Below are 56,350 nucleotides of genomic sequence, written 5' to 3' on the forward strand. Positions count from 1 at the left end.
TCAGCCGTGAAACAGACCAGCGCCGATGGTAGTGTGGCTTCTGCCCATGTGAGAGTAGGTCATCGTCAGGCTCTTAATACTAAAAACCCCCTCCGGCTTTGCCGGTGGGGGTTTTTTATTTGGGATACGACAAAGTAGGTCATCCGAGCGCAACCCGCTCGCCAAGGCTAACTCCCTGTTACCTGATATACTTATTGTCAGAAGCCAATAACGACTCACGGAGTGTCCCATGCCCACCAGCGACCACCTTATTATCTTCGACACCACACTCCGCGATGGCGAACAGAGTCCTGGCGCCACGATGACAAAGGGCGAAAAGCTTCGCATTGCCAAGGTGCTCGAAAAACTCCGGGTTGATGTCATCGAAGCGGGTTTCGCGATTGCAAGTCAGGGTGACTTTGAGGCTATAAAAAATATAGCCGAGACGATCAAGGACTCCACCATATGCAGTCTGGCAAGGGCCCTGGACAAGGACATTGACCGGGCCGCCGAAGCCGTCCGGCCTGCCGCAAGATCCCGCATTCACACTTTCATTGCGACCTCCCCCATCCACATGAAGCACAAACTCCAGATGCAGCCGGATGAGGTGGTGGAACAGGCGGTTCGCTCGATCAAGCGGGCACGCAGCCATGTTGAAGATGTGGAGTTCTCCTGCGAAGACGCGGGGCGGTCCGAACTGGATTTTCTGTGCCGGGTGATCGAGGCAGCAATCGATGCCGGCGCCAGCACCATCAATATTCCGGATACGGTCGGGTATGCCATCCCTGAGCAGTTCGGAGAGACTATCAAGCAGTTGCTGAATCGTATTCCGAATGCCGATAAAGCCATCTTCTCCGTGCATTGCCATAACGACCTTGGCCTGGCCGTAGCCAACTCTCTGGCGGCTGTCAGTCATGGCGCAGGGCAGGTGGAATGTACAATCAACGGCCTGGGCGAGCGCGCAGGTAATGCATCGCTGGAAGAGATTGTCATGGCGGTCCGCACCCGTCAGGACCTTTACACCATTGATACCCGGATCGATACCCAGCATATCGTGCCCGCGTCCCGCCTGGTCTCAACCATCACCGGTTTCCCGGTGCAGCCCAACAAGGCCATTGTCGGTGCGAACGCGTTTGCCCACGAATCCGGAATCCACCAGGATGGCGTCCTGAAGCACCGTGAAACCTATGAGATCATGCGGGCCCAGGATGTTGGCTGGCACACCAACAGTCTGGTGCTCGGCAAACACTCTGGCCGGAATGCCTTCCGCTCGCGCCTGCTGGAGCTTGGCATCCAGTTTGACACAGATACCGAGCTGAACGAGGCCTTTACCCGGTTCAAGGCCATGGCGGATCTCAAGCATGAAATTTTTGACGAGGACCTGCAGGCCATTGCCAGTGATACCCGGCAGAAAGAGGATGATGGTCCTTTTGGTCTGGTGTGTATGCAGGTCTGTTCGGAAACCGGTGTTGTGCCCCGGGCGCGGCTGACCCTGACAATGGACGGTACCGAACATAAGGTGGAGAGCGAGGGCAGTGGTCCGGTGGACGCCACGTTCAAGGCCATTGAATCACTGGTGGATTCCGGCTGTAATCTTCAGCTTTACTCAGTGAATAATATTACCAGCGGTACCGATGCTCAGGGCGAGGTCACCGTACGTCTTGAGCGTGGCGGTCGCATCGTCAATGGCGTTGGGGCAGACACGGATATTATCATTGCGTCAGCCAGGGCCTATATAGAGGCACTGAACCTCATCAGCCGGGGCGCCGAGAAACGACATCCCCAAGGCGCGGATGTATAACAGCCATCCCGAATTTTGCAGGTTGAGATGACAGGCAACGAAGCTCACAGACAATACTACCTGGCCGCGGCCGGCGTTCGCATGTGGTACGCCCGGCGGCCGCTGCCAGGTGCAGCCCCAAGCCCCGAGTTCGACTTCTCCCGTGAAGAGGTTCAGAGCGAGGTAGTGCGCCCTGAGCAACCCGAGCCTGAGTTACAGCCTCGGGTTGCTCCGCCGCTTAGAAGCCAGCCCGCACGGCCAAAATCTGTCGACCTGCAGTCCCTGATGGCAACGCCGGAAGTGGATCAAAGCCTCCCTGAGCCGACTGTTCCCAGAGAGCCAGTAATTGCTGAGCCGGAAACCCCGCATGCGCCGTTGGCGGCACACCTGGGCATCTGGGATACCGAGAAATATATTCTGATAAGCCAATGGTCAGATCAGGCAAGTGAGCGGCTGCAGGATTCATTGGCGGCCAATCTGCTGAAAGCGCTGGGCCAGCAGAAGGTCGGAAGCCGGCGTATGCTGCACTGGCCAGTATTCCGTAATCCCTATATCCCTGGAAACTCTGTTGAAGATTTTCGCGATCTGTTAGCGCGCACGATCCGACCCGGTGATGATCGGTCCATCATCCTGCTGGGCGTTATGGGAAGTAGCCAGACCGAGCAACGACAGCATTGCCTCGGTTCGCTGCTTCGCCATCTGAGCGTAGATTTCCCGAACTCCCTGGCCGAACTATCCGCGTCACCGGGTCAGAAAAGGGATTTATGGGCTGCGCTCAAATCCCGCTATTCGGTGTAGAGCCGGATGTCAGTTTCTTACCGGGCGGTGGAATCCCTGGATAGGGAGGTTCGCCTGCTACGAGATCAAGATCTGCCGGATGTGCTTGAAATCGAGCGCACTGGCTATTCCTTTCCCTGGACTGAGTCGGTGTTTCGTGACTGTTTTCGGCCCGACTATAGGTTCTGGGGTGTGTTTGTAGTCGGCGAGCTGGCTGGTTATGCGGTGGTCGCCTATATGGCCGATGACGCCCATCTGCTGAATATCTGCATCAGCGGTCGGAACCGGCGCTCCGGGCTTGCGCGCCATCTGCTCCGCCACCTTGTCCGCGAGGCCGCAACTGACGGCATGGTCCAGGTCTTGCTAGAGGTCAGGGTAAGTAATCAGGCCGCCGCTGAGCTGTATCTCACCGAGGGCTTTGCGGATATTGGTAGACGGCCCGGCTATTATCCGTCGTCGTCTGGCCGTGAAGATGCGCGGGTGTTGTCCCTGAAGGTTTCCGGTACCGGCGATTGATCGCAGGGGCTGTTCGCGTCCATGCGCCAAACTCCTTATAATGGCGTCCGTTTTTAAGTCTCTCCCAGTCGGATTTGCACACTTATGACAAGCCTAACCAGCGAAGTTGACCACCGTCGAACCTTTGCGATCATTTCCCACCCGGATGCGGGTAAAACCACGATTACTGAGAAGGTGCTTCTGTTCGGACAGGCCATCCAGAAGGCCGGCACGGTGAAAGGCAAAAAATCCGGGCAGCACGCCAAATCTGACTGGATGGAGATGGAGAAAGAGCGTGGTATATCGGTGACCACCTCAGTGATGCAGTTTCCCTACGGAGGCCGACTGGTTAATCTGCTGGATACGCCGGGCCATGAAGACTTCTCCGAGGACACCTATCGGACTCTGACTGCGGTGGATTCCTGCCTGATGGTGATCGATAGCGCCAAAGGCGTAGAGGAGAGAACCATCAAGCTGATGGAGGTAACCCGCCTTAGGGATACCCCAATCATCACCTTTATGAACAAGCTGGATCGGGATACCCGTGACCCGGTCGAGTTGATGGATGAGGTTGAGGATGTGCTCAGGATTGCCTGTGCGCCTATCACCTGGCCCATTGGAAATGGCAAGAATTTCAAGGGAGTTTACCACCTGCTGCGGGACGAGGTTATTCTCTACCAGACCGGTCAGGGCCATATGATCCAGGAAAAACGGGTGATTAAAGGCCTGGATAATCCGGAGCTCGAAGAAGTCATCGGAAGCTGGGCGGGTGAGCTGCGCGACGAGATTGAGCTGGTCAAGGGTGCGTCCCATGAGTTCGACCATGAAGCCTTCCTCGCGGGGGACCTGACTCCGGTATTCTTCGGCACAGCACTGGGTAATTTTGGCGTGGATCATATGCTGGACGGACTGGTGGAGTGGGCGCCAACTCCCCAGCCCCGGGAAACCGATACCCGCCTGGTGAATCCCGCCGAGGACGGATTTTCCGGTTTTGTTTTCAAGATTCAGGCGAACATGGATCCCCAACATCGGGATCGAGTGGCATTCCTGCGCATTGTGTCCGGTAAATACGCACAGGGTATGAAGGCCCGCCACGTCAGGATTGGCAAAGAAGTCAGGTTCTCCGATGCTCTCACTTTCATGGCGGGTGATCGCGAGCATGCAGGTGAAGCTTTTGCCGGTGATATTATCGGCCTGCATAATCACGGCACAATTCAGTTGGGCGATACGTTTACCGCTGGCGAGGAAATGAAATTCACTGGCATACCGAATTTTGCGCCTGAGCTATTCCGCCGCATTCGCCTGAAAGACCCGCTGAAAGCCAAACAGCTGCAGAAAGGTTTGATCCAGCTGGCCGAGGAGGGTGCGGTTCAGGTGTTCCGCCCACTCGCGAACAACGATCTGATTGTAGGCGCAGTCGGTGTGCTGCAGTTCGATGTGGTGGTCAGTCGCCTGAAAAGCGAGTACAAGGTTGATGCCATGTATGAGCCGATCAACGTCGCCACCGCGCGCTGGGTCACCAGCAAGGATGAGCGCAAGCTTGACGAATTTCAGCGCAAGGCCAATGATAATCTGGCCCTGGACGGTAGTGACCGGTTAGCCTATATCGCACCGACGATGGTTAACCTGCAGCTGGCACAGGAACGATATCCTGATATCCAGTTCCATAAAACACGAGAGCACTGATTGCCCGGAGGCCGACATGCGGCTGATCGACGCGCATTGCCATTTTGATTTCCCCTGTTTTGATGGGCAAAGGGGTCAAGTTCTGGAACAGGCCCGTTCAGCGGGCATGTCCCACCTGGTCATTCCCGGTGTTCGCAGGGCGGACTGGGGGCGCGTCAGTCGGGTCGCATCGGAATACGAAGGGCTTTATTACTGCCTGGGTATCCATCCCTGGTTCATTGGTGAACACACATCGGATGATCTGCGAGCCCTGGAACTCGCCTTTCAGACCCGCCCTGATCGCTGCGTTGCGCTGGGTGAATGCGGTCTCGACCGCCTCAGCGGTGATCTGGCCGACCAGTACCCCTGGTTTGAAGCGCAGGTAGACATCGCAGCCGACGCTCATCTTCCTCTTGTGGTCCATTCTGTCAGAACCCACGACCAGGTAGCCGAGGTGCTCAGGCGCAAGCAGTTTGCCGGGAGGGTCCTGGTGCATGGTTTTTCCGGCAGCTACCAGCAGGCATCCAGGTTGGTCGACCTCGGTTGTTTTATTGGCGTGGGTGGTGTTGTCACCCAGGATCGGGCAAACAAGACCCGCGATACCCTGGCTCGATTGCCTGTGGATTCTTTGATTCTGGAAACGGATGCACCAGATATGGCACCTCAGGGCGTCGAGCCGGGTAAAAATTCCCCGGCGTATCTGGGGCGCATCCTGTCCGCACTGGCAGATGTCCGCAAAGCTGATCAGGAAAGCCTTGGGCGGGCGCTGTTGTGCAACGTGCAACGGTTTTACGGCTGGGATGAAATGCTGCCCTCGGAACGTTAATACCGCTTTGCCGAAACCTGTTCCTGCTCTGGATAGGTGAATCTCGAAACAGCGCGGCGCGGGGTTGGTTTTCTGATTTTGTTCGGATATACTTCGCGCCCTGGCTTTTCAAGGCGATGTTGTCATCTCAGCCCCGAATGACACACTGTCGCACACATACAGGTAAGAGACCTCCTGCGGATGCAATGCATTGCCGTTGGTGGTTTTTAACGTTTCTTATATAGCGTTCAAGGCGGAATCAATGAAGACTCTGAGTGCGAAACCAGAAACAGTAACACGTGACTGGTACGTTGTAGACGCAGCCGGCAAGACGCTGGGTCGTCTGTCAACCGAAATCGCCCGTCGTCTGCGGGGCAAGCATAAGCCTGAGTACACCCCTCATGTCGATACTGGCGATTACATTGTGGTTATCAATGCCAGCAAAGTACGGGTTACCGGCAAAAAAGCATCTTCCAAGATGTATTACAGTCACACCGGCTTCCCGGGTGGAATCAAATCCATCAACTTCGAGAAGCTGATCGACAAGGCTCCTGAGCAAGTTATCCAGAAGTCTGTCAAAGGCATGCTTCCGAATGGTCCGCTTGGTCGTGCCATGTTCAAGAAGCTGAAAATTTTTGCCGGCGCTGAGCATACTCATGCAGCCCAGCAGCCCAAAGAACTCGACATTTAACGGAAGGCGGATATGTCTGTAGCACAGAATTACGGTACTGGTCGCCGCAAAACCTCCACGGCTCGGGTTTTTATCAAGCCGGGAAGCGGTAACATCTCTATCAATGGTCGCTCCATCGATCAGTTCTTTGGTCGCGACACCCTGCGTATGATCGTTCGTCAGCCGCTGGTGGTTGCCGACTCTGCTGATCGCTTTGACATCAACATCACCGTCAAAGGCGGTGGTAGCAGTGGTCAGGCAGGCGCGATCCGTCACGGTCTGACCCGTGCACTCATGGATTACGACGAAACACTGCGTCCGGCACTGCGTGAGGCGGGTTATGTGACTCGTGATGCGCGTAAGGTTGAGCGTAAGAAAGTCGGCCTTCGCAAGGCGCGTAAGCGTCCTCAGTTCTCCAAGCGTTAAAATCGCTGGAAACTGCAGAGACTCGAAAAAAGCCCGGCATTGCGCCGGGTTTTTTATTGGGTGAACACTGGGCCGGGTGGCATTCTTTCAATGGTTTGCTGTGCCGTTCTGATCCTTTCTGACTTGTAAGGGCAAGGTAATTTCATTACCATTTGAGCGCTTATAATTTTGGGTTGTGAAGTCCTTTTCGATGTGCAGTTTTTCAACCAATGAAGCTGTATGTCGCCTGATGGGAGAAAACCATAATGAATAATGGCGACGTTAGCCAGGGCAGGCGCCGGTTCTTGATCGGTGCTACGTCTGTGGTGGGTGGTGTCGGCGTCGTCGGTGCGGCCGTTCCTTTCGTTGCGTCCTGGAATCCCAGTGCGAAAGCGGAAGCAGCCGGTGCGCCGGTCACCGTCAACGTAAGTAAGCTTGAGGCTGGTCAGCAGATGACTGTTGAGTGGCGCGGGAAGCCTGTGTGGATCATTCGTCGAACAGATGAAATGAACGATAACATTCTGGAATTGAATGACGTTGTGAAAGATCCACTGTCCAAGGAATCCAAACAACCTGCCTATATTGATGGCGAATTGCGCGCCCTAAAAGACGATTATGCGGTCGTAGTCGGCATTTGTACCCACTTGGGCTGTTCCCCTCAATTCCGTCCGGAAGTGGCACCTGCAGATCTGGGTGAGGAGTGGTTAGGCGGCTTTTACTGTGCCTGCCACGGGTCGCGTTACGACCTTGCCGGTCGTGTTTATCCGGGCCAGCCTGCACCAACTAACCTGGAGGTGCCTCCGTACCGCTTTGACGACGAAAACACCGTGACCGTCGGTCTTGATCCTGAGGGGGCTGCGTAATGAACAAATTACTTAACTGGGTTGATGAGCGGCTACCGGTCGTTGATGCCTGGAACAAGCACATCGGGAAATACTACGCGCCCAAAAACTTCAACATGTGGTATTTCTTCGGCTCGCTGGCGATGCTGGTACTGGTCAACCAGTTGATCACCGGTATCTGGCTGACCATGAGCTATAACCCCACCGCAGAGGGCGCGTTTGCCTCCGTTGAATACATTATGCGGGATGTGGAATGGGGTTGGCTGCTACGCTACCTGCACTCGTCAGGTGCTTCAGCTTTCTTTGTGGTGGTCTACCTCCACATGTTCCGCGGTCTGATGTACGGCTCCTACAAGAAACCAAGGGAGCTGATCTGGATCTTCGGCATGCTGATCTATTTGATCCTGATGGCGGAAGCCTTTATGGGATACCTGCTTCCCTGGGGACAGATGTCCTATTGGGGCGCCCAGGTTATCGTTAACCTTTTCGGTGCCATCCCGGTTATTGGTGACGATCTTTCGCTGTGGATCCGTGGTGATTATCTGATTTCCGGTATCACGCTGAACCGTTTCTTTGCGCTGCACGTGGTTGCGCTTCCGATCGTCCTGCTTGGCCTGGTTGTGCTGCACATTCTGGCCCTGCACGAAGTGGGTTCCAACAACCCTGACGGTATCGACATCAAGAAAAACAAGGATGAAAACGGCAACCCCAAAGACGGTATTCCGTTCCATCCTTACTACACAGTCCACGATCTGATGGGTGTGGGCGTGTTTTTCTTCGTCTTCTTTATCGTGGTGTTCTTCTTCCCGGAAGGAGGTGGTCTGTTTATTGAGGCGCCCAACTTTGAGCCTGCGAACGCTCTGAAGACGCCTGACCACATCGCGCCTGTCTGGTACTTTACGCCCTTCTACGCCATGTTGCGGGCGGTGACGGTGGACCTGTTCGGCCTGGATGCGAAATTCTGGGGTGTGGTTGTCATGGGCGGCGCGATTGCCATCCTGTTTGTGTTGCCATGGCTGGACAAGAGCCCCGTGCGCTCCATGCGTTACAAGGGGATCTACAGCAGGATTGCTCTGACGCTGTTTGTCATCAGCTTCATTGTTCTGGGTTATCTTGGCATTGTTCCGGCGACTGAAACCCGTACCACCGTGGCGCAGATTCTGACCACATTGTATTTTCTCTATTTTATTCTCATGCCGTTCTACACACGCATGGAGAAAACAAAGCCAGTGCCAGAGAGGGTGACAGGATAATGAAAAAGCTGATTGTTGGTCTTTTCATCTCGATCCTGCCGGCTCTGACGCTGGCAGCGGGGGCGTCGGTACCGCTGGATACCATGGAGCCTGATCATGCGAACAAGGCTTCCCTGCAGCGAGGTGCGGCGCTTTTCACAAACTACTGCATGGGCTGCCATTCCATGGAATACGCGCGTTACAAGCGCGTATCCGAGGATCTTGGTATTCCGGCGGAACTTTACGAAGAGAACCTGATCTTCACCGGCGCCAAGATTGGCGAGCTGATGAAGAACTCCATGAACAAGGATATGGCTGCAGACTGGTTTGGCGCACCGCCACCCGATCTGACGCTGTCATCCAGGCTGCGTGGTGAAGACTGGATCTACTCCTATCTTCGTGGCTTCTACAAAGACGACTCGCGCCCGCTTGGTGTGAATAACGTAGTCTTTGAAAACGTTGGCATGCCTCACGTTCTGGCGGACCTTCAGGGTCTTTGTGCTGAAGAGCCGAAAATCGGCGTTGACCCCAGTGTGGATCCACTGAGCGGCGATGTTCGCAACGGCGAAGTCTGCGGAGAATGGGAAACAGAGGGCTCCATGTCGCCGAAGGAGTTCAACAGCGCCATGTACGACCTGACCAACTTCATGTCCTACATGGGCGACCCGGTAAAGCTGGAGCGTGAAAGACTGGGTATGTTTGCCCTGATTTTTGTCGCGATCTTCTTTATCTTTGCCTACCTGCTCAATCGAGAGTACTGGAAGGACGTGCACTAAGTTTTCAGGTATACTGCAGAACCCTGAGTTCCAGCGGGCATTCATCAGCCCGCTGGATTTTTGCGTTTTTCAGGATCAATTCGGTTAGCTAATTCGTGAGGTAGTTCTATGGGCGTTGTGACCAAGCGGTCATCAATGACGTTTTTCTCGGACCCGGCCAGTCATTACAGCCACAGAGTCCGTATTGTGCTCGCCGAAAAGGGCGTTACTGTCGATGTTGTCAATGTAGACCCTGATAACCCGCCTGGGGAGCTTGCCGATCTGAACCCTTACAACGCTCTGCCGACGCTGGTCGATCGCGACCTGGTTCTGTATGAGCCCAATATCATGATGGAATATCTGGATGAACGATTCCCTCATCCGCCGCTGCTGCCGGTTTACCCGGTTGCCCGTGCAAACAGCCGGCTGATGATTCACCGCATCCAGAAAGACTGGTGTGGACTGGTTGACCAGATTCTTTCCCAGCCCAACGCCAAGGCTTCTGAGGCAGCAAGAAAAGAACTCCGGGAAAGCCTGTTGGCCACGGCCCCGCTTTTCGGCGAGATGCCATTTTTCCTGTCTGAAGAATTCACCATTGTCGATTGCTGTATTGCACCGATCCTGTGGCGCCTGCCTTCATTGGGTATCGAGCTGAATGACAAGCAGGGCAAGCCATTGCTCAAGTATATGGACAACATGTTTGCCCGTGAAGGCTTTAAAGCCAGCCTTTCTGACCTGGAAGAAGACATTCGCAACTGAAACAGAGCCTGAAAGGGGTTCAGGAGAGGGGTAGTGCCTGATAGCAAGATCACCATGACATCCAGTCGTCCTTACCTCGTTCGGGCCTTTAACGAGTGGATTCTTGATAACGACTGCACCCCCTATATTGTGGTGGACGCGGGGATTCAGGGCGTTCAGGTGCCAACGGAGCATGTGGCCAATGGTCAGATCGTTCTCAATGTCAGCCCTGGAGCGGTCCGGGGACTGGTGATCGGAAACGGTTCCCTGGAGTTCAGTGCCCGGTTTGGTGGTGTGCCGATGCAGGTGTTCATTCCCTTGCAGGCGGTTATGGCGATCTACGCGAAAGAAAACGGCGAGGGTATGGTGTTTGGCAGTGAGCCCGGTTCGCCGGACCCGGACGGTTCTGGCACCAAGGACCGGGACGCGGGCAAAAACGATGGCAATGGCGGTGGTGACCGTCCAACCGGAAGGCCTTCGCTAAAGGTTGTGAAATAGCCAAGCATCGGGCGCTTAGTTGAATAGAGAGTAAGCCAGCCACCCACTGCGGTCGCTGGCTTTTTTATTAACTGCCGAAAATTTTCTCGTCAATCAGTGAGCAGAGCGCGTTGATAACCAGCAGCAGAATCGGTGTGGCGTTGGACGGCGACAGGTTATCGAGAGCTATCTCATGGTCCTCCGGGTGAAGAAGGGAGGTGATGTCCGTTTTCTCTTTTGCGCTCAGGACCACAACCGTCATTTCCCGGTCATGGGCTACCTGAATAGCCTGGATCAGATTGGCCTTGTGGCCGTCATCGACAATAACGAGCAGCAGGTCCGATGGTTTGCCAATGGCACGGACCAGCCGTGAAAAGGTGTCGTTAAAACGATTATCCCGACAGATGGCCGAATAGGTGGTGGCATCTGCGCCAAGGTTAATGGCGGGTAGCGCGGGTCTGTCATGATCAAAGCGGTTCAGCAGGGCCGTGCAGAAGTACTGGGCGAGAATATTGGCGTTGCCATTCGCGCAGGCCAGAATCTTGCCATCGGTAAGCAGGGTATTGACCAGCGCATCCGATGCTTTGTCGATGGCGGGCGCAGTCGCACTTGCCGCCTGGCCCACATGCTCCATGTGGCTGGCAAAGCATTGGTAGATGTGTTGTTCAGAGGTGCTCATAGTCAGGCCTGGATTGCGTTTTTGATCCATTGTATCCGATATTTCTGGTGCTCACCCGGCGCGATTGCCACCACGTCAATTCGACAGGGTGCGTCCCACAACTTATGGCGATGCAGGTAGAACTGAACGGCTTTAATAAGCCTTTTCTGCTTGGTGGGAGTGATCGATTCAGCAGCACCAGCAAGGCTGCCAGCGCCGCGATAGCGAACTTCGAAGAAAACCAGGGTGTCATCCGGATCGCGGCCAATCAGGTCGATTTCACCGCCGCGGTTGTAGACGTTTCGTTCCAGCACCTGAATGCCTTTGGTGAACAGATATCGGGCGGCGACGCCTTCTGCGTGGTCGCCCGTGGCTTTCCGGCTTGGTCTGTCGCTGTCCATAGCTCAGCCTGGCTTATCGCATTTCCCGCTCAAGCAGGGTTTCCGGGCTTATCGGCTCCTCGGCCTGCTCGTCAATTTCTGGTTGGGAGGCCAGTAGTTCGGGGACGCCATTTTTGAATCGCGCCCACATCTGCTCCCGGTGGACGCTGCCGTTTCTGTCCATGGTAAGAATGCCGGTCTGGCCATCGATCATGGCGTCGTCCATATAGCGCAGCAGTGACAATCGGTTGCTCAGGGTCCAGGCGTCAGCGCCCATCGCAAACAGGCGGCCGAGCTGGCCACCGACTTCAGGCATGGCGGCCCGGGCGATACGGCGGAATTCGTTGTCTTCGCGAAGAACCCAGGGAGTGTCAGTAAAGGTGACGTCATTCAGATCCCGGTCCCGGGAAGGATCAGGATTGCCTTCATAGATCATCGAGGGCGAGAACACCGGAAGGTCGCCGCCGAAATAGAAGGCAAATAGCGGTTTGAACTGCCGTGCGATGGTGGGTTCCGCCACCATGACAATACCATCAGCATCCTGGCGTCTTCTGGGCTCAAATTCCACGTCAATGCCGGCGGTCCGCTCAACATCAATGGCTCGTTCCCTGGAAACTGTCACGCCCAGAAGATCTGCGGTCACGGCCCTGAGGTTGTCTTCCCTGAAATACCGTTCGGTGCTTAGCGCAATACCGCCCTGGCTATTCAGACGGTTCATCAAAGCCTGTTCGACCCGGTCGCCCCAGCCGCCCATGGGAATGAGTACCAGCACCTGTTTAATGCCCTGGTCGATCATTCGATCGGCAAGCTGTCGTGCTTCATCCTCGGCAGAGAGCCCGTATTGATAGAGGCCCGCAGGCGATCTGACACCGTTTGGCAGATAGTTCAGGCCCAGAACCGATACCGGTAGCGTTTCCATTTCGCTCAGGCTTGCCAGAGCCTCTTTTTCCAGCGGGCCGACAATAAGGTCATAGCCTTCTTCAACCAGCTCGCGGTAGATTTCGTCAAACGGGCGGCCAGAGGTATCTACAACGCGAATGCTCACTTCGGAGCGATCATTGGATTCGTCTTCAAAGTAGGCCGCGAAAAAACCGTCCCGGATTGCAGCGCCTGCGCTGGCCAGGGGCCCGCCCAACGGCAGCGCCATGGCGATTTTTTCAGGGCGGCTGTCGGCCAGACTCGCGATCAACCGCAGGTCGTCCGGCAGAGTGTCGGCCGCAGGATGCCCCGGCCAGTTACTTTGCCAGCGGCGGATCAAGCGGCCCTGCTCCTCAATGGACAGTTCACTGTCCCGGAGCACGCTGGCCAGTTCCAGCCAGCCCTGGGATTCATAGCCAATGGACTGCCCGGTCTCCGTGGTCAGGGTGGTATCCGACGTTGCTTTCAGGTTTTCCCAGATCCGGTTGTGCAGAATTTGCACGTCGGCATCTGTATCGGATTCGGCCAGAAGGATCAGGGTCATGGCGGCCCTATAGGGCAGGCCGCCCAGCCGGTAAAGGTCGGCCTGCAGGTTGCCGGCCCGGCTCAGGTCCTGCCGGTCGTAATTCAGAAAGTATTCCGGATCAAGTGCGGAGGCTATCTGGCGCGCCCAGTCGCCATCTTCCAGTGTGATTGCTGTTTCCATCGCCAGAAGCCGCTGGCGCCTGAGATTGCTGTCGTTGATCCCGTTGAATTGCTCGCTTTGCAGGATGGTCCGGGCGTCACGGGGTTGATTGCGGGCAAGGAAACGGTCGGCCTCCCGAATCAGGTAATCGTGGGCCAGGTTGCGGTCTGACTCGCTGGCGGCTGCGCCTATGGCGTCCTGGGCTGTGGTGGCATCAAAGGAGTTCAGATTGACGCTGGCACAGCCGGAAAGCAGCAGGATAAACGCTAACAGGGCGGCTGAATACTGAGAGTGAACACTGGTTCTGGTCATGGGTGGCTCGCAAAAACTCCGGTAAATACGCTTGTTGTGCCGCAAGATCGGCTGCATCATGCCCAAAGACACGGGCCAAGTTTACCAGTTCCCGGGCCATTTCACATGACGGCGATGTCATTAGTCCACCAACCATAGGGGCGTCTGTGAGCTCTGAATTCCAGCAATCCGAATCCGAAGTCACCAGTGCGGCCGCCGGTGGAACCCTTTACATTGTCGCGACCCCGATTGGCAATCTGGATGACGTTTCAGCCCGGGCGGTCGCCGTGCTTTCCGGGGTGTCGCTGATTGCTGCAGAGGATACCCGGCACAGTGGTCGCTTGCTGCAGGCACTGGGTGTTGAAACCCGAATGACGGCGCTGCACGACCACAACGAGCGGGACCGTGCCGACGGATTGCTGCAGAAGCTTGAGCAGGGCCACGATGTTGCGCTGATTTCCGATGCGGGCACCCCACTGATTTCTGATCCTGGCTTCGTGCTGGTCCGGGAGGCCCGCCGGCGAGGGCTCAAAGTCTCGCCCGTGCCTGGTCCGTCTGCCATTATCGCTGCACTCTGTGCAGCGGGGCTGCCTACCGACAGGTTTGCGTTCGAGGGTTTTCTGCCGGCCAAAAAAGGGGCCAGGCTAGCGCTACTTGATCACCTGTCAACGCAGGCCGCAACACTGGTTTTCTACGAATCTCCCCACCGCATCCTTGATACCGTTGAAGATATTGTCCAGGCCATGGGGTCGACCAGGGAGCTGGTGATCGCCCGGGAGTTAACCAAAACCTTCGAAACATTTTATGCCGGTCCCGCGTCCGAGGTTCTGCAGGCGTTGCATGACGACCCCCATGGTAGCCGGGGTGAATTTGTGGTGATGATTCACGGCGCTGAGAAAGAGGCCGCTGACGCCGGTATGGAGGAAGTCGACCGCCTGCTTAAACTGCTGCTCACGGAGCTGCCGGTTAAAAAGGCCGCGAAACTGGTGTCGGAAATGACCGGCAAGGCCAAGAACGATCTGTACCAGCGCGCGCTGACTTTAAAAGAAGCCTGACGTTGCCGGCCCGGTTGACGGTTTTGCTTGCCTGTGTCTGCGCCCTGGCGTATCGTCACGCCCGAGCTCGCCAGACAGTCGCCGCCGGTTTTACCGGGGGAGGAAAGTCCGGGCTCCACAGGGCAAGGTGCCAGGTAACGCCTGGGCGGCGTGAGCCGACGGAAAGTGCAACAGAAAGCAGACCGCCTAAGTAGCCGCGACTCGTTTGCGTCTACCGGTAAGGGTGAAACGGTGCGGTAAGAGCGCACCGCGTGACTGGCAACAGTTCACGGCGATGGTAAACCCCACCTGGAGCAAGACCAAATAGGAATCCTATGGCGCGGCCCGCGCTGGATTCGGGTAGGTTGCTTGAGGCCTGTGGTGACGCAGGCCCTAGATGAATGACTGTCCTAGACAGAACCCGGCTTATCGGCGAGCTCAATTTTTCCTTCCTGATGTGCATTTTGTAATTATCACCAGCATTCCTTTATAGCCAAATAATCTTATTCCTCACTTGTCATCTTCAGACTTATCTGCAGGTCTTTGATTTTTCGCTTTTTCTCCTGACAAGCTCACAATTCCTGTCGAATCCTTCATCGTAACTTACTGTCATTAAAGAAACTTTTCGCTGCTCCTGCGCTGATCTTGCTGCTTGCATTGTCGATTGCGTGTTCCTATAGTGTGCATTAGTGGGAAAAAGTGGTTTCTAGTGGTTTTTTGTGGTTTCTGAACCCCGGAATGAGAGCGAATGAGCAATTTTCTCGGCAGTCATGCCATCAATATGGATGCGAAGGGTCGCCTGGCGATCCCAGCCAAGGTGCGCGAAGAGCTTTCGCATACCTGTGGTGGACGCATTGTATTGACTGCAAATGCCGATGAAGAGCGCTGCCTGCTGGTCTATCCGGAGCCTCAGTGGGAGGCGCTCCGGCCACAGATTGAAGCCCTTCCCAACATGAACAAGGCGGCCAGGCGGCTGCAAAGGCTGATGCTGGGCCACGCAACGCCCCTTGAGCTGGACTCTGCCGGGCGCATTCTTGTCCCGCCCACACTGCGCAGCTACGCCCGACTGGAGAAGAAGCTCATGCTGATCGGTCAGGGCAAGAAAATGGAGCTGTGGAGCGAAGAGCGCTGGTTCTCGTGGCTGGACGACGCTGACAACGAAGATGAAATGCCTCCTGAAATGGAGGCACTGTCGCTATGACCGCCGAGCGCACAGAGGGAACGGCGGAGTCCTTCCGCCACCGCTCTGTTCTGCTCGATTCGGCTGTAGAGCTGCTGGTTACCGATACCGCCGGCCGTTATGTGGATGGCACTTTCGGTCGCGGCGGGCACAGCCGACTGATTCTGGAACATCTCGGGCCAGCTGGCGCATTGCTAGGTATCGACAAGGATCCCCAGGCGATCGACTCGGCCAGAGGTCTTTCGCGGGAAGACGGGCGTTTTGGCGTTTTCCACGGATCTTTTGCCGAGATGGATCAGGCAATCGATCAGCAGGGCTGGGACGGCGTGAATGGAATTCTGCTGGATCTGGGGGTTTCGTCACCCCAGCTGGATGATGCAGGGCGCGGTTTCAGCTTCATGCGAAACGGCCCGCTGGACATGCGAATGAATCCCGAACAGCCGCCCAGCGCTGCGCAGTGGCTGGCGGAAGCGGATGAGCAGGACATTGCAAACGTTATTTTCAGATACGGCGAAGAGCGTTTCTCTCGCCGAATCGCAAAGCGGATCGTGGAGCGGCGCAAGGAAGAACCGCTGAAGACGACCCATGAGCTTGCTGAGCTGGTTGCCGAGGCCGTGCCCAAGAAAGAAAAGCACAAGCATCCCGCAACCCGGACTTTCCAGGCGGTAAGGATTTTTATCAACCGCGAACTGGAAGACCTTGAAGCGGGTCTTGAAGCCGCAGTCAGCCGTCTTCTGCCGGGCGGCCGCCTGGTTGTCATCAGTTTCCATTCGCTGGAAGACAGGCTGGTCAAACGGTTCATGCGGGATCTGGCCCGCGGCCCGCGTATGCCAAAGGGCGTTCCGGTCACTGCAGAACAGGAAGCATCGGGATTTCGGCTGGTCAGCAAAGCGCTGAAAGCGGATGACCGCGAGATAAATGACAACGTTCGCGCTCGAAGTGCTGTTATGCGGGTGCTCGAGCGCGTTTCTGTATCAAATGGACGTCAGGGGAGCGCATAGCAATGGGCGCCGTAGCAATCGAACAGAAAACAAGAACCGCCAGGCTGAACAAGCAGCGTGTCAGGGATGGGCTTTCCACGGCGGTGCGTCTTTCCCGCCAGGTGTTCGTGGCTCTTCAACAGCGTCAGGCCGTTATCTCCATGGCGCTGGTGGCGCTGTTGCTGGCTTCATCGCTGGGCGTGGTGGTCAGCGCCCACCAGAATCGCGAGCTGTTCAATACGCTCTCTGAGCTGCAGGCAGAGCGGGATGATTTCCAGCGGGAATGGAGTCAGTTGCTGCTTGAGCAGAGTGCGTTGAGTGCGCACGGCCGGGTCGAGCAGCTGGCATCCCAGCGTTTCAATATGTCTGTTCCGGGGAAAGAGGATGTCGTGCTGGTGCCGGTAATGGCGCCGCTCGTGGTTTCCCGATAGTTAAAACAACCAGCCGGAAGGTGAGTTCAGTGTCCGAGCAACGGAAGACAGGATTGGGGCAAAGACTGCTCGCGGGGCTAGAGGCCTGGCGATACGGCACCGTTCTGAGTGTTTTCCTGCTGGTTATTGCGGCACTGGCCTGGCGCCTTGTGGATTTGCACGTGGTGGACCAGGAATTTCTTCGTCAGCAGGGGGATGTAAGAACCATCCGGGTGGAACAGATAGATGCCCATCGTGGTGTGGTTACCGACCGTTATGGCGAATCCCTGGCGGTGAGTACTCCGGTTCAGACTGTCTGGGCTAACCCTTCGGAAGTGTCCGCCGACGATCCAAGGCTGACCGCTGTTGCCCGGGCTCTGGGGCTCCGTGAGGGTGAGTTCCGGGCGCGGTTGCGGAAATATGCGAGCCGGGAATTCATCTACCTGCGCCGCAAGATCCAGCCGGAGCTGGCCAGGCAGGTTATGGATATTGGTACCCCGGGTATATACAGCCGCCAGGAATACCGTCGGTATTACCCGGCAGGCGAGGTTGCCTCCCATGTGGTCGGCTTTACCAATATTGATGAGTTCGGCCAGGAAGGCGTCGAGCTTGCCTATAACAGCTGGTTAAGCGGCGAGCGCGGCAAGAAACGGGTGCTCAAGGACAATCGTGGCCGTGTCATCAAGGACCTGACGCTGATTCGTGACGCCAAGCCCGGCAAGAGCCTGGCGTTGAGTATTGATCTTCGCCTGCAATATCTGGCCTACCGGGAACTCAAGGCGGTTGTCAGCGCTCACAATGCCAGAGGCGGAACTCTGGTCATGCTGGATGTGGATTCTGGTGAGGTGCTGGCCATGGTGAACCAGGGGTCCTACAACCCCAATGACCGCACCCAGTTGAGCCCCGATCGCCTTCGCAACAAAGCCATCACTGACCTGTTCGAGCCAGGTTCTACCATGAAGCCAATATCCATGGCTGCGGCACTGGAGTCCGGCCGATACACAGCCAGCTCCACAATTGATACAGCGCCCGGTTTTCGGCGCTTTGGTCGTTTTACCATTCGCGACCACCGCAATTATGGGGTGATCGACCTGACGGACGTAATCGCCAAGTCGAGCAATGTGGGCATCAGCAAGATTGCCACGGACCTGGGCGGCGATGTCATTCGCGACATGTATGCCCGGCTGGGCCTGGGCCAGCCCACGGGTATCGGGTTTCCTGGCGAGGCTGTCGGCGTGCTGCCCGCACCGCCGAAATGGCGTCCGGTCGAAGAGGCCACCCTGTCATACGGTTACGGAATGAGCGTCAATGCTCTGCAACTGGCCCAGGCCTACATGGTTCTGGCCAATGGCGGTATCCGGTACCCCCTCAGCCTGCTCAAGGTCGAGCAGAAACCCGTTGGCCAGCGGGTGCTTTCAGAAGAGGTAGCCTTCGACGTGCGCCAGATGCTGCGGGAAGTGGTTGAGAACGGCACCGGCAAACGGGCACAGCCAGGATTCTATTCCGCCGGTGGCAAAACCGGCACCGTCCACCTGGTTGGCAAGGACGGCTATGAAGACAGTCAGTACAAGGCCATTTTTGCAGGTATGGCCCCGATTGATGATCCAAGAATCGTTACTGTGGTTGCCGTAGATGCGCCCCAGTCCGGAGAATACTACGGTGGCGAAGTGGCTGCCCCGGTGTTTGCAAGGGTAATGGGTGGCGCGTTACGGCTGCTGAATGTCAAACCGGAACTGGAACTGGGGCAGGCCAAAGGCGCTGCACCGGTACCCGGTGAGCGGGGTTAGGGTCATGTGCATGACATCACTCAGCACTCTGCTTCAGGGGATTGCGTCTGTACCCTCTGTATTTGATGTGACGATCCACGGATTGAAAACGGACAGCCGAAAAGTGGCCGCCGGAGATGCATTTGTGGCGCTTTCCGGGACGCTGACGCCCGCAGATCACTATCTGGGCGATGCCATTGCGGCCGGCGCTACGGCGATTCTGCTGGAATCAGCCGAGGCCGGGGAATGCTCCGAGATAAGCGGTGTGCTTGTGGTGCCGGTACCGAACCTGAAAGCCAGGCTGGGGAAAATCGCGGACCGTTTCTATGAGCATCCTTCCCAGCGATTGCGCCTGGTGGGAATTACCGGCACCAATGGCAAAACCTCGGTGTCCCATTACATTGCAAGGTTGCTTCAGGAAACCGGCACCCCTTGCGGGGTGATTGGCACCCTGGGTTATGGCATGCCCGACGCACTACAGGATGCCTCCCACACCACCCCGGATGTTGTCCAGATCAACGGCGTGCTGTCTCGCATTATTGCCCAGGGTGGCAGGGCTGCCGCCATGGAAGTGTCGTCACACGCCCTGGATCAGGGCCGTGTTGATGGTCTGACCATGACCGGTGCGGTATTCACCAATCTGACCCGGGACCATCTGGACTACCACGGTTCAATGGAAGCCTACGGCGCAGCCAAAGCAAAGCTGTTTGCCCGGGAAGAGCTCCATTTTGCAGTCATCAACTTCGATGATCCCTTCGGCCGACAGCTCTATGAGCAACTGGACGGTAAGTGTGATCGGGTCCGGTACAGCCTGCACGAGGCCCAGACCGAGTTGTGGCTCACGCAGATTGATCAGACCAATGGCGGCTTTACTGCGTCAGTGGATGGCCTCTGGGGTGCCTTTGATTTCTCTGCGTCGATTCTCGGCAGCTTCAATGTCAGCAATCTGCTCGCAGCTATCGCGACGGCGCTGAGCCTGGGTGTGCCTGTTGAGCGAATCCAGTCTGCGGTTGAACGGCTGGCGCCGCCGCCCGGCAGATTGGAGCCTTTCACTGGCGCCAACGGCGTTAGGGTAGTCGTTGATTATGCCCACACGGCGGATGCGCTGAGTAATGCGCTGGGGGCTTTGCGGCCCCATGTCACCGGCAGACTGATCTGTGTGTTCGGGTGCGGCGGTGACCGGGATAGCGGTAAACGGCCGGACATGGCCGCCGAAGCTGAGCGTGGTGCTGACGTGGTTTTTGTGACTGATGACAACCCCCGCAGCGAAGATCCGACGGTGATCACGGATCAGATACTGAAAGGTTTCAAGGCTCCGGAGCGTGTGGCGGTGATTCACGATCGCGCGGAAGCCATTCGCCAGGCCATCGCGATGGCTAAGCCCGGAGATATCGTGCTGATTGCTGGCAAGGGTCACGAAGCCTGGCAGGAAATCTCAGGCCAGCGGATTCCATTCAGTGATGCCGGGCAGGTTCGCCACGCGCTATCGCTGAACGGAGGTGTCGCATGATATCCACCTTCTCTTTGCAACAGGCTCTGGCCTGGGTTGGCGGCCAGCCTTCAGGGCCATGGCAGGGCGACCTGAAATTTTCAGGCGTCTCCACGGATACCCGCCAACTTGGCAAGGGCGATCTTTTCGTGGCGATTCGAGGCGAACATTTCGATGGACACCGTTTCATTGAACGTGCCCGCCAGTCTGGCGCGGTTGCCGCCGTTGTTGATAGTCCTGATTCGGCGGTTGATCTGCCGCAGATTGTGGTGCCAGACACCGTTAATGCGCTGGCTGCAATTGCTGGTGGTCATCGGGATCACAGCGCCGCGCGATTTGTCGCGGTGACGGGTAGTAGCGGTAAAACCACCGTGAGGGAAATGGTTGCGGCCATTCTTGCACAGATGGGTAAAACCCTCGCAACCGAAGGCAACCTGAATAACCACATCGGCGTTCCACTGACGCTCTTCCGGCTTGCGCCTGAGCACAGGTATGCCGCTATCGAGCTGGGCGCCAGCGGCCTGGGCGAAATTGCCCACACGGTTGCCATTGTCAGGCCTGATGTCGCCATTCTGACCAATGCCGGTGAGGCCCATCTGGAAGGCTTTGGAAGCTACGAGAACATCGTTCAGGCCAAGGGCGAAATTATTGACGGGCTGTCGGATAACGGGGTTGCCGTTCTGAATCTTGATGATCCGGCTTTTGATCAGTGGCGCAAGCGGGCGGGCCAGCGCCGCGTTCGGTCTGTCAGCGGGCAAGGCCGGCGTGATGCGGATTTCCGCCCGACAGACGTGCAGATTGATGGGCCCGAGCTCCAGTTTACCGCCCAGGGCCCCAATGGCTGGCAGTGCGATATCCGCCTGTCGCTCCAGGGCGAGCACAATATCGCCAATGCCCTGATGGCCATCGCCGCAACACAGGCAGTAGGCGCTTCCGACGACGCCATTCAGCGGGGACTGTCTGGCCTTCAGCCCTTCAAGGGCCGTTTGCAGACGCTCAAGCTTGCACCGGGTCTGACGGTAATCGATGACAGCTATAACGCCAATCCCGCATCAATGAAAGCAGCAATCAGAGTCCTGGCGTCGCACCCGGGTTCGCGCTCAGCCATCCTCGGTGCCATGGCCGAGCTTGGTCAGGATGCGCAGGCCATGCATCGGGATGTGGCCGCATTCGCCCGCGCCCAGGGTATCGACCGCCTGCTGGTCGTTGGCAGTGGTTGCGAAGGTTACGTGGAAGGGTTTGGAGCTGCCGCCGAGGTGTGTTCCAGCCACGATGATGCCGTAGAGCGTCTGTTCTCCCGCAGTGCTGAATCACAGACGGTACTGGTCAAAGGTTCTCGAAGTTCTGCCATGGATCTCGTGGTAGAGGGAATAAAACAAAAGGTGGATAACGCATGCTGCTCTGGCTGACAGGGGTTCTATCAGAATATTTCACCGCGCTGACGGTATTCCAGTACCTGACCCTCAGAGGTATTTTTGGAGTGCTGACGGCGCTGCTGATTTCGCTTCTGATCGGTCCTTTCATGATCCGCAAGCTGAGCCAGTACCAGATTGGCCAGGCAGTCAGGGACGATGGCCCGCAGACACACCTGAGCAAGGCGGGTACACCGACCATGGGCGGTGCGCTGATTCTGGTGGCCGTTGGTGTCAGCACCCTGTTATGGGCAGACCTGACCAATCGCTACGTCTGGATAACCCTTCTGGTCACACTGCTGTTTGGCGCCGTTGGCTGGGTGGACGACTACCGCAAAGTGGTAGAGCGTAACCCGCGCGGGCTGCCCGGTCGCTGGAAATATTTCTGGCAGTCGCTGATCGGCGCGGTTGCCGCTATCGCACTGTTCTGGAGCTCAGCGCTGCCCCAGGAAACGTCACTGTACGTGCCCTTCTTCAAGAATGTGTCGCTGACACTTGGCCCCGTTCTATTCGTGCTGCTGAGCTACTTCGTGATTGTGGGCAGCAGCAACGCCGTCAACCTGACCGACGGCCTCGACGGCCTCGCGATCATGCCAACCGTCATGGTGGCAGCGGCCCTGGGTATTTTTGCCTATGTGTCTGGCCACGCCCAGTTTGCCGATTACCTGCTGATTCCCCATCTGCCCGGCACCGGTGAACTGATTGTTTTCTGCGGCGCTCTGGTGGGCGCGGGGCTCGGTTTTCTCTGGTTTAACACCTATCCCGCCCAGGTTTTTATGGGCGACGTGGGCGCGCTGGCGCTGGGAGCTGCGCTCGGTGTTGTTGCTGTTATCGTCCGCCAGGAAATTGTGCTGTTCATCATGGGCGGCGTGTTCGTCATGGAAACCATTTCGGTGATCCTGCAGGTGGCTTCATTCCGCCTGACCGGTCGGCGGATATTCCGGATGGCACCGCTGCATCATCATTTTGAATTGAAAGGCTGGCCAGAGCCGCGCGTGATCGTGCGCTTCTGGGTTATCACCGTTGTACTGGTACTGGTTGGTCTTGCCAGCCTCAAACTGAGATAGGGAATCGCAATCGCCATGGGTTTGATCGCTTCAGATCGTAGAACGCTGGTTGTAGGGCTCGGTAACACCGGGCTTTCCTGCGTTCGCTATCTGTGTGAACAGGGGCGGGAACTGGCCGTTGCTGACAATCGGTCGGAGCCGCCTGGACTGAAGGAGCTGCGTGCGCAGTATCCGGATGTGCCCGTGTATCTTGGCGAATTCGACCCCGACACCTTCTCCGGCTTTAACGAACTGGTGGTCAGCCCTGGCGTCAGCATTGCCGAGCCTGCCATTCGTGCCGCTGTGGACAAGGGCGCATTGGTCCGAGGGGATATCGACCTGTTCGCGGAAGCGGCAGACGCGCCGATTATTGCGATTACCGGTTCCAACGGTAAAACCACGGTGACCACGCTGGTGGGCGAGATGGCGAAGGCGGCTGGCCGCAAAGTGGCTGTCGGCGGCAACATCGGTACGCCGGCGCTGGAACTGTTGGGCAAGGGCGCCGAGCTTTACGTGCTGGAACTGTCCAGCTTCCAGTTGGAAACCACTCACGAGCTGAACGCTCTGGCGGCCACGGTTCTGAACGTGTCCGACGACCACATGGACCGTTATGCCACCAAGATGGATTACTTCCAGGCCAAGCAGCGGATCTTCAACGGCTGCCAGAACGCCATCGTCAACCTGGATGATGCCCTAAGCACGCCCATGGCAAGGGATAGCCTGCGATTCCTGTGCTTCGGTTTTCATCGGGTCAACCCGGAAACTTTCAGCACCCGCGATGATGAGCAGGGCACCTGGATCACCTTCGGCTTCGATAATCTGCTGCTGGCGGATGAGTTCGGGCTGCTTGGGCGTCACAACATCAGCAACGTAATGGCGGCGTTGGCACTCGGCCATGCCGCCGGTCTGCCAATGGATGTGATGCTGGAAACCGCTAGAAACTTCAAGGGCCTGCCGCACCGTTGTGAGTGGGTTCGCCGGGTTAATGACATCGACTACATCAATGATTCCAAGGGCACCAACGTGGGCGCGACCGCAGCCGCCATTGAAAGTCTGGTGCCAAAAAACGGAAAGATCGTGCTGATTGCCGGCGGCGATGGCAAGGGTGCTGATTTCTCCCCCCTGGCGGAACCGGTGGCCAGGCACTGTCGGTCAGCCATTCTGATTGGCAAGGATGCCGGGCGCATTGCCGACGCGCTGGGCAAATTTGCCACTATTGTTCGGAAAGATTCCCTGGCGGACGCCGTCGCCACGGCCGCCAATACCGCTTTGCCTGGTGACCGGGTACTGCTGTCGCCGGCTTGCGCAAGTTTTGACATGTTCCGCGATTACACGGATCGCGGCGATCAGTTCCGGAGACTGGTTAGCGAACTGGCAGAGGGGGCGGTGCAATGAGTGCTGGTATGACCCTCAGCCACAGAGCCAGTGTTTTCAGTGATCTGCGCCCACTGCCGATGCTGATCATCAGTTCTGCCGCGTTGCTGGTTCTGGGTATCGTGATGATCTCATCAGCGTCCATGGACATAGCCGCCGAAACCGTGGGCAACAGCTACCACTATGTGATCCGGCAGCTTATTTTCGCCGGCATTGGTTGCGTGTTTGCGCTGGTGGCGGTGAATGTTCCCATTTCATGGTGGGAGCGCAGCGGCTGGCTGCTTCTGGGTATTGGCATGCTGTCACTGCTGCTGGTGTTGACGCCACTCGGGCATACGGTGAATGGCTCGACGCGCTGGATTCCTTTCGGCCTGTTCAATGTTCAGGTCTCGGAAATCGCCAAGCTCTGCCTGATTGCCTACCTGGCGGGCTATGTCGTGCGCCGCCGTGATGAATTGCTGAACACCTGGGCTGGTTTCCTGAAACCAATAGCCGTGCTTGGACTGGCGTCGGTGTTGCTCGTGATTGAGCCGGACTTTGGCGCCACCGTGGTGCTGGTTGCAGCGGCGGCCGGGATGATCTTCCTCAGCGGGGTCAGGCTCAGCCGGTTCATGCCATTGATTGGTGTTCTGGTGGTGCTGGGTGCCGCCCTGATTCTGACCCAGCCCTATCGCCTCAAACGGGTTGTCAGCTATCTGGACCCCTGGAAAGACCAGTTTGATTCAGGCTACCAGTTGACCCAGTCCCTGATCGCTTTTGGTCGCGGCGACTGGGCCGGAACCGGCCTGGGCAACTCGGTGCAAAAGCTGTTTTACCTGCCGGAAGCCCACACCGACTTCATTTTTGCCATCATCGCAGAAGAGTTCGGCTTGCTGGGTTCGCTGCTGGTGCTCGCACTCTTTACTGTCCTTGTGGTTTCCGGCTTTGTGATTGCCCGCAAGGCCGAAAAAGCGGACATGCCGTTTGCCGCCTGTTTCGCCTACGGCATCACCCTGCTGATTGGGCTACAGGCAAGTATCAATATGTCCGTGAGCACAGGACTGCTGCCTACCAAGGGGCTGACCCTGCCACTGGTGAGCTACGGCGGCTCCAGCCTGATGATCACGGCCGTGTGCATCGGTGTGCTTATTCGTGTCGACATGGAACGGGTCGACCGGGAGAACTCCGGCAAAGCTTCAGAGCCTGCGGCGAAACCTCGCGGAGGTGCCTCCTATGACTGATGAGAGGCGCTTTCTGATGATGGCAGGCGGCACCGGCGGTCATGTATTCCCGGCGCTTGCAACCGCTCGCATGCTGCAGAGCAAGGGACATGAGGTTTTCTGGCTGGGTTCCGCAGGGGGCATGGAAGAGCGCCTGATCTCCGAAACCGATATTCCACTTGCGGTCATTCAGGTCTCTGGCCTGCGTGGCAAGGGCAAACTGGCGCTGCTGTTGGCTCCCTTCAGATTGATGCGTGCCCTCGGCCAGGCCTTCCAGGAAATTCGCCGTATTCGGCCCCAGTGCGTGGTTGGCATGGGCGGTTTTGTTACCGGGCCCGGTGGCGTTGCTGCCTGGCTGACCAAGACCCCGTTGGTGATACATGAACAGAATGCCATCGCCGGCATGACCAACCGCCTGCTGGTGCGTTTCGCCCACACTGTGCTGGAGGCCTTCCCGGGTAGCTATGGCCAGAACGTGGTGACCCGCTGCACCGGCAACCCGGTGCGGCAGGATCTGGCGGCCTTGCCGTTACCGGCGGATCGGCTGGCGGGGCGCTCCGGAGCTCTGCGGTTGCTGGTTGTGGGTGGCAGCCTGGGCGCCCAGGTATTCAACCAGATGGTGCCTCAGGCCCTGGCGCTAATGCCGGACACTGACCGGCCGACCGTACGGCATCAGTGCGGTGAAAAGAATCTGGATGCAGCAAAAGCGTCTTACCAGGCGCAAAAGGTAGAAGCTGATGTTCAGCCTTTTATCAAAGATATGGCCGAAGCTTATGAATGGGCGGACATCGTGGTTTGTCGAGCCGGTGCCCTCACGGTCTCAGAGCTTTGCGTGGCAGGCACCGGCGCGATACTGGTGCCTTTCCCCCATGCCGTAGACGACCACCAGACCCAGAACGCCCAGCAGATGGTGAAAGCGGGCGGTGCCATTCTGATTCCGCAGCCGAAGCTGACCGCGGAATCCCTGGCGCAGACCCTGACCGGGCTGGCCCAGGACCGAAACCGAATTCTTGAGATGGCGACAGCGGCGAAAACGCTGGCTCGCCCGGACGCGACGGAGAGAGTTGTGAATTACTGTCTGGAGGCTGCCAATGGCTGAGCCAACGAATCCACCGCTGGTGTACCAGGTGCCTGAGATGCGGCGCATACGTAACATCCATTTCGTCGGCATCGGCGGCGCTGGCATGAGCGGTATTGCCGAAGTTCTGAAGAACCAGGGCTACGACGTATCCGGCTCCGATATCCGCGAGAGCGTCGTGACTGACCGGCTGACTGCCATGGGTGTGACTGTCTTTATCGGCCACCGGGAAGAAAACAGTGCCACTGCCGATGTGGTGGTTGTGTCCACAGCGGTCGGCGGCGAGAACCCGGAAGTGGCCGCGGCCCGAAGCCGGCGTGTGCCGATCGTACCCAGGGCGGAAATGCTGGCGGAAATCATGCGCTATCGCCACGGTATTGCTGTGGCTGGTACTCACGGGAAAACCACCACCACCAGCCTGATTGCCTCAATCCTTGGGGAAGCCGGCCTTGACCCGACCTTTGTCATTGGCGGCAAGCTGAACAGTGCCGGCACTAATGCACAGCTAGGCGGCTCACGCTACCTGGTGGCCGAGGCGGATGAAAGTGATGCGTCCTTCCTGCACCTGACGCCGGTGATCTCGGTGGTGACCAATATCGAAGCGGACCACATGGACACCTATGGCGGTGACCTTGGCCGTCTCAAACAGACCTTCGTGGATTTCCTGCACAACCTGCCGTTCTACGGCGTGGCTGTCATGTGTGTGGATGACGACTATGTGCAGGAGATCATTCCGCGTATCTCCAGAGCGATCATTACCTATGGAATTGACAACCCTGAGGCTGATTATCGCGCCGAGGAAATCGTTTCTGACGGCCTTCGTACCCGCTTTGTAGTCCGCCGCCCTGGCGGGCGCAGCGACCTTCAGGTGGAACTGAAAATGCCCGGCCGGCACAACGTGCTGAACGCGCTGGCCGCCATTGCCGTGGCGACCGATGAAGGCGTGGATGACGAGGCCATATGTCGCGGCCTGGCAGGTTTTGCCGGCGTGGGCCGCCGCTTCCAGGTTTACGGGGATTACCAGACCCGCAAGGGTATGGTCACTCTGGTGGACGATTACGGCCATCACCCCACCGAGGTCGAAGCGGTCATTCGTGCCGCCCGGGATGCCTGGCCGGATCGCCGGCTGGTGATGCTGTATCAGCCGCATCGTTTCTCGCGAACCCGCGACCTGTACGAAGATTTCGTAAGGGTGCTTTCGGAAGTGGACACCCTGTTACTGATGGACGTCTACTCCGCCGGTGAGCCAGCGATTCCAGGCGCTGACAGCCGCGCCCTGTGCCGCAGTATTCGTCAGCGAGGCAACATCGAACCCATCTTTGTGGAAGAAAACAGTGAAATTGAGCACTTGCTTGGCAACGCCCTGCAGGACGGCGATCTGCTGATTACGCAGGGCGCCGGCGACATTGGCGGCGTTGCCGCGCGGCTTGGCGCAGCGGGGGTGATTTCAGATGAGTGATACCCATCGTATGGACATTCCAGCCTACCAGGCGGACCCGTCCACTGTACGCGCACTCGGACGGGTGGCGGTCTTTATGGGGGGCGACTCCGCTGAACGGGCCGTGTCCCTGAAAAGCGGGCAAGCGGTTCTCTCGGCGCTGCTCTCTGCTGGCGTCGACGCCTATGGAGTTGACGTCCAGGGCTGCCTGCTCAGAACCGTTGATGCCCCGGAATTTGATCGGGTATTCATTGCGCTTCACGGTCGTGGCGGCGAAGACGGCACGCTACAGGCGATTCTGTCCCAGGCGGGCATTCCCTTTACCGGCAGCGAGATGATGGCGTCGGCCCTGGCGATGGACAAGCTACGCACCAAGTACGTGCTGGAAGGATGCAATCTGCCTACACCAAGGTTCAGCGCCATGGCATCGGAAGCCGATGCTGACCGGATTCTGCTGAACTTGCGGCTGCCCCTGAGCGTCAAGCCTTCTCACGAAGGCTCGAGCATTGGTATCCGAAAAGTGAAAAACCGGGATGAGCTGATCTCTGCCTACAGGGAAGCGGCGGCTCTGGACCCACTGGTTCTGGTGGAGGAGTGGATCGAGGGCCCGGAATTTACCGTCAGCCTGTTGCAGGACAGGGCGTTGCCGGCCATTGGCCTGAGCACCGACCACGTGTTCTATGACTATGACGCCAAGTATCTGACCGACGACACCCGTTACCAGATTCCCTGTGGCCTGGACGCTGACGCGGAGCTGCGCCTGCAGAACCTCGCGCTTGAAGCCTTTCGCGTTCTTGGCTGTCGCACCTGGGGCCGGGTGGACATCATGCAGGATGGGTCTGGTGATTTCTGGCTGTTGGAAGTCAACACCGTGCCGGGTATGACCGATCACAGCCTGGTGCCCATGGCGGCCAAAGCCGCGGGTATCAGCTTTGAAGAGCTGGTGGTGCGGATACTGGAAGACACCCTTGAAAGCGGGAATCCAGGGGAGACGGTGAATGCTTGAGCGGATCCTGATCAGAAGCCAGCCGGTACCGTCAGATCCCCCCAAACGGCGGGGAGCGACGACCCTTGATACCGAGCCGGGCAGGCTGCGGTTGTTGGGCGCGATACTGTCGGCGGTTCCCTGGGGTCAGGTAGTGATTGGTGCAGGCATTGTAATGCTGGCAGCGCTGGTGCCCTGGGGTACCGGCCAGGTTTTGGGTGCCATGGACCGACAGGTAATGGCCATCGATATTACCGGCGAACTGGTGGGTGAAAGTCGCGTTGCACTGGAGCGCGCCGCCGGGCAATGGGTCGGCCGCAGTTTCTTTGCCACCGACCTGTCGGATGTGAAAGACAGGCTTGAGCAGCGCCCCTGGGTTGAATCAGCGGCGGTAAAACGGGTCTGGCCGGACCGGCTGGCCATCGAGATTCGCGAGAAAAAGCCCCTGGCGTACTGGAGTGACGGGCGCCTGGTCAGCCGTTCTGGTGAGGTGTTTGCGCCGCCCAACCCCGAAGTAGCGGGCCGGTTGCCTTTGCTTTCCGGGCCGGATGAGCGGGTGATGGATGTCATCCGGATGGCCCGAACCATGTCCGACACCCTGACAGAAAACGGTCTCGGTTTCGCGGGCCTGAGCCTGGAACAACGCGGCGCCTGGACTCTGACCCTGGCGAACGGCATTGAAGTAGTGCTGGGGCGGGATCAGGTCACCGAGCGCTTCGACCGGTTTGTGACCGTTTACCAGGAGCGCCTGGTTTCGCGGGCGAATGAAGTAAAGCGAGTAGACGCCCGATACAGCAACGGCGTGGCAGTGAAATGGAAGGCAGAAGCAGCGCCCTCCGGAAAAAACACATGAAAACGATAAATTCAGACCTACGGTTTGGTGGTACGCATGTCATCGGTTGAAACGGAAAACATGATTGTCGGCCTCGATATCGGAACCTCGAAAGTGGTTGCGATTGTTGGCAAGCGCAAAATGGATGGGACCATCGAAGTGGTGGGCATCGGGTCACACCCGTCCCGCGGGCTTAAACGCGGAGTGGTTGTGAATATCGAGACCACGGTGCAGGCCATACAGCGAGCGGTGGAAGAAGCCGAGCTGATGGCCGGATGCCGGATTCACTCGGTTTATGCCGGCATCGCGGGCAGCCATATCAAAAGCCTGAATTCTCACGGGATTGTGGCGATTCGCGACCGGGAAGTAACCCAGGCGGATATCGACCGGGTTATTGATGCCGCGCAGGCGGTCGCGATACCGGCGGATCAGAAGATTCTGCACATTCTGCCCCAGGAGTTCGTGATTGACAGCCAGGAAGGCATCAAGGAGCCCATGGGCATGTCTGGCGTTCGCCTGGAGGCCAAGGTGCATCTGGTGACCTGTGCGGTGAATGCGGCCCAGAACATTGAAAAATGTGTGAAGCGCTGTGGCCTGGAAGTGGACGACATCATTCTGGAGCAGCTGGCGTCCAGCCACGCCATCCTGACCGAAGATGAAAAAGAGCTCGGTGTCTGCGTGGTGGATATCGGCGGTGGCACCACGGATATCGCGGTCTTCACCGGCGGTGCCATCCGTCACACCTCAGTGATTCCGATTGCCGGTGACCAGGTGACCAATGACATCGCCATGGCCCTGCGCACACCCACCCAGAACGCTGAAGAAATCAAGATCAAGTACGCCTGTGCCCTGACGCAGCTGGCCGGCGCGGACGAAACCATCAAGGTGCCCAGTGTGGGTGACCGGGCGCCCCGGGATCTTTCCCGTCAGGCCCTGGCTGAAGTGGTGGAACCGCGGTACGAAGAGCTGTTCACCCTGGTGCAGTCAGAATTGCGCCGTTCGGGATTCGAAGACCTGATCCCGGCTGGCGTCGTGATTACGGGCGGTTCCTCCACCATGGAAGGTGTGGTGGAACTGGCCGAGGAAATCTTCCACATGCCGGTAAGGCTTGCCTGTCCGCAGGCGGTGTCCGGCATGACGGAAGTGGTCAACAACCCGATTTACGCCACCGGCGTGGGACTGTTGATCCATGGCTTCCGCCAGATGGATCTTGGCCGGGCGCCGGCAATGAAGGGCGAGGATGCGCCCTCGTTGTTTGAACGCATGAAGAGCTGGTTTACCGGTCATTTCTGACGGTTGCCTTAATAGAAAAATGAAGGTTCTCGAAGATCAAAATCTCGAAAATCGGTTTCAAAGAAAACCGATAAACCGCACGAAGGAGTAGGGGAATGTTTGAACTCGTCGATAATGTCCAGCAGAGCGCTGTCATTAAAGTAGTAGGGGTTGGCGGTGGTGGCGGCAATGCCGTTCGTCACATGCTCAACAGTGATATCGAAGGTGTGGATTTCATCTGCGCCAATACAGATGCCCAGGCGCTGACCGATCTTGACGCCCGTCAGATCATCCAGTTGGGCGGCAACATCACCAAGGGCCTTGGTGCGGGTGCCAACCCGGAAGTCGGACGTCAGTCCGCTTTGGAAGACCGTGACCGGATTGCCGAAGCACTGAAAGGCGCTGATATGGTGTTTATCACCGCCGGTATGGGCGGTGGCACTGGTACCGGTGCTGCACCCGTGGTGGCCGAAGTTGCCCGCGAAATGGGTATTCTGACGGTGGCTGTGGTTACCAAGCCTTTCATGTTCGAGGGCGGTAAGCGTATGAGCGTTGCCGAAGCCGGCCTGCGCGAGCTTGAAGAAACCGTTGACTCGCTGATTACCATCCCCAACGAGAAGCTGCTTGCGGTGATGGGAAAGAAAACCAGCCTGCTGGATGCCTTTGGCTCAGCCAACGACGTGCTCCTTGGCGCGGTTCAGGGTATCGCCGACCTGATTACTCGCAATGGCATGATCAACGTCGACTTTGCCGACGTGAAAACCGTCATGTCCGAGATGGGTAACGCGATGATGGGTACCGCCCGTGCCACCGGTGAAAACCGTGCCCGGGAAGCGGCAGAAGCGGCGGTTCGCAGCCCGCTGCTGGAAGACATCAACCTGCAGGGTGCGAAGGGTATTCTGGTGAATATCACCGCAGGTATGGACCTCAACCTGGGTGAATTCTCCGAGGTTGGCGACATTGTGCGTGAATTCGCATCTGACTCGGCCACCGTTGTTGTGGGTACCGTTATTGATCCTGAAATGACCGACGAGCTGAAGGTAACCGTGGTTGCCACCGGCCTGGGCGGTGATCGTGAGAAGCCCACCAAGGTGGTGGACAACTCCCGGACCCTGGATGGCACCACCGATTACAACCAGCTGGATCGCCCGGCAGTACTGCGTCGTCGTGCAGTGTCACACGGCAATGTGGCGATTGATCATAGCAAGGATAACGAGGAACAGGGTGTCGACTATCTCGATATTCCCGCATTCCTTCGTCGCCAGGCCGATTGATAGAATCTTGCAATAGAAAGATAAAGTGAATCCAATTCTCTTAAATGACGTATGCAAGCTAATGATTGGTGGTTGAGTACCAGGGCCAAGTTTTTCCTGAAAATTGGTTAAATGGTATTCATTCTGGTTTTCTGATATTCTCCGGGCAGATTTTTGCCCAGATTTTATCGCCTTTTTGTGACGGAAATATGTACCGATGATCAGACAACGGACACTCAAAAACACCATCCGCGCCACCGGTGTCGGGCTTCACTCAGGGGAAAAAGTTTACCTGACCCTGAAACCTGCACCTGTGGAAACCGGAATTGTTTTTCGCCGCACCGACCTCGACCCGGTTGTCGAGATTCAGGCCCGAGCTGAAAACGTGGGTGAGACCATGCTTTCGACGACACTGCTCAAAGACGGTGTCCGGGTGGCAACAGTGGAGCATTTGTTGTCAGCCATGGCTGGTCTCGGGATTGATAACTGCTACGTGGAACTGAGCGCAGCAGAAGTGCCCATCATGGACGGCTCTGCCGGTCCTTTTGTGTTTCTTCTGCAGTCAGCGGGTATTGCTGAGCAGGATGCGGCCAAGAAGTTCATCCGAATCAAGCGTGAAGTGACTGTAGAAGAAGATGGCAAGATGGCAACCCTGCTGCCTTTCGAGGGCTTCAAGGTAAGTTTTGGCATAGACTTTGACCACCCGGTGTTCAAGGGACGTGCGCAGACAGCAACCGTCGACTTCTCGAGCACGTCGTTTGTGAAAGAAGTCAGTCGCGCCCGTACCTTCGGCTTCATGCGCGATATCGAGCAACTGCGCGCCATGAATCTGGCACTGGGCGGCAGCGTTGATAACGCCATCGTGGTAGACGACTACAAGATCCTGAATGAGGATGGTCTTCGCTACGAAGATGAATTCGTCAAGCACAAGGTACTGGACGCTATCGGCGATCTTTATCAGCTGGGCAACAGCCTGATTGGCGAATTCCGTGGCATCAAGTCCGGTCACGACCTGAACAACAAGCTCTTGCGCAAGCTCAGGGCTGAAGAGGATGCGTGGGAAGTGGTAACCTTTGACGACGAGGCCGCTGCTCCGATTTCCTACATGAAACCTGTGCTCGCGGCGGGCTAAAGCCGGATGCTTTAGTCCCTGACGTGACTTGCGAGTTTTTCGAGAACCTCGCGCAATTGCTTGTCCTTCGTGTGCCCGGCTTCTTCTCTAAGGAGCCGGGCATTTTCGTTACTGAGCGGTGTCATTTTTCGGGCAGGTCTTTCATTAGAACGGGTCGGCTGGACTTTCACTTTCAGTTTCCAGACGAATCTGAACAGCTCGTATTCGCGTACGGACTCCATAACTTCGTGTTGGCGAAAGCGGATCTGGCTGGCCTTGGTTGCCGTATCGGTCGCGATCACTAGCTCGCCGTCTTTGCAGCTTACGAACCGGCTGCCATTGACCAGGCTGTCTGGAAGCGAGGCGATGACCTGTTGTTCGGCCTCTGCGTGCAGCCTTGCTTTTGCCATCAGGTCGCGCAGGTTTGATGCACGGCTGAAGCTGTCAGGGGTTAATTGAAGGTCGCTCTTTTTCTTCATGTCAATCCGTAAATCTCGACGACAAGGGTAACGATTGGTTACACTTCGGCACGGTTAAACAGCGAAGCCTGTATTACACTCGTTTTACATTGTCCGGCGGGTGTAGTCTACGGGCGGCTGCTACTTCAATTGAACGTAGTCGTTGCAAAGGATGGCACGCGCGTTTTCGGACGCGGTCACTGCTGCCCATGATTGAGTTTTCGGAGAGGAACTCCGCAATCTGGCGAAGGATGCTTACGCAGGGCCGGTCAGATAACTCAGGGCGCAACACTACAGGAAAGGGTTGCGTTCTCAATGGCATCAGATGAATCTATGAACATTATTCTTGTTGGCAGGCGCCACGGGAAATCTCGCGCAGTGCCTATCAACCGGCCAATTGCCTTCGGCCTGTTGTTTTTTGCCCTGGCATCCCTGGCAGTCGCCGCCTGGTCCGGTTATCGGCTTGCGCTGAGCGAAGTAAAAGCCGAACCGCCCCAGGAATCCGAACTGGTTGCCCAGTGGCAAACGAAACTGGACGCTCAAAAAGCAGAGCTGGCTCAGGTGCGAGCCAACGTACGCCAACAGGTGGATGCCCTCACCCTTCGTCTGGGCGAGATGCAGGGTCGTCTGCTGCGCCTTGATGCGCTGGGCCAGCGATTTGTCGAGACCGGCGTGGTCGCCAGCGATGAGTTCGATTTCAGCCAGCCTGCGGCCGTGGGTGGGCCGGAAGACGGTGTCAGCGGTGATTCTTACACGGCGCCGCAGTTGACTGACATGATAGACAGCCTGGCCCGCCGTATCGAAGATCGCGAGCATCAGCTGCGAATGCTGGATATCGTGTCCTCCCAGAAAAAACTCGAAGATGAACTTTATGTCGAAGGCCGCCCTATCACCTGGGGGTGGTTATCGTCCAAATACGGCTATCGCTCTGATCCCTTTACCGGCAAACGTACCTGGCACGATGGCGTAGATCTCGCTGGCCGCGAAGGAAGCGATATCATCTCGGTGGCTGCGGGTGTTGTTACCTTTGCCGGCGAGCGCTACGGATACGGCAATCTGGTTGAGGTCGATCACGGTGACGGGCTGGTCACACGCTATGCTCACGCCAAAACCATCAAGGCCAGGGTGGGCGACGTAGTGCAGAAAGGCCAGGTTCTTGCGGCCATGGGCAGCACTGGCCGCTCGACCGGGCCCCACGTTCACTTCGAAGTCCTGGAAAACGGTAAATTCAAGAATCCGGAAACCTATATCAGCCGCGCCAGCCGCTGATCTTCCAATCCTCACGGGGCCGCAGTGCCCCGCTGCATTCACCTGTTTCAGCGCGTTGAGTCTACCGGGGCTTCTGTGAGGTCCATCTTTTGTACTCTCGTGAAATAAGGTTAGAATGCCGCTTCCTCCGATAAATCAAAGAAGCAGTGGTCTATGTTCACGAAGCTTGCAACAAAGATGTTTGGCAGTAAGAACGCCAGGGAAATCAAGCGTATGCGCAAAACGGTTATGCGCATTAACGAACTTGAAGAGCAGTATGGCAATCTGTCCGACACCGAACTGCAAGGAAAGACCGCGGAATTCCGGCGCCGGTACGAAGAAGGTGAAACCCTTGACCAGCTTCTGCCGGAGGCCTTTGCCACCGCCAGAGAGGGCAGCCGCCGTGTTATGGGCATGCGCCACTACGATGTGCAGATGATCGGTGGTATTACGCTTCACGAAGGCCGCATTGCAGAAATGAAAACCGGTGAAGGTAAAACCCTGGTGGCAACGCTGGCGGTCTATCTGAACGCCCTGACCGGAAAGGGTGTTCACCTGGTCACGGTCAACGACTACCTGGCACGCCGCGACGCCGAATGGATGGGTAAGCTCTATCGCTTTCTTGGCCTTCAGGTGGGCGTCGTTGCCGCCGGCCAGCCCAGGGAAGAGAAGCGCGCTGCCTACCAGGCCGATATCACCTACGGCACCAACAATGAGTTTGGCTTCGACTATCTGCGCGACAACATGGCGTTCAGCACCGAAGACAAGGTTCAGCGGACCCTGCATTTTGCCATTGTCGACGAAGTGGATTCCATTCTGATCGACGAAGCACGAACGCCGCTGATCATTTCCGGCGCGGCTGAAGACAGCTCAAAGCTGTATCGCGCCATCAACGAGCTGGTGCCTAAGCTTAAGCAGGGCGAAGTCAGCGAGGAAACCGAGGGTGAGCCTGAGGGCGACTTCACCATCGATGAGAAATCCCGCCAGGCTGAACTGACAGAAGCTGGCCACGAGCACGTCGAGGAATTGCTGCGTAGCATGGAGCTGCTGCGCGACGGCGAGAGCCTGTATTCCGCAGCCAACCTCAGCCTGCTGCATCACGTTCACTCAGCCTTGCGCGCCCACCACCTGTTCCAGAAGGATGTGGATTATATCGTTCAGGGCGACCAGGTGGTGATCGTCGATGAGCACACCGGCCGTACCATGCCAGGCCGTCGCTGGAGCGAAGGCCTGCATCAGGCCATTGAAGCCAAAGAGGGTGTGCGTATCCAGGCCGAGAGCCAGACCCTGGCCTCAACCACCTTCCAGAATTACTTCCGCCTTTACGACAAGCTGGCGGGTATGACCGGTACTGCGGACACCGAAGCTTTCGAATTCCGCCAGATTTACGGCCTGGACGTGGTGGTGATACCGCCCAACAAGCCGATCCAGCGTATCGACTACAACGACCTGATCTATCTCACACAGGAAGAAAAGTTCCACGCCATCATTGATGAGATCAAGGACGTTACGGCGGAAGGTCGTCCGATTCTGGTGGGTACGGCGTCCATCGAGGCGTCCGAATTGCTGTCCATGCTGCTGAAAAAAGCGCGAATTGAGCACAAGATCCTCAATGCCAAGCAGCACGAAAGCGAGGCCCACATCATCGCCCAGGCCGGTCGTCCTGGCGCGGTCACTATAGCTACCAACATGGCGGGTCGTGGTACCGACATTGTATTGGGCGGTAACTGGGAATTCGAAGTCGCCGGAATGGAAAACCCCTCAGAAGAAGAGGTTGCCCGCATCAAGGCGGAATGGACCGAGCGCCACAATCAGGTGCTGGAGGCCGGCGGCCTGCACATAATCGGCACCGAGCGCCACGAATCCCGACGTATTGATAACCAGCTGCGTGGTCGTGCCGGTCGTCAGGGCGACCCGGGTTCCTCGCGGTTCTTCCTGTCACTGGAAGATAACCTGATGCGTATCTTTGCGCCGGATCGGGTCAAGAGCCTGATGCAGGCAATGGGTATGAAGAAGGGCGAGGCCATAGAGCACCGCATGGTGACCAATGCCATCGAGAAGTCCCAGCGCAAGGTGGAAGGCCGCAACTTTGATATGCGGAAAACCCTGCTGGAATATGACGACGTGGCCAACGACCAGCGCTCGGTCATCTACGATCAGCGTAACGAGGTAATGGGTTCTGAAGACGTTTCCGACATGGTGAAAACCATTCGTGAAGACGTGGTTGATCAGTTGGTCAGCGAGTTCATTCCGCCACAGAGCATGCCTGAGCAGTGGGATGTGCAGGGGCTGGAGAATCAGCTGCAGTCAGAGCTGGCCATTGATCTGCCTGTCCAGCAGTGGCTCGATGAAGACTCCAAGCTTTACGAAGAGAGTCTGCGCCAGCGTATTCTGGACGCCGTGGTTGCGGAATATGACGCCAAAGAAGAGCTGGCGGGCACCGAACCCATGCGCAAGTTCGAGAAGCAGGTGTTCCTGCAGGTTCTGGATACCCTCTGGAAAGAACACCTGTCCAACATGGACCATCTGCGCCGGGGTATCCACCTGCGTGGCTATGCCCAGAAGAACCCGAAGCAGGAATACAAGCGCGAGGCGTTCAACCTGTTTGAAACCATGCTCGATACCATGAAACGGGATGTGGTTCGGGTCATTTCCCGGGTCAAGGTCCAGAGCCGTGAAGAGATGGAAGAGGTCGAACGCCGTCGTAAGGAAGAGCTGGAACGCGAGCTGGCCCAGGCCAGGCTGCGCCATGATGAAACCAGTGCGGCTGCCGCCGCTGACGGAGAAGGCGCCCAGGGCGGTTCCGGTCAGGCCTCTCCTCAAGGTCAGGCTACCCCTGAGACCTTTGTCCGCGAGGGCCGCAAGGTGGGCCGGAACGAGCCTTGCCCCTGCGGCTCCGGCAAGAAATACAAGCAGTGTCATGGCAAGGTTAACTGATCGGAACCGGTCCTCAGTGATCTGACCCAAGGCGATAAGGGCCCGCATCTGATTCAGTCAGGTTGCGGGTTTTTCGTTTCTGACTTTTTGCATCATTTGCGCATGAACAGGAGAACAGGCATGGCAGTTGGCCCCGGAACCTTACCCCGGCTTTTTCCGGTCAAGGGTGTTAAAACAGGCATTGCCAGCGCTGGCGTTAAAAAGCCGGGCAAGAAAGACCTGGTGGTTTTTGAGCTGGCGTCCGGCAGCCATGTTGCCGGCATATTCACCAGAAACCGGTTCTGCGCCGCGCCCGTTCACATTGCCCGCCGTCACCTGTCCACTGGTGAGCCGCGCTACCTGTTGATCAATACCGGAAATGCCAATGCCGGCACCGGCGAACGCGGAATGGCTGACGCCATGGCCTGCTGCAACGCGCTTGCGGAGAAAGCTGGAGTCAGCCCGGAGACGGTGTTGCCCTTTTCCACCGGTGTGATCGGAGAGCCTCTTCCTGCAGACAGAATTATCGAGGCCTTGCCAGAGCTTCTGGCCGGGACGGACGAGGATCGCTGGGCTGAGGCGGCTGCCGGCATCATGACCACGGATACGCGGCCCAAGGGTTCATCACGTCAGGTCCGATTGGGTGAGCATATTGTGACCATTTCCGGAATCAGCAAGGGTGCCGGTATGATCAGGCCTAACATGGCCACCATGCTGGGCTTTATTGCTACCGACGCCAGTCTGGACCCGGCACTACTCTCGCAATGGTCGGCGGAGCTGGGCGAGCACTCGTTCAACCGCATTACCATTGATGGCGATACCTCTACCAACGATGCCTGCATGCTGATGGCTACGGGCCAGTACGGGGGTCCGGAAATCACCGCAGACAGCCCTGAGGCGGCTGAACTGAAAACGGCGTTGCAGGAAGTGTATCTGGAACTTGCACACGCCATTGTGCGTGACGGAGAGGGCGCTACCAAGTTTGTCACCATTGAGGTAAGCGAGGCTGCATCGGTGCAGGAGGCACTGGATGTTGCCTACACCGTGGCGCATTCGCCCCTGGTCAAAACCGCACTGTTTGCATCTGACCCGAACTGGGGTCGTATTCTGGCGGCGGTCGGGCGCGCCGGCGTTGAAGGGCTGGACCTTCAGGCCCTGGAAATCCATCTGGGCGATGTCTGTCTGGTTCGTGACGGCGGACGCGCCGACGATTACAGCGAAGCGCGTGGCAAAGCCGTCATGAGCCGGGAAGAGATCACCATCCACATAAATCTCAGGCGGGGTCAGGTTTTTGAGCGGGTCTGGACCTGCGATTTCTCTCACGATTACGTCACGATCAACGCAGAATACCGAACCTGAGTACGCAGCAGACAATGTCCGCAACCATGATTCATGTTGCCGTCGGTGTGATTCGCCGCAACGGCCGGGTGTTGATTGCCCGCCGCCCGGATCACCTTCACCAGGGTGGTCTTCTTGAATTTCCAGGGGGCAAGGTAGAACCGGGTGAGTCCGTGCAGGCTGCCCTGGTGCGTGAAATCCGTGAAGAAACCGGACTTGGCATTGTCGGGTCAGAACTTCGCCCTCTGATTGGTATTCGCCACGATTACGGCGATAAATGCGTGTTTCTGGATGTCTGGGAAACGTTTATAAGCGAGGGCGAGCCCGAGGGCCGGGAAGGTCAGCTTGTTGAGTGGCGAGAACCTTCAAAGCTGGTAGATCGGGATTTCCCTGCCGCAAACCGGCCAATCATCCGGGCACTGAACCTGCCACGCCGCTACGCCATCACCGGCAAAGCGCACAGCCCTGCCGACTATCTCAAGGTGCTGAAAAAATCGCTTCCGGTCAGTGGTGACCGGCTCTGTCTGCTTCGGGCGCCGGAGCTCAGTCATGAGCAATACCAGCAATTTGTGGCGGAATCTGTCAGGCCGGATGACTGGAATCGGGGTGTGCAGTGGATGCTTCATGGCGATGAATCCTGGCTGCAGGCTTTCCCAGACTCGGCGGGGCTTCATATGCCCTGGCGGGAGGCGCAGAAGCACCGGGCTAGGCCGGTGGATGATCGTTATCTGCTGGCGGTTTCCTGCCACAATGAACAGGAAATTCGGCACGCGATCAGAATCGGCGCTGACTTCATTACACTTGGGCCGGTCAAGTCCACGGATTCGCATCCTGATACTGAACCTATGGGGCCTGAAACCTTCCGCCAGATGGTTGCCGGGGCACCGGTGGTGGTTTTCGGCCTGGGCGGCCTGGGGGCAGAGGATCAAAATGAAATAGTGGCCTGCGGCGCACAGGGTATCGCCGGTATCAGTTATTGGTGGCGATGATTCGGTGCCTGGACCTATCCCGGTGCGCCAAACAATTACTTGGGGAAAGCAATATGAGCAAATTGACACATCTGGACGACAAGGGCGAAGCCCGCATGGTCGACGTCGGTGCCAAATCGGTCACGGAACGCGAAGCCAGGGCCGAGGGTGTGATTCGGATGTCACCGAATACCCTATCGATGATCATTGAGGGCGAACACCCGAAAGGGGATGTACTGGCGGTCGCGCGGGTGGCTGGCATCATGGCGGCAAAGAAGACTCATGATTTGATTCCGCTTTGCCACTCGCTGAATCTGTCGTCGGTAAAGGTAGAACTGACCCCCGGAGATGACAATCAGTCCATAAACGTCCATGCCCGCTGCAAGCTGTCTGGCCAGACCGGCGTTGAGATGGAAGCGCTGACAGCCGTCAGTGTCGCGGCTCTTACGCTTTATGATATGTGCAAGGCGGTAGATCGGGGCATGATCATTGATGGAATACGGCTGCTGGAGAAAAAGGGCGGGCGCAGCGGACACTGGTCTGCTTCTGAATCACCTTCGTAATTCTGACTGTTAACAACATCAGAGGAGAGGGTAGTGCAGAGACTACGCCAGAAGGATGGCCCCGTGATAGAATGCGCGGCCCGTTTGACCGAACCACGAGGAAACACTGTGGCTGTTCGTTATGTCCAGACCTGCCGGCTGCCAACACCCTTCGGTGTGTTTGATATGCACGGCTTCGAAGAGCCGGACACTGGCAAAGAGCACATCGCCCTGACCCTGGGTGATCTGGACAGCCCGGAACCCATGCTGGCCCGGACCCATTCTGAATGCCTGACCGGCGACGCCCTGTACAGCATGCGTTGCGATTGCGGTTACCAGTTGGAAGAAGCCCTGCGCAGCATTGCCCGCGAAGGCCGGGGGCTGTTGATGTACCTGCGCCAGGAAGGACGGGGCATCGGCCTCTTGAACAAGATTCGGGCGTACAATCTTCAGGATCAGGGTGCGGATACGGTCGAAGCCAATGAAAGGCTGGGCTTTGCCGCAGACCTGCGGGATTACAGCATGTGCCGGGATATGCTCGAACACCTGAACATCAGTAGCCTTAAGCTGATGACCAATAACCCGCGTAAAGTGGATGCCCTGACAGCGCTGGGCATCCAGATTTCAGAGCGGGTGCCTCTACACGTGGGTCGTAACCCGCACAATGAGCACTATCTGAATACCAAGCAGAGCAAGCTGGGCCACTGGTTCGAGACCCACCAGGATGACGACCCGACGGCCTGAGCCGGCTATTTGACCGCGGCCAGAAGATCGGTACGTTGGGTGTGTTCCCACCGGTTCCTGATTGACTGCAGAATCCCTTCCGCGTCCAGCCCGACTTCCTTCAACAGTTGACCATGTTTGCCATGATCAACAAAGGTGTCGGGCAGGCCCAGTTGCAATACCGGTTGCAGCAGATTTCGACTGTTCAGGAACTCTGTGACGGCGCTGCCCGCGCCGCCGGCAATGGCATTCTCTTCCAGCGTTACCAGCAGGTCGTGTTTTTCGGCCAGCGCCAGAATCAGTTCCTCATCCAGCGGCTTCACAAAGCGCATGTCTGCGACTGTTGCGTCAAGCGCCGCTGCCGCCTCCAGGGCGGATGTCATCAGCGCGCCGAAGTTCAGGATGGCAATGCCAGAGCCTTCTCTTACCCGGCGTCCGCGGCCGATGGGCAGTGGCGCCAGTTCGGGCTCGATGTCAGCCCCCGGGCCGGTCCCGCGAGGGTATCGCACGGAGGCAGGCCCGTTATGCAGCATGCCGGTGTGAAGTAGCTGCCGGGTCTCATTCTCGTCCGAGGGCGTCATCACAACCATGTTCGGCACACAGCGCAGATAGCTGATATCGAAAGCACCTGCGTGAGTGGGGCCGTCTTCCCCAACCAGTCCGGCCCGGTCAATTGCAAAGAGCACATCGAGGTTCTGGATGGCAACGTCGTGAATCAGCTGGTCGTAGGCCCGCTGCAGGAAGGTGGAATAGATTGCGACTACCGGCTTGGCGCCGTCGCAGGCCAACCCGGCCGCCAGGGTAACGGAATGCTGTTCGGCAATGGCGACATCGAAATACCGGTCCGGGAAGCGTTTTGAAAAGGCCAGCAGATCTGACCCCTCGCACATGGCTGGCGTAATCCCCACAACCCGCTCGTCGGCTTCGGCGGCATCACAAAGCCACTGGCCGAATACATTGGCGTATTTCGGTTTCGAAGGCGCCGGCCTGACCGGTTCCGGTCTGGTCGGTGGCACCGGTTCGATTTTGTTGATCGCGTGGTAGCCAATGGGATCCGCTTCGGCGGGGGCAAAGCCTCTGCCCTTGGTGGTGACCACATGCAGAAACTGCGGGCCATCCAGTTCCCGGATGTTTTCCAGCGTTTCCAGCAGCAACGGCAGGTCGTGGCCGTCAATGGGCCCGATGTAGTTGAAGCCCAGCTCCTCAAATAATGTGCCCGGCGAGATCATGCCCTTGAAATGTTCTTCGGTTTTCCGCGCCAGCGCCATCAGGTTCGGGGTACCCTGCAGAACCCGCTTGCTGCTGTCCCGAACCTGGTTGTAGGTGCGGCTTGCCAGCAACTTGGCAAAGTAGTTGTTCAGTCCGCCCACGTTCCGGGAAATCGACATATCGTTATCGTTAAGAATGACCAGCATGTCAGCCCGCAGGTGGCCTGCGTGGTTGAGGGCCTCGAAAGCCATGCCGGCGGTCATCGCTCCATCACCGATCACTGCAATACTTTTGCGGCCGGTGTTCTGCATCCTCGATGCGATGGCCATGCCCAGTGCAGCGCTGATCGACGTGCTTGAGTGCCCCACGCCAAAGGTGTCGAATTCGCTTTCCGCCCGCTTTGGGAAACCCGCCAGGCCGCCCTGGCGGCGAATGGTATCCATTCGATTGCGACGGCCGGTCAGAATCTTGTGAGGGTAAGCCTGATGGCCAACGTCCCATACCAGGCGGTCTTCTGGCGTGTTGAACACATAATGCAGCGCGACCGTCAGCTCCAGAACTCCCAGGCCGGCACCGAAGTGCCCGCCGGTCTGCCCGACCGACCATAGCAGAAACGCGCGCAGTTCTCGGGCCAGTTGGGTCAGCTGGTCCCCATGCAGCTCGCGAAGCTGAACTGGAGTGTCAATCCGGTCCAGCAGCGGGGTGTTGGGCCGCTGGGACGGGATTTCCTGAAACGTATATGGTTCGTGCATCTACTCGGGTCTTTGTCGGGTGTCTCGAAATGTGACAACTATTATAAGGGATGGGCGAGGCCTATTTCATGCCTGTGATACTTAACCATCCCTGGTTCCCAGTGTGCGCGTCTGGTCGGCTAACGATCAACCTGACCGTTCAATAGGTGCGGGCAACAACGTAATCTGCCATGGCCCTCAGAACGTTGGCTTCGTTACCAAAGGATTCCAGACTGCCAAGGGCGTTTTTCAGCAACCCTGCCAGATACTCGCGAGCCTGTTCCACGCCCATCAGTGACGGGTAGGTGGGCTTGCCCCTGGCCTGATCCGACCCCTGGGGTTTGCCGATCACCTGGGTGTCACCTTCTATGTCCAGCAGGTCGTCCTGAACCTGAAACGCGAGGCCCAGCGTGCGGGCGTAGCTGGTCAGGTCTTCAATCTGGCCGGGCCTGAGATCGGGGGCTGTCAGGGCGCCAATTTTCACCGCCGCGACGATCAGTGCGCCGGTCTTGTGGCGGTGCATGGACTCCAGGTTCTCGATAGACAACTGCTTGCCGACGGATTCCAGGTCTATGGCCTGGCCCCTTACCATGCCCAGATGGCCGCTGCCTTTTGCCAGTTCGCGAACCATGGCCAGCCGGGTGTGATCAGTCAGGCCCGGGGCGTCAGCAAGCCAGTCGAAGGCCAGGGTCTGAAGGGCATCGCCAGCCAGAATTGCGGTTGCTTCATCAAAGGCGATGTGGGTTGTAGGCCTGCCCCGGCGCAGTTCGTCGTTGTCCATGGCCGGCAGATCATCGTGAATCAATGAATAGGCGTGGATCAGTTCGATGGCGCACCCGGGCACCAATGCCGCTTCGCCGGACTGTCCAACGGCCATGGCGGCAGCTTTGCACAGGGCGGGCCGAATGCGTTTGCCGCCGCCCAGAACGCTGTAGCTCATGGCATCCAGCAGTCTCGGCGAGCCGGATTCGGGCGCTGTCAGTCGGTGGGCGAGGATGGCGTCCACGTCTGTGCGGCATTGCTCAAGAAAGGTAGTGACGGCTTCCATCACGCAGAATCGTCAGGCGTGAACGGCCTGGTCTCCAGGGTTCCATCGCTGTTTTCTACCAGTTGATCGACCCGCTGCTCTGCTGTCTTTAGAGCCTGCTGGCATTCACGGGTCAGCTTCACGCCACGTTCGAAGGCGGTCAGCGACTGCTCCAGTGACAGCTCGCCCCGCTCGAGATCGTTGACCAGCTTCTCGAGTTCATCCAATGACTTTTCAAAGTCGGCAATGGACGCAGTGCTTTTTTCAGCGGCCATACGGGGCCTCCGGTTGTTCGCGGATTTGCGCGGGATTATATCAAAGCTTCAGGGGCTTCGCTGCCAGCGAAACCTCCTGTGTTCTGATTTTTCCGCATTCGGGCCGTAGCTTTGCTCCGTGACCATCATCTCGCCATGTCGACTGAGGCTGACAATGGTCGTTGCCCTGGTGCCGTAGTCCTTGCTCTTGATAAATGGCGATGACAGGAAACGCTCGGTTTCAATCCCGACGCCAGTGTCCGGCAGTTGTTGGTCAGGAGCAGGGGTGGTGTCCTGAAGTTGGCCGACCAGGGTGTCGTGCAGTTGATCCGCCTGCGCGGCTGAGGTGCCCCGTAGCGCCTGATTCACTTCTGTTCGCAGTTTGAGTAACTTGGGCCAGGGAGTCTGCAGCAGATGGTTGCTGAGCCCGAAAATACCCCGGTGGATGTACCGGCCCGGATGGGCATCACGGTTACTGAAATACCACCCACCACGGGAGTTCAACTGCACCAGGTTAAATCCCGCATACTGATTACGATCCGGTAACAGTGACCGCTGCAGTTCATCGGAACGGAGGTTTTGGGCCATTAGGGGAAGTTCTCCGCGGGACCGGGCTGCCGGCGCATCGCTGCTTTCCCGTACATTGGTGACCGCAGACACGACGCCATCGCGGCTGACCGCCAGCCAGGTTCCTCCCGACAGCAAGTCCCTGCCGGCCAGTACCTCAGCGCCGGCCAGGTCGCTCTGCCACCAGTCCATGCCGGCCGTGGGGCGCCGGAAAAACTCGTCGCGGTTGGCTGCCATCACCAGCGGAAACTCCGGATGCTGATTGACAGAAAATACGATCAGGCACATGCAGGTACGTCTTCCGAGTGAACAAAACAGCGTCGATGTGTATCATACCAGCCTCTGATTTCCGGGTGCACGGCCTGAACGATGACGCTGATACTTCTGATTGCTCTGTACCTTGTTCTGGGCGCGGTAGCGGGGACCCTTGCGGGCCTGTTCGGCATCGGCGGCGGCCTGGTCATTGTCCCGGTGCTGATTTTCAGTGCTGAACTCCAGGGTTTCAGCCATGAGGTTGCTGCCCATCTGGCAGTCGGCACCTCACTGGCGACGATCGTGTTTACCTCGATCAGTTCGATCCGGTCCCATCATCAGCACAAGGCCGTAAACTGGGCTATTGTCCGGTCGATGGGTGTCGGGATCGTAGTGGGTGCCTTGCTGGGCGCTGTGACCGCTGCAATGCTGTCCGGTGCCTCGTTGCAGCTGATCATTGGTATATTTGTCATCGTTATGGCGGTGAAGATGCTTTTGGATATCAATCCGAAACCGGGTCGCGATTTACCTGGGCGGGTTGGGCTGGGGGTAGCTGGAACAGGCATCGGTTGGGCCTCAGCACTGTTCGGTATTGGCGGTGGCACGCTGACGGTTCCGTTTCTCAGCTGGTGCAATGTTCGAATGCAGAACGCGGTTGGGACCTCTGCGGCCTGCGGATTTCCCATTGCGTTTGCCGGCGCTCTGGCCAATGTGGCGACCGGATGGAATCATCCGGAATTGCCGCCACTGAGCGCGGGTTTTATTTATCTGCCGGCATTTGCCGGCATTGTGGTTGCCAGTATGCTGTTCGCTAGTGTTGGTGCAAGCCTCGCTCACAGGCTGGATGCCCGCTTGCTCAAAAAGGCGTTTGCCATATTTCTCATTCTGGTGGGAATCCGGTTTCTGATCTGACCCATGACGTTATTCACTGAGCCTGGAGTTACTGATGTTGCAGCACCCACAGATTGATCCGGTCGCCATTTCTCTGGGGCCGTTGAAGGTCCACTGGTACGGGTTGACCTACCTGGTGGGCTTCCTGGCCGGCTGGTGGCTGGGCAGACTGCGGGCGCGCAAACCCGGTTCTCCCATCACCGAGGTTCAGATGGGAGACCTGCTGTTTTACCTGGCGTTGGGCGTCATTCTGGGCGGCCGCTTCGGCTATGTAGTGTTTTACAACTTTCATGCGTTTATCGCTGACCCGCTTTGGCTGTTCCGGGTCTGGGAAGGCGGCATGGCGTTCCATGGCGGCTTGCTGGGCGTCATCTTCGCCATGTGGTGGTACGGTCGGAAAATTGATCGAGGCTTCTGGCAACTGGCGGATTTCGTTGCGCCACTGGTGCCGGTGGGTCTGGGTGCTGGCCGCATCGGCAACTTTATTAACGGCGAACTCTGGGGCAAGCCCACGGACGTCGCCTGGGGCATGGTATTCCGCACCGCCCCGGATTCCCTGGCCCGTCACCCATCACAGCTTTACCAGTTTGCGCTTGAAGGCGTGGCGCTGTTCGTGATTCTCTGGTGGTTTTCAGCGAAACCACGACCCAGAATGGCGGTGTCCGGCCTGTTCCTGGCGCTTTACGGAACCTTCCGCTTCCTGGTGGAATTCGTCCGGATGCCGGACCCACAGCTTGGCTATCTTGCTTTTGACTGGCTGACCATGGGGCAGGTGTTGTCCTTCCCGATGATCCTCGCCGGCGCCGGCCTGATGTTTATTGCCTATCGGAGAAACGCCGAATGAAAGCCTACCTTGACCTGATGCAGGATGTCGTCGACAACGGATTCAACAAAGGCGACCGCACGGGTGTTGGCACCCGCTCCGTTTTCGGCCGCCAGTTGAGGTTCAACCTGCAGGACGGCTTTCCCCTGGTCACCACCAAGAAAGTCCACCTTCGCAGCATCATCTACGAACTGCTGTGGTTCCTGCGCGGTTCCACAGACAATACCTGGCTGACCGAGCGCAAGGTCTCCATCTGGAACGAGTGGGCGCTGGAAAACGGCGATCTTGGCCCGATCTACGGCAAACAGTGGCGAAGCTGGCAGTGCCCGAACGGCGAGGTGGTTGACCAGATCAGCGACGTCATCGAGCAGATAAAAACCAAGCCCAATTCCCGCCGGTTAATCGTCTCCGCCTGGAACCCGGCCGAACTGCCCGACGAATCCATCGGCCCCCAGGACAACGTCCGCGAGGGTCGGATGGCTCTGGCCCCGTGCCACTGCCTGTTCCAGTTCTACGTCGCCGACGGCAAGCTGTCATGCCAGCTTTATCAGCGCAGCGCTGACCTATTTCTGGGTGTGCCGTTCAACATCGCATCCTACGCCTTGCTGACCCACATGATTGCCCAGCAGTGTGATCTGGACGTAGGGGAGTTTGTCCACACTTTCGGCGACTGCCATCTGTACCAGAACCACCTGACCGATGAGATCGTCTTCGAGCAACTCAAACGCGAACCCCGAGCGCTGCCGGAACTGGTCATCAAACGTAAGCCTGGGAGCATCTTTGACTACGAACTCGAGGACTTCGAGTTTGTCGGCTATGAGCCTTATCCTGGGATTAAGGCGCCTATTGCTATTTGACCGTTGGCTTGGGTACCGGCCCTCAGGTTTCGGGGGCTGCAGGGCAGTGGAAGGGGGCTTCAGAAAACCGCTCCTTGCGGCACATCCATGTGGCGCTTGGGCTCCGCCATCCATGGCTCCGCACATTTTCTGAAGCCCCCTTCCACTGCCCTGCGTTCCAACTTACGAGATAGAATTTCTCAACGAGTATAGTTAACGCGCCGGTTTTGTCTTGAATGAAGACGGCAATCTATTTCCCTCAATGGTCATTGTGGTTTTTGGAAAAGCGATCACTGAGTTGAGCCGCGAAAGGGCGGGTAGGTGCTTTCAAAAATGTGCGGAGCCATGGATGGCGGAGCCCAAGCGCACACGGATGTGCTTGTAGCGTTTTTTGAAAGCACCTACCCGCCCTTTTGCAAGCCCCCAAGTCCCGAGGGCTAAAAAAAGATCAAAACTCCCAAGCAAGAGGACAAAACATTGAGAAAGGCCCTCATAGTAGCCATGTCCCAGAACCGGGTTATAGGCCGCAATAACAAACTGCCGTGGTATCTGCCTGGAGATCTGAAGTACTTCAAGCAGGCCACCATGGGAAAGCCGATCATTATGGGGCGGAAAACCTGGGATTCTATTGGCAGGCCGCTGCCAGGGCGGATGAACGTGGTTATTTCGCGGAATCCGGACTGGGAAGCGCCGGCTGGCACTGTTGCCGCCAGATCGCTGGAAGAGGCACTGGTGAAAGCCGAGGCTCAGGCAGAAATCGAAGACGGGGAAGAGGTAATGATCATTGGTGGCGGGCAGATCTATGCTGAAGCCCTGCCAATGGTGGACAGAATTTACGTTACCCTGGTCCACGCCGAGGTGGAAGGCGATGCATTCTTTCCGGAAGTGAACTGGGAAGAGTGGGAAGAAATCGGACGGGAGGATTTCTCCGCGTCCGATAACAATCCCTACGACTACAGTTTCGTAGTCTATCAGCGGCCAACAGCCGGCTGATTAATCCCTGCGGGGCGGGCGTTTGCCGGCTGGCTTGCCGCCGCCCTTACCACCTTTGCCGGGTGCTTTGCCCTTATAGCCGCCGCCGGGACCGCCGGGGCCTTTTCTGAAGTTGCCCTTGCGAGGTCCACCCGGGCGACCGCCCTTGTTGTCGCGGCGAGGTGGCGCGTTGGCAGAGATTTCCGGAAGTGCCTCGGGCTGCTCCAGCGGCATGGTGCCGGGTTGGATCGCCTCCATCCAGCAGGCCAGTGCGCCGGCTACCATGGCGATATCCATTTCGTTGCGCTCGGCAATTTCGTCCAGCAGGCCCATGGCTTTTGCGAGTTTGCCGTCTTCGGCAAAGGCCAGAAGCTGGGTTTCAAACTGCTGTTCCCGCATTTTCTTCAGTTCAACCGGCGAAGGCAGCTGGTAGGCTTCCATCGGCGAGTTGGTGGCGCGCTCCAGAGTGCGCAGCCAGCTGCGTTCCCGGGGCGTTACCAGCAGGATAGCCTTGCCATTGCGGCCCGCACGACCGGTACGGCCGACACGGTGAATATAGGCTTCCGTGTCATAAGGAACATCGTAATTGATGACGTGGGTGATCCGGGACACGTCCAGGCCTCGGGCTGCCACGTCGGTCGCCACGATGATGTCTTTTTTGCCGCTTTTCAGGTCTTCAACGGTCATTTCCCGCTGGCGCTGGTTCAGGTCGCCGTTCAGCGGTGCCACAGCATGGCCGCGGGCAGAAAGTTTTTCAGCCAGCAGGGTGGTTTCCGCCTTGGTGCGCACGAAAATAATTGCGCCATCAATGGGCTCCACCTCAAGGATGCGGGTCAGAGCGTCCAGCTTGCGTTCGGCGTACACCGGCAACACGAACTGGGAAATACGCTCAACCGTTCGGGTCTCGCTCTCGATTCTCACTTCCACTGCATCTTTCAGATAGGTCTGGGCGACCTTCTTGATCTGAGCCGGCATGGTGGCCGAGAAAAGCGCGCGCTGGCAGTTGGGCGGTGTTTTGGCGAGGATCGCCTCGACATCATCAATAAAGCCCATGCGCAGCATTTCATCGGCTTCATCCAGTACCAGAGCCTTGAGGCTACCCAGTTTCAGGGTACCTTTACGCAGGTGGTCCAGCATGCGCCCTGGTGTGCCCACAATCACCTGTGCGCCGCGCTTCAGGCCCTTGATCTGGGGGTGAAAATCCTGACCGCCATAAATGGGCAGTACATGGAAGTTGCGGAACTTGCTGGCGTAGGTGGTAAACGCCTCGGCAACCTGTATTGCCAGCTCACGCGTGGGGGCCAGTACCAGAATCTGCGGCTCCATCAGGGAGGCGTCGATACGGCTCAACAGCGGCAGGGCAAAAGCGCCGGTTTTACCGGTACCGGTCTGCGCCACGCCCAGAAGATTTTTGCCAGCCAGTAACGCAGGGATGGTTTGCGCCTGGATGGGTGAAGGTTTTTCATAGCCGACGGCTGCAACGGCTTCAAGCACTGCTGCATCGAGGCCGAGTTCGGCAAAGGTCAAATCAGACATTCATGTTCTCGGAATTCAGAGGGTAGGGCATTGCCTGGCAATGCGTGTTGTGGGCGGCAGTATAACTGTTTTGTTGTTGTTTTTATATCCAAATCGCTCAGCCCCCATAGGTACTTGTTCCGCAGGCAGTTGCGCCGGTCTGAAAGTTTGGGCAAGCTTTCGGCTAATTCGAATAGGATGCTAATGAGGCGGACCGATGACCTTTGATGAACTGTTGGGCGCAAGCGCGACCGAAAGCAGCGTGACGATTCCCGCAAGCTGGAGCCAGGGGCGTGCCACTTTTGGCGGCCTGACCGCAGCGCTGGTGTTTGATCGAATGGCCCGTGTGGTGGCCGATGGCAGGCCCATGAGATCGATGCAGGTCTCCTTTGTTGGGCCGTTGAAGCCTGACGTGCCCGCAACCGTCAGCGCTGAAATTCTGAGGGAAGGCAAGGCAGTGAGCCAGGTCGCCGGCAGAATCGAACAGGAAGGTCAGCCCCAGCTGGTGGCCCTGGCCAGTTTTGGCGGAGGGCGGGATTCGGTGGTATCGGTTGAGCAACTGCCGGCGCCGCAAGCCCCGGCCCCGGACGATTGCCAGCCGCTGCCCTACATTAAAAACGTCACCCCGGAGTTCACTCAGCACATTGAGATGCGGTGGGCCTTCGGGCACATGCCGTTCAGTGGTAAGGGTGGACGCGACATGGGTGGCTGGATGCAGTTCCGGGAACCACCGGAAGCCCTGACAGATGCCCATATCGTTGCGCTGATTGACGCCTGGCCACCGGCGCTGTTACCCCATCTGAAGTCACCGGCGCCCGCCAGTTCCCTGAGCTGGGCGCTGGATATCATGCACCCACGGCCAGATATCAAACCCGGCGACTGGCTGCTTTACCGTGCCACCATTGATCAGGCAGACGCAGGCTATGGCCATACCCAGGCCGGAATCTGGACCAGCCGCGGTGAGTTGGTGGCGACCAGTCGCCAGACCGTGACGGTGTTCGGCTGAGAGAGTGCGGCCTGTGGTTCAGGCCGCCAGTTCGGATTTGCAGGCATCGATAATGATGCGTGCAAAAGCTTCGGGAGAGTCTTCCTGCAGAAAATGGCCGCCCTGCAGAGTAATATGCGGCTGACCGTGGGCGCCGGGTATGCGCCTTTGCATGTAGCGGTCACCGCCCCGGGTGATGGGGTCGCCGCTGCTGAAACAGGTTATAAAGGGTTTCTTCCATTTCTCCAGTACCCGCCAGGCGGCCTTGTTGGCAGAGCTGGCCGGGTGATCTTCTGACACCGGCACCAGTTTTGGAAACGCCCGCGCGCCGGCTTTGAATTCAGACGATGGGAAAGGTGCCTCGTAGGCGGCCAGCTCACATTTGCTAAGCGTTCGCTCGGTGCCCAGCTGAACCAGCCGTCCAATGGGTAACCATGGGCTGTGGGTGGCGAAGGCTTTCCAGAGGGTGAATACAGCCGGAACCGACGTTTCGCCAGTTGGCAGCATGCCATTTCCCACAATAATGCGGCGGAACAGGTCAGGGTGCTCCGCAGCCAGGCGAAGGCCGAGCAGTGACCCCCAGTTCTGGCAAACCAGGGTGATGTTTTTCAGTTTCAGTGCCCTGAGCCAGTTGGAAAGCCAGGAAACATGGCGGTCATAGCTGTAATCGCTGATGTGGGCCGGTTTGTCTGATTTGCCGAAACCGATCAGATCCGGCGCAAGTACACGATGACCTGCCGCTGCGACCATCGGAATCATGTGCCGATAGAGATAGGACCAGGATGGCTCACCGTGAAGCATGACCACCGGGTCTGCGCTGATAGGCCCTTCATCCACATAATGCATTCTCAGGCCGGGCTCGGCGTCAAGATAATTGGGTGTGAAGGGGTAATCCGGCAAGCCCGCGAAACGGCTCTCATCGGTTCTCAGGATACGCATGCCATCGACTGTCCTAACTGATAGGTTTGCGTGATCAACGCCTCCGTTGATCTTCAAATCTCAGCATAAAGCAGTTTGAATTCTGCTGTGTTTGGTTTCGGTAACAGTCCGTTGACCAATTGAATCAGTGGTCGGTGTCCGGGGTGGGGCGGCGATTAGAGCGCTTGTCTTCCCAGTCCAGGGATTTCGGGTCATACCAGCCGATGGCATCGAGTACCTTGTCCCGAGTCGCGGGCGAAAGGGTAGGCCAGAGCTCGTGAAAATCTTCCAGGCCGCGGTCCCGTTGCCTGGCCTGTTTGGCCTGAAGACGGCGGATGATCTGCGGTAGATGCAGTGCCTCGCCCAGTTGGCCGGGGACCAGCACGTCCTGTCCCATCACTTTACGTCGGTGGGTGCGGGCAGCCAGCACTCGGTGCAGGGCGGTTGCAGCCTCAAGGGCGGTATCAACGGTAAACTCTTCGTTAACCAAACTCTGAACCTGTTTAAGGAATAACCAACAACCGACAACTATAACCTGAAAGCCGCTACACTGGCCATGAAGGCATGGTAGTCTGGCGCCCAGATATCTAAACATACTGTCCACTGAAATCAGGGCACCGGATTCGCTCTATGTACGAAAAACTCGAGACTCGGACTTTCCTCGCCATGCTGGTCGGGGTATCACTTGCTTTTGTTCTATTGATGAAGCCTTTCTTCGGCCCCATTTTCTGGGCTGTTGCCATTGCACTGATCTTCCACCCGGTTCAACAGAAGCTGCGCGCACGCATGGGCGATCGGCCCAATACCATCGCCCTTCTGACCCTTATTCTGTGCATGGTAATCGTGATTATTCCGGTGGTAGGGCTGGTGTTCTCCCTGATCGCTGAGGGGGTGAATCTTTATCAGAAAATCCAGAGTGGTGAGCTCAAGCCCGGTGAGTATATCGATCAGGTGGTCAGTTCGTTCCCGGCTATCGAAGCTTTTTTTGCGCAGTTTGGCGTTGATTTCGGAGACGTTCGTGATCGTGCGGTCAGCGTATTCGTGGGTGGCAGCCAGTTGTTAGCCAAGCAGGCGATTGGTCTGGGCCAGAATACGTTCCAGTTTTTCCTGGGCCTGGCACTGATGGTTTACCTGGCGTTTTTCCTGCTGCGGGATGGCAACAAACTGGTCGAGTTGATGATCAGGGCCTTGCCCCTGGGGGATGAACGGGAACGCCTGCTGTTTGCAAAGTTTGCCGAGGTAACCCGGGCAACGGTGAAGGGCAATCTGTTGATTGCGATTATCCAGGGTGCGCTGGGCGGCATGATTTTCTGGATACTGAGTATTCAGGGCGCTCTGTTGTGGGGCGTGGTCATGGCCATCGTCTCCCTGTTGCCTGCGGTTGGTGCTGCGCTGGTATGGGTGCCCGCAGCCATTTACCTGGCGGCGACCGGCGATCTGGTGTCGGCAGCCATTCTTACTGCCTTCGGGTCTATCGTTATCGGGCTTTCAGACAACCTTCTGCGCCCCGTTCTGGTCGGGCGGGATACCAAGCTACCAGATTACATCGTGTTGCTTTCCACGCTGGGCGGGCTGGCGATGTTTGGCATCAACGGTTTTGTTATGGGGCCCCTGGTGGCCGCATTGTTCATGGCATTCTGGGGCATATTTATCCGCGAGTTCAGCGAAGATGCCCAGTCAACAGAAACGAATCCGCCCGGTTTGGCTACAGAATCACAACAATCGGAGCCGGCTGACCAGGGCTGAAATATGCTAGGATTCGGCCATCAAGCCCTTACCGGGATTGGATTCACAATAAAAAAATCATTGAATACTGGAGTGACTCATGAACAGGCTTACACGTTTCCGAAGCCAACTTGCTGCAGCGGTTGTTGCAGGTTCACTTGCACTTGCCGCCGCACCCTCCGCCATGGCCAACGACACGATTGCGCTGAAAAACGCCCTCTACGGGGCTGGTTACGACATCACCAATGTCAGCCCGCAGATGGATGACGCCACCCGCAGCGCGCTGGAACAGTTCCAGCGGGACAACGGGCTGACCGCGTCTGGTACCCTTGACGACGCCACCAAGAAAGCTCTGGGGATGGTGTCTGTGCAGGTTGCCGCAGCACCGCAAGCCAGTGCTCAGGACAGCCAGACAGCTGCAGCCAGCGCCGAGCCTGAGCCGGAACCCGAGGCCGAAGCGGCATCGGAAGATGATGTGGAAGAAGACGACGATGGTGGCTGGTCTTTCTTCTGAAGGATTGAATAAATAAATAAAGGCCCGGCCGAATCCTGTTCGCCCGGGCCTTTCTGTATCAGTCCAGTTTGCTGAGATCCCATACTGGCACTTTGCACAGTTGCGGCACCCGGCGCGAACGCTGGCGTCTTCGTCTTCGTAATAGCATCAGGCGCTCTCTATAATCTGGCCTCCTGCTTTCAGAAACAGCTGTTCCCCGGTCTCCTTGATTGATGTGAGATGCTTTTTTTAAGGCCGAAAAGATTCCCTGATTCAATCAGGTTCGAATGGTTGTTTTAAGAATCCGCGCTTACAATGTGTTACAGACTTTTTGATTAACAGATCAGGGGAGAAGCCTATGGCCGGCCAGGAAAGCCTGCCCTTGCGTCGTTTGCGAGAGTTTCAACCGCTTGGCCGGCTGACGGACGACCAGTTAGTGTTGTTGGCGAACAGGGCTGAACGGCGCCGTCATGGCCCCGGTCAGCGCATTATCGAACGCGGTATCCGTGACGGTATGGACTTTTTTCTGGTCTCTGGCCAGGTCGAACTGGCATCGGCAGATGGGCGCAAGTTCCTGATTGAGGCCGGGTCAGAACAGGCGGTGAACCCCATTGCCCGGCTGCAACCCAGAATGTACACCGTGACGGCGGTCAAGCCTTCGGAGTTTCTGGTGATCCGGCAGGATATGTTGACCCAGCTTTTGCGTTCGGCACCGGTTCAGCAGGTTGAAATGCATTCCGGGGAGTCGTCCGGCGAGGCAGAAAGTGAGGAGCATTACCTGCTGATGGAGTTCTATGCGGAACTGCGGTCCAATCAGCTGACGCTACCCAGCGTACCGGATGTTGCCTGGAAAGTGCGCCGTCTGGTGGATCGCGAGGATACCGCCGCAGAGCAGGTCGCCAACGCGGTGTCGGCCGATCCGGCGATGGCTGCGAAACTGGTGCGGGCCTGTAACAGCCCCCTTTACCGGGGTTTTACCGATGTCCGGAACGTGCGGGAGGCCGTGGTGCGTCTTGGCATGCGCACCACCCGGCAACTGGTCACGGTTTTCTCAATGAGAGAGGTATTTCGTTCCAAACGACCATCCCTGCAGAAAGAGATGGACCGGTTGTGGCGGCATTCCCGGGAGGTAGCCGCACTCTGCTGGGTTCTGGCAGACAGCGCAACGTCCATTGATCCGGAAGAGGCTTTGCTAGCGGGCCTGCTGCACGACATCGGCGTGGTGCCGATTCTGGTTCAGGCCGAGCATCACGTAAACCTGTTTGCGGATCAGTCTAACCTGGAACATGCGATTGCCGAGCTGCGTGGCGACGTGGGGACCGCGGTTCTCGAAAACTGGGCCTTCCCGGCCGCTTTTCTGGACGCCGTTCGACAGGCTGAAAACTGGTCCTGGGAAAGCAGCGAACCTGAACCTCAGCTTGCGGACATCGTGATTGTGGCCCAGCTTCATTCCATGATTGGGGACAGCCAGAATTCAGACCTGCCGCCTTTTGATCAGGTGCCGGCCTATCGCAGGCTGGGTGAACTAGAGCTCAATGCCTCCCGCAG

Annotated in this window: 54 protein-coding genes and 1 other RNA gene (1 of these 55 cut by a window edge); 44 read left to right on the forward strand and 11 right to left on the reverse strand. The window is 57.6% G+C overall.

Annotated elements, in window-relative coordinates:
* Window positions 1-229 precede the first annotated feature (229 nt).
* From E5Q11_RS16250 to E5Q11_RS16305, 12 genes are all read left to right on the forward strand, one after another.
* Window positions 230-1,780, forward strand: a complete 1,551-nt coding sequence (locus tag E5Q11_RS16250) for a 2-isopropylmalate synthase (RefSeq protein ID WP_135804504.1) — start codon at window positions 230-232, stop codon at window positions 1,778-1,780.
* A gap of 27 nt (window positions 1,781-1,807) precedes the next feature.
* Window positions 1,808-2,557, forward strand: a complete 750-nt coding sequence (locus E5Q11_RS16255; RefSeq protein WP_135804505.1) for a hypothetical protein — start codon at window positions 1,808-1,810, stop codon at window positions 2,555-2,557.
* A gap of 6 nt (window positions 2,558-2,563) precedes the next feature.
* Complete coding sequence (gene rimI / locus E5Q11_RS16260) at window positions 2,564-3,052, forward strand: ribosomal protein S18-alanine N-acetyltransferase (protein ID WP_135804506.1); 489 nt, start codon at window positions 2,564-2,566, stop codon at window positions 3,050-3,052.
* A gap of 84 nt (window positions 3,053-3,136) precedes the next feature.
* On the forward strand, window positions 3,137-4,717 hold the full coding sequence (prfC, locus tag E5Q11_RS16265) for a peptide chain release factor 3 (protein WP_135804507.1): 1,581 nt from the start codon (window positions 3,137-3,139) through the stop codon (window positions 4,715-4,717).
* Window positions 4,718-4,733: 16 nt separating this feature from the next.
* On the forward strand, window positions 4,734-5,522 hold the full coding sequence (locus tag E5Q11_RS16270; RefSeq protein WP_135804508.1) for a TatD family hydrolase: 789 nt from the start codon (window positions 4,734-4,736) through the stop codon (window positions 5,520-5,522).
* Between the two features lie 241 nt (window positions 5,523-5,763).
* Complete coding sequence (rplM, locus tag E5Q11_RS16275; protein WP_135804509.1) at window positions 5,764-6,192, forward strand: 50S ribosomal protein L13; 429 nt, start codon at window positions 5,764-5,766, stop codon at window positions 6,190-6,192.
* Window positions 6,193-6,204: 12 nt separating this feature from the next.
* A complete protein-coding gene (gene rpsI, locus E5Q11_RS16280; RefSeq protein ID WP_135804510.1) occupies window positions 6,205-6,597 on the forward strand; it encodes a 30S ribosomal protein S9 in 393 nt (130 codons plus the stop codon).
* A 245-nt stretch (window positions 6,598-6,842) separates the two neighbouring features.
* Entirely contained in the window at window positions 6,843-7,439 is a 597-nt protein-coding gene (gene petA / locus E5Q11_RS16285) for a ubiquinol-cytochrome c reductase iron-sulfur subunit (protein ID WP_135804511.1), read from the forward strand.
* On the forward strand, window positions 7,439-8,671 hold the full coding sequence (locus tag E5Q11_RS16290) for a cytochrome b (RefSeq protein ID WP_135804512.1): 1,233 nt from the start codon (window positions 7,439-7,441) through the stop codon (window positions 8,669-8,671). Before petA ends, E5Q11_RS16290 begins: the two co-directional genes overlap by 1 nt.
* Complete coding sequence (locus E5Q11_RS16295; RefSeq protein ID WP_135804513.1) at window positions 8,671-9,426, forward strand: cytochrome c1; 756 nt, start codon at window positions 8,671-8,673, stop codon at window positions 9,424-9,426. The genes E5Q11_RS16290 and E5Q11_RS16295 overlap by 1 nt, the downstream gene beginning before the upstream one ends.
* 108 nt (window positions 9,427-9,534) lie before the next feature.
* Complete coding sequence (locus E5Q11_RS16300; RefSeq protein ID WP_135804514.1) at window positions 9,535-10,164, forward strand: glutathione S-transferase N-terminal domain-containing protein; 630 nt, start codon at window positions 9,535-9,537, stop codon at window positions 10,162-10,164.
* Between the two features lie 54 nt (window positions 10,165-10,218).
* Window positions 10,219-10,641: a ClpXP protease specificity-enhancing factor gene (locus tag E5Q11_RS16305; protein WP_191964490.1), complete on the forward strand. Its 423-nt coding sequence runs from the start codon at window positions 10,219-10,221 to the stop codon at window positions 10,639-10,641.
* A gap of 67 nt (window positions 10,642-10,708) precedes the next feature.
* Here E5Q11_RS16305 and E5Q11_RS16310 read toward each other — a convergent pair whose 3' ends face one another.
* From E5Q11_RS16310 to E5Q11_RS16320, 3 genes are read right to left on the reverse strand one after another with little or no spacing between them, the layout of a single operon-like run.
* Window positions 10,709-11,299 (reverse strand): SIS domain-containing protein, encoded by a 591-nt coding sequence (locus tag E5Q11_RS16310; RefSeq protein ID WP_135804516.1) that lies wholly within the window; start codon window positions 11,297-11,299, stop codon window positions 10,709-10,711.
* A gap of 2 nt (window positions 11,300-11,301) precedes the next feature.
* Complete coding sequence (locus tag E5Q11_RS16315) at window positions 11,302-11,679, reverse strand: YraN family protein (protein ID WP_135804517.1); 378 nt, start codon at window positions 11,677-11,679, stop codon at window positions 11,302-11,304.
* Window positions 11,680-11,692: 13 nt separating this feature from the next.
* On the reverse strand, window positions 11,693-13,573 hold the full coding sequence (locus tag E5Q11_RS16320) for a penicillin-binding protein activator (protein WP_135804518.1): 1,881 nt from the start codon (window positions 13,571-13,573) through the stop codon (window positions 11,693-11,695).
* Window positions 13,574-13,719: 146 nt separating this feature from the next.
* Here E5Q11_RS16320 and rsmI point away from each other — a divergent pair, with 146 nt between their 5' ends.
* From rsmI to lpxC, 18 genes are all read left to right on the forward strand, one after another.
* The gene (gene rsmI, locus E5Q11_RS16325) at window positions 13,720-14,607 is read left to right on the forward strand and encodes a 16S rRNA (cytidine(1402)-2'-O)-methyltransferase (protein ID WP_135804519.1); all 888 of its coding nucleotides are present in this window, start codon (window positions 13,720-13,722) and stop codon (window positions 14,605-14,607) included.
* Window positions 14,608-14,669: 62 nt separating this feature from the next.
* An RNA gene (rnpB, locus tag E5Q11_RS16330) (RNase P RNA component class A) lies at window positions 14,670-15,031 on the forward strand.
* Between the two features lie 303 nt (window positions 15,032-15,334).
* Window positions 15,335-15,787, forward strand: coding sequence for a division/cell wall cluster transcriptional repressor MraZ (gene mraZ / locus E5Q11_RS16335; protein ID WP_135804520.1), 453 nt, complete (start codon window positions 15,335-15,337; stop codon window positions 15,785-15,787).
* Window positions 15,784-16,767 (forward strand): 16S rRNA (cytosine(1402)-N(4))-methyltransferase RsmH, encoded by a 984-nt coding sequence (gene rsmH, locus E5Q11_RS16340; RefSeq protein ID WP_135804521.1) that lies wholly within the window; start codon window positions 15,784-15,786, stop codon window positions 16,765-16,767. Before mraZ ends, rsmH begins: the two co-directional genes overlap by 4 nt.
* 2 nt (window positions 16,768-16,769) lie before the next feature.
* Entirely contained in the window at window positions 16,770-17,177 is a 408-nt protein-coding gene (gene ftsL, locus E5Q11_RS16345) for a cell division protein FtsL (RefSeq protein WP_135804522.1), read from the forward strand.
* 29 nt (window positions 17,178-17,206) lie between these two features.
* Window positions 17,207-18,943: a peptidoglycan D,D-transpeptidase FtsI family protein gene (locus E5Q11_RS16350; protein WP_135804523.1), complete on the forward strand. Its 1,737-nt coding sequence runs from the start codon at window positions 17,207-17,209 to the stop codon at window positions 18,941-18,943.
* Between the two features lie 10 nt (window positions 18,944-18,953).
* Window positions 18,954-20,432, forward strand: a complete 1,479-nt coding sequence (locus E5Q11_RS16355; RefSeq protein WP_404802780.1) for a UDP-N-acetylmuramoyl-L-alanyl-D-glutamate--2,6-diaminopimelate ligase — start codon at window positions 18,954-18,956, stop codon at window positions 20,430-20,432.
* Entirely contained in the window at window positions 20,429-21,820 is a 1,392-nt protein-coding gene (locus E5Q11_RS16360; RefSeq protein WP_135804525.1) for a UDP-N-acetylmuramoyl-tripeptide--D-alanyl-D-alanine ligase, read from the forward strand. The genes E5Q11_RS16355 and E5Q11_RS16360 overlap by 4 nt, the downstream gene beginning before the upstream one ends.
* Window positions 21,805-22,890 carry a phospho-N-acetylmuramoyl-pentapeptide-transferase gene (gene mraY, locus E5Q11_RS16365; RefSeq protein WP_135804526.1) on the forward strand — a complete coding sequence of 362 codons (1,086 nt, stop codon included), beginning with the start codon at window positions 21,805-21,807 and terminating at the stop codon, window positions 22,888-22,890. Before E5Q11_RS16360 ends, mraY begins: the two co-directional genes overlap by 16 nt.
* A gap of 15 nt (window positions 22,891-22,905) precedes the next feature.
* Window positions 22,906-24,264 (forward strand): UDP-N-acetylmuramoyl-L-alanine--D-glutamate ligase, encoded by a 1,359-nt coding sequence (gene murD / locus E5Q11_RS16370; protein WP_135804527.1) that lies wholly within the window; start codon window positions 22,906-22,908, stop codon window positions 24,262-24,264.
* On the forward strand, window positions 24,261-25,463 hold the full coding sequence (gene ftsW / locus E5Q11_RS16375; RefSeq protein ID WP_135804528.1) for a putative lipid II flippase FtsW: 1,203 nt from the start codon (window positions 24,261-24,263) through the stop codon (window positions 25,461-25,463). The genes murD and ftsW overlap by 4 nt, the downstream gene beginning before the upstream one ends.
* Window positions 25,456-26,541 (forward strand): undecaprenyldiphospho-muramoylpentapeptide beta-N-acetylglucosaminyltransferase, encoded by a 1,086-nt coding sequence (gene murG, locus E5Q11_RS16380; protein ID WP_135804529.1) that lies wholly within the window; start codon window positions 25,456-25,458, stop codon window positions 26,539-26,541. Before ftsW ends, murG begins: the two co-directional genes overlap by 8 nt.
* Window positions 26,534-27,979, forward strand: coding sequence for a UDP-N-acetylmuramate--L-alanine ligase (gene murC / locus E5Q11_RS16385; protein WP_135804530.1), 1,446 nt, complete (start codon window positions 26,534-26,536; stop codon window positions 27,977-27,979). The genes murG and murC overlap by 8 nt, the downstream gene beginning before the upstream one ends.
* The gene (locus E5Q11_RS16390) at window positions 27,972-28,964 is read left to right on the forward strand and encodes a D-alanine--D-alanine ligase (RefSeq protein ID WP_135804531.1); all 993 of its coding nucleotides are present in this window, start codon (window positions 27,972-27,974) and stop codon (window positions 28,962-28,964) included. The genes murC and E5Q11_RS16390 overlap by 8 nt, the downstream gene beginning before the upstream one ends.
* Window positions 28,957-29,796 (forward strand): cell division protein FtsQ/DivIB, encoded by an 840-nt coding sequence (locus E5Q11_RS16395; RefSeq protein WP_135804532.1) that lies wholly within the window; start codon window positions 28,957-28,959, stop codon window positions 29,794-29,796. The genes E5Q11_RS16390 and E5Q11_RS16395 overlap by 8 nt, the downstream gene beginning before the upstream one ends.
* 36 nt (window positions 29,797-29,832) lie before the next feature.
* Window positions 29,833-31,068, forward strand: a complete 1,236-nt coding sequence (gene ftsA, locus E5Q11_RS16400) for a cell division protein FtsA (RefSeq protein ID WP_135804533.1) — start codon at window positions 29,833-29,835, stop codon at window positions 31,066-31,068.
* 95 nt (window positions 31,069-31,163) lie between these two features.
* Window positions 31,164-32,321, forward strand: coding sequence for a cell division protein FtsZ (ftsZ, locus tag E5Q11_RS16405; protein WP_135804534.1), 1,158 nt, complete (start codon window positions 31,164-31,166; stop codon window positions 32,319-32,321).
* A 196-nt stretch (window positions 32,322-32,517) separates the two neighbouring features.
* Window positions 32,518-33,432 carry a UDP-3-O-acyl-N-acetylglucosamine deacetylase gene (lpxC, locus tag E5Q11_RS16410; protein ID WP_135804535.1) on the forward strand — a complete coding sequence of 305 codons (915 nt, stop codon included), beginning with the start codon at window positions 32,518-32,520 and terminating at the stop codon, window positions 33,430-33,432.
* 11 nt (window positions 33,433-33,443) lie between these two features.
* Here the strand turns inward: lpxC and E5Q11_RS16415 are convergent, their stop codons facing one another.
* Complete coding sequence (locus E5Q11_RS16415; protein ID WP_135804536.1) at window positions 33,444-33,890, reverse strand: DciA family protein; 447 nt, start codon at window positions 33,888-33,890, stop codon at window positions 33,444-33,446.
* A gap of 312 nt (window positions 33,891-34,202) precedes the next feature.
* Between E5Q11_RS16415 and E5Q11_RS16420 the strand changes: the two genes are divergently transcribed.
* The 6 genes from E5Q11_RS16420 to ribA all read left to right on the forward strand — a co-directional run bounded on the left by E5Q11_RS16420 (window position 34,203) and on the right by ribA (window position 41,625).
* Window positions 34,203-35,138 carry a M23 family metallopeptidase gene (locus E5Q11_RS16420; protein ID WP_404802779.1) on the forward strand — a complete coding sequence of 312 codons (936 nt, stop codon included), beginning with the start codon at window positions 34,203-34,205 and terminating at the stop codon, window positions 35,136-35,138.
* A 153-nt stretch (window positions 35,139-35,291) separates the two neighbouring features.
* Window positions 35,292-38,054, forward strand: coding sequence for a preprotein translocase subunit SecA (gene secA, locus E5Q11_RS16425; protein ID WP_135804538.1), 2,763 nt, complete (start codon window positions 35,292-35,294; stop codon window positions 38,052-38,054).
* Between the two features lie 120 nt (window positions 38,055-38,174).
* Entirely contained in the window at window positions 38,175-39,392 is a 1,218-nt protein-coding gene (gene argJ / locus E5Q11_RS16430) for a bifunctional glutamate N-acetyltransferase/amino-acid acetyltransferase ArgJ (RefSeq protein ID WP_135804539.1), read from the forward strand.
* Window positions 39,393-39,406: 14 nt separating this feature from the next.
* Entirely contained in the window at window positions 39,407-40,360 is a 954-nt protein-coding gene (locus E5Q11_RS16435) for a Nudix family hydrolase (protein WP_135804540.1), read from the forward strand.
* Window positions 40,361-40,413: 53 nt separating this feature from the next.
* Window positions 40,414-40,902 carry a cyclic pyranopterin monophosphate synthase MoaC gene (gene moaC, locus E5Q11_RS16440; protein ID WP_135804541.1) on the forward strand — a complete coding sequence of 163 codons (489 nt, stop codon included), beginning with the start codon at window positions 40,414-40,416 and terminating at the stop codon, window positions 40,900-40,902.
* Window positions 40,903-41,010: 108 nt separating this feature from the next.
* Window positions 41,011-41,625 (forward strand): GTP cyclohydrolase II, encoded by a 615-nt coding sequence (ribA, locus tag E5Q11_RS16445; protein ID WP_135804542.1) that lies wholly within the window; start codon window positions 41,011-41,013, stop codon window positions 41,623-41,625.
* Between the two features lie 5 nt (window positions 41,626-41,630).
* On the opposite strand, the gene dxs is transcribed toward ribA, so the two are convergent.
* The 4 genes from dxs to E5Q11_RS16465 all read right to left on the reverse strand — a co-directional run bounded on the left by dxs (window position 41,631) and on the right by E5Q11_RS16465 (window position 45,680).
* The gene (gene dxs, locus E5Q11_RS16450; protein WP_135804543.1) at window positions 41,631-43,565 is read right to left on the reverse strand and encodes a 1-deoxy-D-xylulose-5-phosphate synthase; all 1,935 of its coding nucleotides are present in this window, start codon (window positions 43,563-43,565) and stop codon (window positions 41,631-41,633) included.
* A 139-nt stretch (window positions 43,566-43,704) separates the two neighbouring features.
* Window positions 43,705-44,592 carry a polyprenyl synthetase family protein gene (locus tag E5Q11_RS16455; protein WP_135804544.1) on the reverse strand — a complete coding sequence of 296 codons (888 nt, stop codon included), beginning with the start codon at window positions 44,590-44,592 and terminating at the stop codon, window positions 43,705-43,707.
* Window positions 44,592-44,846 carry an exodeoxyribonuclease VII small subunit gene (locus E5Q11_RS16460; RefSeq protein WP_135804545.1) on the reverse strand — a complete coding sequence of 85 codons (255 nt, stop codon included), beginning with the start codon at window positions 44,844-44,846 and terminating at the stop codon, window positions 44,592-44,594. Before E5Q11_RS16460 ends, E5Q11_RS16455 begins: the two co-directional genes overlap by 1 nt.
* A 48-nt stretch (window positions 44,847-44,894) precedes the next feature.
* Entirely contained in the window at window positions 44,895-45,680 is a 786-nt protein-coding gene (locus tag E5Q11_RS16465; protein WP_135804546.1) for an NRDE family protein, read from the reverse strand.
* 81 nt (window positions 45,681-45,761) lie between these two features.
* Here E5Q11_RS16465 and E5Q11_RS16470 point away from each other — a divergent pair, with 81 nt between their 5' ends.
* The 4 genes from E5Q11_RS16470 (at window position 45,762) to E5Q11_RS16485 (ending at window position 49,187) form a co-directional block, all read left to right on the forward strand.
* Window positions 45,762-46,556, forward strand: coding sequence for a sulfite exporter TauE/SafE family protein (locus E5Q11_RS16470; RefSeq protein WP_135804547.1), 795 nt, complete (start codon window positions 45,762-45,764; stop codon window positions 46,554-46,556).
* Between the two features lie 34 nt (window positions 46,557-46,590).
* Window positions 46,591-47,379: a prolipoprotein diacylglyceryl transferase gene (lgt, locus tag E5Q11_RS16475; RefSeq protein ID WP_135804548.1), complete on the forward strand. Its 789-nt coding sequence runs from the start codon at window positions 46,591-46,593 to the stop codon at window positions 47,377-47,379.
* A complete protein-coding gene (locus tag E5Q11_RS16480) occupies window positions 47,376-48,215 on the forward strand; it encodes a thymidylate synthase (RefSeq protein ID WP_135804549.1) in 840 nt (279 codons plus the stop codon). The genes lgt and E5Q11_RS16480 overlap by 4 nt, the downstream gene beginning before the upstream one ends.
* Before the next feature lie 480 nt (window positions 48,216-48,695).
* Window positions 48,696-49,187 (forward strand): dihydrofolate reductase, encoded by a 492-nt coding sequence (locus E5Q11_RS16485; RefSeq protein WP_404802781.1) that lies wholly within the window; start codon window positions 48,696-48,698, stop codon window positions 49,185-49,187.
* Here the strand turns inward: E5Q11_RS16485 and E5Q11_RS16490 are convergent, their stop codons facing one another.
* Window positions 49,188-50,702: a DEAD/DEAH box helicase gene (locus E5Q11_RS16490; RefSeq protein ID WP_135804551.1), complete on the reverse strand. Its 1,515-nt coding sequence runs from the start codon at window positions 50,700-50,702 to the stop codon at window positions 49,188-49,190.
* Between the two features lie 196 nt (window positions 50,703-50,898).
* Between E5Q11_RS16490 and E5Q11_RS16495 the strand changes: the two genes are divergently transcribed.
* Window positions 50,899-51,687 (forward strand): acyl-CoA thioesterase, encoded by a 789-nt coding sequence (locus tag E5Q11_RS16495; RefSeq protein WP_135804552.1) that lies wholly within the window; start codon window positions 50,899-50,901, stop codon window positions 51,685-51,687.
* 18 nt (window positions 51,688-51,705) lie between these two features.
* On the opposite strand, the gene E5Q11_RS16500 is transcribed toward E5Q11_RS16495, so the two are convergent.
* Together E5Q11_RS16500 and E5Q11_RS16505 are read right to left on the reverse strand one after the other, a co-directional pair.
* Entirely contained in the window at window positions 51,706-52,605 is a 900-nt protein-coding gene (locus E5Q11_RS16500; protein WP_135804553.1) for a haloalkane dehalogenase, read from the reverse strand.
* Window positions 52,606-52,729: 124 nt separating this feature from the next.
* A complete protein-coding gene (locus E5Q11_RS16505; protein WP_135804554.1) occupies window positions 52,730-53,074 on the reverse strand; it encodes a hypothetical protein in 345 nt (114 codons plus the stop codon).
* A 140-nt stretch (window positions 53,075-53,214) separates the two neighbouring features.
* Between E5Q11_RS16505 and E5Q11_RS16510 the strand changes: the two genes are divergently transcribed.
* From E5Q11_RS16510 to E5Q11_RS16520, 3 genes are all read left to right on the forward strand, one after another.
* Entirely contained in the window at window positions 53,215-54,330 is a 1,116-nt protein-coding gene (locus tag E5Q11_RS16510) for an AI-2E family transporter (protein ID WP_135804555.1), read from the forward strand.
* Window positions 54,331-54,409: 79 nt separating this feature from the next.
* Window positions 54,410-54,823 carry a peptidoglycan-binding domain-containing protein gene (locus E5Q11_RS16515; protein WP_135804556.1) on the forward strand — a complete coding sequence of 138 codons (414 nt, stop codon included), beginning with the start codon at window positions 54,410-54,412 and terminating at the stop codon, window positions 54,821-54,823.
* A 337-nt stretch (window positions 54,824-55,160) separates the two neighbouring features.
* Window positions 55,161-56,350, forward strand: the 5' portion of a protein-coding gene (locus E5Q11_RS16520; protein WP_135804557.1) for an HDOD domain-containing protein. Its footprint extends 67 nt past the window's final position; 1,190 of the gene's 1,257 nt are visible here — the first part of the coding sequence; it begins with the start codon at window positions 55,161-55,163; its stop codon lies beyond the right edge, outside the window.

The organism is Marinobacter confluentis (assembly GCF_004785685.1).
Lineage (GTDB): Bacteria > Pseudomonadota > Gammaproteobacteria > Pseudomonadales > Oleiphilaceae > Marinobacter > Marinobacter confluentis.

Excerpts from the sequence above, each read along its gene's own strand:
- E5Q11_RS16250 (WP_135804504.1), top strand. The coding sequence starts at position 230 with ATGCCCACCAGCGACCACCTTATTATCTTCGACACCACACTCCGCGAT.
- E5Q11_RS16255 (WP_135804505.1), top strand. The coding sequence starts at position 1,808 with ATGACAGGCAACGAAGCTCACAGACAATACTACCTGGCCGCGGCCGGC.
- rimI (WP_135804506.1), top strand. The coding sequence starts at position 2,564 with ATGTCAGTTTCTTACCGGGCGGTGGAATCCCTGGATAGGGAGGTTCGC.
- prfC (WP_135804507.1), top strand. The coding sequence starts at position 3,137 with ATGACAAGCCTAACCAGCGAAGTTGACCACCGTCGAACCTTTGCGATC.
- E5Q11_RS16270 (WP_135804508.1), top strand. The coding sequence starts at position 4,734 with ATGCGGCTGATCGACGCGCATTGCCATTTTGATTTCCCCTGTTTTGAT.
- rplM (WP_135804509.1), top strand. The coding sequence starts at position 5,764 with ATGAAGACTCTGAGTGCGAAACCAGAAACAGTAACACGTGACTGGTAC.
- rpsI (WP_135804510.1), top strand. The coding sequence starts at position 6,205 with ATGTCTGTAGCACAGAATTACGGTACTGGTCGCCGCAAAACCTCCACG.
- petA (WP_135804511.1), top strand. The coding sequence starts at position 6,843 with ATGAATAATGGCGACGTTAGCCAGGGCAGGCGCCGGTTCTTGATCGGT.
- E5Q11_RS16290 (WP_135804512.1), top strand. The coding sequence starts at position 7,439 with ATGAACAAATTACTTAACTGGGTTGATGAGCGGCTACCGGTCGTTGAT.
- E5Q11_RS16295 (WP_135804513.1), top strand. The coding sequence starts at position 8,671 with ATGAAAAAGCTGATTGTTGGTCTTTTCATCTCGATCCTGCCGGCTCTG.
- E5Q11_RS16300 (WP_135804514.1), top strand. The coding sequence starts at position 9,535 with ATGGGCGTTGTGACCAAGCGGTCATCAATGACGTTTTTCTCGGACCCG.
- E5Q11_RS16305 (WP_191964490.1), top strand. The coding sequence starts at position 10,219 with ATGACATCCAGTCGTCCTTACCTCGTTCGGGCCTTTAACGAGTGGATT.
- E5Q11_RS16310 (WP_135804516.1), bottom strand. The coding sequence starts at position 11,299 with ATGAGCACCTCTGAACAACACATCTACCAATGCTTTGCCAGCCACATG.
- E5Q11_RS16315 (WP_135804517.1), bottom strand. The coding sequence starts at position 11,679 with ATGGACAGCGACAGACCAAGCCGGAAAGCCACGGGCGACCACGCAGAA.
- E5Q11_RS16320 (WP_135804518.1), bottom strand. The coding sequence starts at position 13,573 with ATGACCAGAACCAGTGTTCACTCTCAGTATTCAGCCGCCCTGTTAGCG.
- mraZ (WP_135804520.1), top strand. The coding sequence starts at position 15,335 with ATGAGCAATTTTCTCGGCAGTCATGCCATCAATATGGATGCGAAGGGT.
- rsmH (WP_135804521.1), top strand. The coding sequence starts at position 15,784 with ATGACCGCCGAGCGCACAGAGGGAACGGCGGAGTCCTTCCGCCACCGC.
- ftsL (WP_135804522.1), top strand. The coding sequence starts at position 16,770 with ATGGGCGCCGTAGCAATCGAACAGAAAACAAGAACCGCCAGGCTGAAC.
- E5Q11_RS16355 (WP_404802780.1), top strand. The coding sequence starts at position 18,954 with ATGACATCACTCAGCACTCTGCTTCAGGGGATTGCGTCTGTACCCTCT.
- E5Q11_RS16360 (WP_135804525.1), top strand. The coding sequence starts at position 20,429 with ATGATATCCACCTTCTCTTTGCAACAGGCTCTGGCCTGGGTTGGCGGC.
- mraY (WP_135804526.1), top strand. The coding sequence starts at position 21,805 with ATGCTGCTCTGGCTGACAGGGGTTCTATCAGAATATTTCACCGCGCTG.
- murD (WP_135804527.1), top strand. The coding sequence starts at position 22,906 with ATGGGTTTGATCGCTTCAGATCGTAGAACGCTGGTTGTAGGGCTCGGT.
- ftsW (WP_135804528.1), top strand. The coding sequence starts at position 24,261 with ATGAGTGCTGGTATGACCCTCAGCCACAGAGCCAGTGTTTTCAGTGAT.
- murG (WP_135804529.1), top strand. The coding sequence starts at position 25,456 with ATGACTGATGAGAGGCGCTTTCTGATGATGGCAGGCGGCACCGGCGGT.
- murC (WP_135804530.1), top strand. The coding sequence starts at position 26,534 with ATGGCTGAGCCAACGAATCCACCGCTGGTGTACCAGGTGCCTGAGATG.
- E5Q11_RS16390 (WP_135804531.1), top strand. The coding sequence starts at position 27,972 with ATGAGTGATACCCATCGTATGGACATTCCAGCCTACCAGGCGGACCCG.
- E5Q11_RS16395 (WP_135804532.1), top strand. The coding sequence starts at position 28,957 with ATGCTTGAGCGGATCCTGATCAGAAGCCAGCCGGTACCGTCAGATCCC.
- ftsA (WP_135804533.1), top strand. The coding sequence starts at position 29,833 with ATGTCATCGGTTGAAACGGAAAACATGATTGTCGGCCTCGATATCGGA.
- ftsZ (WP_135804534.1), top strand. The coding sequence starts at position 31,164 with ATGTTTGAACTCGTCGATAATGTCCAGCAGAGCGCTGTCATTAAAGTA.
- lpxC (WP_135804535.1), top strand. The coding sequence starts at position 32,518 with ATGATCAGACAACGGACACTCAAAAACACCATCCGCGCCACCGGTGTC.
- E5Q11_RS16415 (WP_135804536.1), bottom strand. The coding sequence starts at position 33,890 with ATGAAGAAAAAGAGCGACCTTCAATTAACCCCTGACAGCTTCAGCCGT.
- E5Q11_RS16420 (WP_404802779.1), top strand. The coding sequence starts at position 34,203 with ATGAACATTATTCTTGTTGGCAGGCGCCACGGGAAATCTCGCGCAGTG.
- secA (WP_135804538.1), top strand. The coding sequence starts at position 35,292 with ATGTTCACGAAGCTTGCAACAAAGATGTTTGGCAGTAAGAACGCCAGG.
- argJ (WP_135804539.1), top strand. The coding sequence starts at position 38,175 with ATGGCAGTTGGCCCCGGAACCTTACCCCGGCTTTTTCCGGTCAAGGGT.
- E5Q11_RS16435 (WP_135804540.1), top strand. The coding sequence starts at position 39,407 with ATGTCCGCAACCATGATTCATGTTGCCGTCGGTGTGATTCGCCGCAAC.
- moaC (WP_135804541.1), top strand. The coding sequence starts at position 40,414 with ATGAGCAAATTGACACATCTGGACGACAAGGGCGAAGCCCGCATGGTC.
- dxs (WP_135804543.1), bottom strand. The coding sequence starts at position 43,565 with ATGCACGAACCATATACGTTTCAGGAAATCCCGTCCCAGCGGCCCAAC.
- E5Q11_RS16455 (WP_135804544.1), bottom strand. The coding sequence starts at position 44,592 with ATGGAAGCCGTCACTACCTTTCTTGAGCAATGCCGCACAGACGTGGAC.
- E5Q11_RS16460 (WP_135804545.1), bottom strand. The coding sequence starts at position 44,846 with ATGGCCGCTGAAAAAAGCACTGCGTCCATTGCCGACTTTGAAAAGTCA.
- E5Q11_RS16465 (WP_135804546.1), bottom strand. The coding sequence starts at position 45,680 with ATGTGCCTGATCGTATTTTCTGTCAATCAGCATCCGGAGTTTCCGCTG.
- E5Q11_RS16470 (WP_135804547.1), top strand. The coding sequence starts at position 45,762 with ATGACGCTGATACTTCTGATTGCTCTGTACCTTGTTCTGGGCGCGGTA.
- lgt (WP_135804548.1), top strand. The coding sequence starts at position 46,591 with ATGTTGCAGCACCCACAGATTGATCCGGTCGCCATTTCTCTGGGGCCG.
- E5Q11_RS16480 (WP_135804549.1), top strand. The coding sequence starts at position 47,376 with ATGAAAGCCTACCTTGACCTGATGCAGGATGTCGTCGACAACGGATTC.
- E5Q11_RS16485 (WP_404802781.1), top strand. The coding sequence starts at position 48,696 with ATGTCCCAGAACCGGGTTATAGGCCGCAATAACAAACTGCCGTGGTAT.
- E5Q11_RS16490 (WP_135804551.1), bottom strand. The coding sequence starts at position 50,702 with ATGTCTGATTTGACCTTTGCCGAACTCGGCCTCGATGCAGCAGTGCTT.
- E5Q11_RS16495 (WP_135804552.1), top strand. The coding sequence starts at position 50,899 with ATGACCTTTGATGAACTGTTGGGCGCAAGCGCGACCGAAAGCAGCGTG.
- E5Q11_RS16500 (WP_135804553.1), bottom strand. The coding sequence starts at position 52,605 with ATGCGTATCCTGAGAACCGATGAGAGCCGTTTCGCGGGCTTGCCGGAT.
- E5Q11_RS16510 (WP_135804555.1), top strand. The coding sequence starts at position 53,215 with ATGTACGAAAAACTCGAGACTCGGACTTTCCTCGCCATGCTGGTCGGG.
- E5Q11_RS16515 (WP_135804556.1), top strand. The coding sequence starts at position 54,410 with ATGAACAGGCTTACACGTTTCCGAAGCCAACTTGCTGCAGCGGTTGTT.